Annotated in this window: 42 protein-coding genes (1 of these 42 only partly in view); 14 read left to right on the forward strand and 28 right to left on the reverse strand. The window is 62.1% G+C overall.

Going from position 1 to position 57,671, the window contains the following annotated elements:
- The 13 genes from ACOZJV_RS00975 to tssB form a co-directional block, all read right to left on the reverse strand.
- Positions 1 to 31, reverse strand: the start of a protein-coding gene (locus ACOZJV_RS00975; protein WP_421546546.1) for a DUF6708 domain-containing protein. 758 nt of this gene lie to the left of the window's left edge; 31 of the gene's 789 nt are visible here — the first part of the coding sequence; the start codon lies at positions 29 to 31; its stop codon lies beyond the left edge, outside the window.
- A gap of 184 nt (positions 32 to 215) precedes the next feature.
- Complete coding sequence (locus tag ACOZJV_RS00980; protein WP_421546547.1) at positions 216 to 3,071, reverse strand: toxin VasX; 2,856 nt, start codon at positions 3,069 to 3,071, stop codon at positions 216 to 218.
- A 2-nt stretch (positions 3,072 to 3,073) separates the two neighbouring features.
- Entirely contained in the window at positions 3,074 to 3,961 is an 888-nt protein-coding gene (locus ACOZJV_RS00985; protein WP_421546548.1) for a DUF4123 domain-containing protein, read from the reverse strand.
- A 2-nt stretch (positions 3,962 to 3,963) separates the two neighbouring features.
- Positions 3,964 to 6,090 (reverse strand): type VI secretion system Vgr family protein, encoded by a 2,127-nt coding sequence (locus tag ACOZJV_RS00990; protein ID WP_421546549.1) that lies wholly within the window; start codon positions 6,088 to 6,090, stop codon positions 3,964 to 3,966.
- A 40-nt stretch (positions 6,091 to 6,130) separates the two neighbouring features.
- Positions 6,131 to 7,006, reverse strand: coding sequence for a type IVB secretion system protein IcmH/DotU (icmH, locus tag ACOZJV_RS00995; protein WP_078468967.1), 876 nt, complete (start codon positions 7,004 to 7,006; stop codon positions 6,131 to 6,133).
- A gap of 1 nt (position 7,007) precedes the next feature.
- Positions 7,008 to 8,345 (reverse strand): type VI secretion system baseplate subunit TssK, encoded by a 1,338-nt coding sequence (gene tssK / locus ACOZJV_RS01000; protein ID WP_421546550.1) that lies wholly within the window; start codon positions 8,343 to 8,345, stop codon positions 7,008 to 7,010.
- Complete coding sequence (gene tssJ, locus ACOZJV_RS01005) at positions 8,342 to 9,337, reverse strand: type VI secretion system lipoprotein TssJ (RefSeq protein ID WP_421546551.1); 996 nt, start codon at positions 9,335 to 9,337, stop codon at positions 8,342 to 8,344. Before tssJ ends, tssK begins: the two co-directional genes overlap by 4 nt.
- Entirely contained in the window at positions 9,334 to 10,698 is a 1,365-nt protein-coding gene (tagH, locus tag ACOZJV_RS01010) for a type VI secretion system-associated FHA domain protein TagH (RefSeq protein ID WP_421546552.1), read from the reverse strand. Before tagH ends, tssJ begins: the two co-directional genes overlap by 4 nt.
- Positions 10,695 to 11,714: a type VI secretion system baseplate subunit TssG gene (gene tssG / locus ACOZJV_RS01015; RefSeq protein WP_421546553.1), complete on the reverse strand. Its 1,020-nt coding sequence runs from the start codon at positions 11,712 to 11,714 to the stop codon at positions 10,695 to 10,697. Before tssG ends, tagH begins: the two co-directional genes overlap by 4 nt.
- Positions 11,678 to 13,444, reverse strand: a complete 1,767-nt coding sequence (gene tssF, locus ACOZJV_RS01020; protein ID WP_421546554.1) for a type VI secretion system baseplate subunit TssF — start codon at positions 13,442 to 13,444, stop codon at positions 11,678 to 11,680. The genes tssG and tssF overlap by 37 nt, the downstream gene beginning before the upstream one ends.
- 24 nt (positions 13,445 to 13,468) lie before the next feature.
- The gene (gene tssE, locus ACOZJV_RS01025) at positions 13,469 to 13,897 is read right to left on the reverse strand and encodes a type VI secretion system baseplate subunit TssE (RefSeq protein ID WP_078468973.1); all 429 of its coding nucleotides are present in this window, start codon (positions 13,895 to 13,897) and stop codon (positions 13,469 to 13,471) included.
- Positions 13,898 to 13,912: 15 nt separating this feature from the next.
- Positions 13,913 to 15,397, reverse strand: coding sequence for a type VI secretion system contractile sheath large subunit (gene tssC / locus ACOZJV_RS01030; protein WP_421546555.1), 1,485 nt, complete (start codon positions 15,395 to 15,397; stop codon positions 13,913 to 13,915).
- Positions 15,398 to 15,450: 53 nt separating this feature from the next.
- A complete protein-coding gene (gene tssB, locus ACOZJV_RS01035) occupies positions 15,451 to 15,957 on the reverse strand; it encodes a type VI secretion system contractile sheath small subunit (RefSeq protein WP_421546556.1) in 507 nt (168 codons plus the stop codon).
- A gap of 508 nt (positions 15,958 to 16,465) precedes the next feature.
- Between tssB and tssH the strand changes: the two genes are divergently transcribed.
- The 5 genes from tssH to tssM all read left to right on the forward strand — a co-directional run bounded on the left by tssH (position 16,466) and on the right by tssM (position 26,468).
- Complete coding sequence (gene tssH, locus ACOZJV_RS01040; protein ID WP_421546557.1) at positions 16,466 to 19,036, forward strand: type VI secretion system ATPase TssH; 2,571 nt, start codon at positions 16,466 to 16,468, stop codon at positions 19,034 to 19,036.
- Positions 19,037 to 19,041: 5 nt separating this feature from the next.
- Positions 19,042 to 20,604 (forward strand): sigma 54-interacting transcriptional regulator, encoded by a 1,563-nt coding sequence (locus ACOZJV_RS01045; RefSeq protein ID WP_421546558.1) that lies wholly within the window; start codon positions 19,042 to 19,044, stop codon positions 20,602 to 20,604.
- Between the two features lie 65 nt (positions 20,605 to 20,669).
- Positions 20,670 to 21,287 (forward strand): type VI secretion system-associated protein VasI, encoded by a 618-nt coding sequence (vasI, locus tag ACOZJV_RS01050; protein ID WP_078469143.1) that lies wholly within the window; start codon positions 20,670 to 20,672, stop codon positions 21,285 to 21,287.
- Positions 21,284 to 22,714 (forward strand): type VI secretion system protein TssA, encoded by a 1,431-nt coding sequence (tssA, locus tag ACOZJV_RS01055; protein ID WP_421546559.1) that lies wholly within the window; start codon positions 21,284 to 21,286, stop codon positions 22,712 to 22,714. The genes vasI and tssA overlap by 4 nt, the downstream gene beginning before the upstream one ends.
- A 10-nt stretch (positions 22,715 to 22,724) precedes the next feature.
- Positions 22,725 to 26,468, forward strand: a complete 3,744-nt coding sequence (gene tssM, locus ACOZJV_RS01060; protein WP_421546560.1) for a type VI secretion system membrane subunit TssM — start codon at positions 22,725 to 22,727, stop codon at positions 26,466 to 26,468.
- A gap of 1,057 nt (positions 26,469 to 27,525) precedes the next feature.
- Here tssM and ACOZJV_RS01065 read toward each other — a convergent pair.
- The 4 genes from ACOZJV_RS01065 to ACOZJV_RS01080 form a co-directional block, all read right to left on the reverse strand.
- Positions 27,526 to 28,419, reverse strand: coding sequence for a lysozyme inhibitor LprI family protein (locus ACOZJV_RS01065; RefSeq protein ID WP_421546561.1), 894 nt, complete (start codon positions 28,417 to 28,419; stop codon positions 27,526 to 27,528).
- Positions 28,394 to 31,072, reverse strand: a complete 2,679-nt coding sequence (locus ACOZJV_RS01070; RefSeq protein WP_421546562.1) for a glycoside hydrolase family protein — start codon at positions 31,070 to 31,072, stop codon at positions 28,394 to 28,396. The genes ACOZJV_RS01065 and ACOZJV_RS01070 overlap by 26 nt, the downstream gene beginning before the upstream one ends.
- Before the next feature lie 15 nt (positions 31,073 to 31,087).
- Positions 31,088 to 33,175: a type VI secretion system Vgr family protein gene (locus ACOZJV_RS01075; protein ID WP_421546563.1), complete on the reverse strand. Its 2,088-nt coding sequence runs from the start codon at positions 33,173 to 33,175 to the stop codon at positions 31,088 to 31,090.
- Between the two features lie 99 nt (positions 33,176 to 33,274).
- Positions 33,275 to 33,793 (reverse strand): Hcp family type VI secretion system effector, encoded by a 519-nt coding sequence (locus tag ACOZJV_RS01080; RefSeq protein ID WP_078468984.1) that lies wholly within the window; start codon positions 33,791 to 33,793, stop codon positions 33,275 to 33,277.
- 532 nt (positions 33,794 to 34,325) lie between these two features.
- Here ACOZJV_RS01080 and ACOZJV_RS01085 point away from each other — a divergent pair.
- Together ACOZJV_RS01085 and ACOZJV_RS01090 are read left to right on the forward strand one after the other, a co-directional pair.
- Entirely contained in the window at positions 34,326 to 34,829 is a 504-nt protein-coding gene (locus ACOZJV_RS01085) for a GNAT family N-acetyltransferase (RefSeq protein WP_421546564.1), read from the forward strand.
- Positions 34,830 to 34,864: 35 nt separating this feature from the next.
- On the forward strand, positions 34,865 to 35,485 hold the full coding sequence (locus ACOZJV_RS01090; protein ID WP_421546565.1) for a hypothetical protein: 621 nt from the start codon (positions 34,865 to 34,867) through the stop codon (positions 35,483 to 35,485).
- 23 nt (positions 35,486 to 35,508) lie between these two features.
- On the opposite strand, the gene ACOZJV_RS01095 is transcribed toward ACOZJV_RS01090, so the two are convergent.
- Both ACOZJV_RS01095 and ACOZJV_RS01100 read right to left on the reverse strand, forming a co-directional pair.
- Positions 35,509 to 36,507, reverse strand: a complete 999-nt coding sequence (locus ACOZJV_RS01095) for an NAD(P)H-quinone oxidoreductase (protein ID WP_421547565.1) — start codon at positions 36,505 to 36,507, stop codon at positions 35,509 to 35,511.
- Positions 36,508 to 36,563: 56 nt separating this feature from the next.
- Complete coding sequence (locus tag ACOZJV_RS01100) at positions 36,564 to 37,784, reverse strand: YbfB/YjiJ family MFS transporter (protein WP_421546566.1); 1,221 nt, start codon at positions 37,782 to 37,784, stop codon at positions 36,564 to 36,566.
- Positions 37,785 to 37,910: 126 nt separating this feature from the next.
- Between ACOZJV_RS01100 and ACOZJV_RS01105 the strand changes: the two genes are divergently transcribed.
- The 6 genes from ACOZJV_RS01105 to ACOZJV_RS01130 all read left to right on the forward strand — a co-directional run bounded on the left by ACOZJV_RS01105 (position 37,911) and on the right by ACOZJV_RS01130 (position 44,634).
- Complete coding sequence (locus ACOZJV_RS01105) at positions 37,911 to 38,786, forward strand: LysR family transcriptional regulator (RefSeq protein WP_078468990.1); 876 nt, start codon at positions 37,911 to 37,913, stop codon at positions 38,784 to 38,786.
- Between the two features lie 115 nt (positions 38,787 to 38,901).
- The gene (locus ACOZJV_RS01110) at positions 38,902 to 39,885 is read left to right on the forward strand and encodes an MBL fold metallo-hydrolase (protein ID WP_078468991.1); all 984 of its coding nucleotides are present in this window, start codon (positions 38,902 to 38,904) and stop codon (positions 39,883 to 39,885) included.
- A 232-nt stretch (positions 39,886 to 40,117) separates the two neighbouring features.
- On the forward strand, positions 40,118 to 41,122 hold the full coding sequence (locus tag ACOZJV_RS01115; protein ID WP_078468992.1) for a sugar ABC transporter substrate-binding protein: 1,005 nt from the start codon (positions 40,118 to 40,120) through the stop codon (positions 41,120 to 41,122).
- Positions 41,119 to 42,672: a sugar ABC transporter ATP-binding protein gene (locus ACOZJV_RS01120; RefSeq protein ID WP_421546567.1), complete on the forward strand. Its 1,554-nt coding sequence runs from the start codon at positions 41,119 to 41,121 to the stop codon at positions 42,670 to 42,672. Before ACOZJV_RS01115 ends, ACOZJV_RS01120 begins: the two co-directional genes overlap by 4 nt.
- Positions 42,659 to 43,663: an ABC transporter permease gene (locus ACOZJV_RS01125; RefSeq protein ID WP_201131263.1), complete on the forward strand. Its 1,005-nt coding sequence runs from the start codon at positions 42,659 to 42,661 to the stop codon at positions 43,661 to 43,663. Before ACOZJV_RS01120 ends, ACOZJV_RS01125 begins: the two co-directional genes overlap by 14 nt.
- Entirely contained in the window at positions 43,660 to 44,634 is a 975-nt protein-coding gene (locus ACOZJV_RS01130; protein ID WP_421546568.1) for an ABC transporter permease, read from the forward strand. The genes ACOZJV_RS01125 and ACOZJV_RS01130 overlap by 4 nt, the downstream gene beginning before the upstream one ends.
- 102 nt (positions 44,635 to 44,736) lie before the next feature.
- Here the strand turns inward: ACOZJV_RS01130 and yghX are convergent, their stop codons facing one another.
- From yghX to ACOZJV_RS01155, 5 genes are all read right to left on the reverse strand, one after another.
- The gene (gene yghX, locus ACOZJV_RS01135) at positions 44,737 to 45,624 is read right to left on the reverse strand and encodes a YghX family hydrolase (RefSeq protein WP_201131261.1); all 888 of its coding nucleotides are present in this window, start codon (positions 45,622 to 45,624) and stop codon (positions 44,737 to 44,739) included.
- 312 nt (positions 45,625 to 45,936) lie between these two features.
- Positions 45,937 to 46,383 (reverse strand): response regulator, encoded by a 447-nt coding sequence (locus ACOZJV_RS01140; RefSeq protein WP_020298949.1) that lies wholly within the window; start codon positions 46,381 to 46,383, stop codon positions 45,937 to 45,939.
- The gene (locus tag ACOZJV_RS01145) at positions 46,380 to 48,698 is read right to left on the reverse strand and encodes an ATP-binding protein (RefSeq protein ID WP_421546569.1); all 2,319 of its coding nucleotides are present in this window, start codon (positions 48,696 to 48,698) and stop codon (positions 46,380 to 46,382) included. Before ACOZJV_RS01145 ends, ACOZJV_RS01140 begins: the two co-directional genes overlap by 4 nt.
- Complete coding sequence (locus ACOZJV_RS01150; protein ID WP_078468999.1) at positions 48,695 to 49,357, reverse strand: response regulator; 663 nt, start codon at positions 49,355 to 49,357, stop codon at positions 48,695 to 48,697. The genes ACOZJV_RS01145 and ACOZJV_RS01150 overlap by 4 nt, the downstream gene beginning before the upstream one ends.
- Entirely contained in the window at positions 49,354 to 50,538 is a 1,185-nt protein-coding gene (locus ACOZJV_RS01155) for a sensor histidine kinase (protein WP_421546570.1), read from the reverse strand. Before ACOZJV_RS01155 ends, ACOZJV_RS01150 begins: the two co-directional genes overlap by 4 nt.
- A gap of 173 nt (positions 50,539 to 50,711) precedes the next feature.
- Between ACOZJV_RS01155 and ACOZJV_RS01160 the strand changes: the two genes are divergently transcribed.
- Positions 50,712 to 51,230, forward strand: a complete 519-nt coding sequence (locus tag ACOZJV_RS01160; RefSeq protein ID WP_421546571.1) for an SgcJ/EcaC family oxidoreductase — start codon at positions 50,712 to 50,714, stop codon at positions 51,228 to 51,230.
- Between the two features lie 92 nt (positions 51,231 to 51,322).
- Here the strand turns inward: ACOZJV_RS01160 and ACOZJV_RS01165 are convergent, their stop codons facing one another.
- From ACOZJV_RS01165 to ACOZJV_RS01180, 4 genes are all read right to left on the reverse strand, one after another.
- Positions 51,323 to 55,765, reverse strand: a complete 4,443-nt coding sequence (locus ACOZJV_RS01165; RefSeq protein ID WP_421546572.1) for a putative Ig domain-containing protein — start codon at positions 55,763 to 55,765, stop codon at positions 51,323 to 51,325.
- Positions 55,766 to 55,902: 137 nt separating this feature from the next.
- Positions 55,903 to 56,484 (reverse strand): GNAT family N-acetyltransferase, encoded by a 582-nt coding sequence (locus ACOZJV_RS01170; protein WP_078469003.1) that lies wholly within the window; start codon positions 56,482 to 56,484, stop codon positions 55,903 to 55,905.
- Complete coding sequence (locus tag ACOZJV_RS01175) at positions 56,484 to 57,035, reverse strand: phage tail protein (RefSeq protein WP_078469004.1); 552 nt, start codon at positions 57,033 to 57,035, stop codon at positions 56,484 to 56,486. Before ACOZJV_RS01175 ends, ACOZJV_RS01170 begins: the two co-directional genes overlap by 1 nt.
- Before the next feature lie 35 nt (positions 57,036 to 57,070).
- Complete coding sequence (locus ACOZJV_RS01180) at positions 57,071 to 57,637, reverse strand: phage tail protein (RefSeq protein WP_078469005.1); 567 nt, start codon at positions 57,635 to 57,637, stop codon at positions 57,071 to 57,073.
- Positions 57,638 to 57,671 lie beyond the last annotated feature (34 nt).

The following is a 57,671-nucleotide window of genomic DNA, read 5'->3' on the forward strand; positions in this document are numbered from 1 at the left end:
AGTATAAGTTTATTGTTGCCCACCAACTCATGCTGCGCCTTCCTCCGTATATACTTGCATAAGCAGGCCTTAGAAATAGATTGCTTTTCGTAACTCTCATGACGTTAGTGTCCGCAGCAGGTTCTACTCCTAGTGTAGGGCTGTCAGCTTTTAACGCCTTTGGAGAGCTAAATGTGCTTCGCTTAGATCTTGGTGCTATTTTATTCATGGTGGGCTCAGTAGTACCAAGGGGTATCTGAATCACTGAAATTGAGTGTGGAGCCTAATTCCTCGTCGAGTAGTGTTGGGGTGTATTTGGGCTTCACGGCGAAGTGAAATTCGCTGCCTTTTATTAGTCCAGATATACGGTAGGTTAAAATGGTCCCACCGCTGGATAATTTTTCTTTTTCAGGTAAGTGGGTTAGTCGCGCCTGGCTACTTCCGGGGCCAAGTGCAATACTTGTAACTGGAGAGATCACGCCTTCAAGTGGATAGGCGATCTTCAGCGTTAAGGAGTTGCTTGTAATATGCCAGTCAGCTTCCAGTTGCTGCGGGCTGTAGATGGCTTGTATATATCCTTTATTTTCATCGTCAAAGGTTTGATATTTAATTATTGATTCTCTGTCGAGTATTTCATGCTTTCCAAAGCTACTGTCATTTAGCCAATAACTCAAGGCGCTGTACTGAGCTTGATCACCTTTGAACAAGAACCAAATTCCGACGCCAAGCAATAATGTTCCGGCAACAATCCAACCCCAAACGGGTATCATTGCTACAGTTGTCGCGGCAGTCATCAACGCAGACCCGCCGACGGTGAGTGCGGCACCACCTGCTCCCATTCCAAAACTGGCGACTGCATAATATGTGGCGGCTTGATAGTTTCCAGTTTTATATGATTTTCTTGAGCTCAGCCCTTGCGATAAAGCATCTGCAAGAGCACCAAAATGTCCAAATAATCGCAGTGTTCCAGCACTAGAAAGACGTCTTAGGACAACTCCTGATATGGACGCGCGTAGATAGGCTTGTGGCATTAATGGGCGGGTAGCGTAAAGCAGCCCATTTATTCCACTCATCGTTGCCATCAATGCAGCGAAGAGGTTTACAGAAAAGGAAAGTTTTTGATTTTTTTCATACGATAGCGCCACTTTTATCAAATTCATAAAACTAAGAAAGGCAACTCCACCAGCCAGGAAACGCTCAGCCCTCCGAAGAAACGGATTTGCCGCACGTAATCCTTCGTTGAGGTTGCTCCATACCAGGACTTCCATTGTATCGCCAGCACCCATGGCAATAGATCCCGCTGCCACCGCACCGCGGGGAAATCCAGCAGCATCCTCTAATGCTTCAATAACCTCCTGGCGAGTAAGTATTCGACGTGCAATGCGGTCTTGGTAGCGTTGCTCCAACATGGTGACCAAGCGATTAGCATCTTCTACGTTGCCTGTTCCTGCCAGCTGATGAATTCGATCTGCAACGCTGTTGCGAGCTGCGCCATGCCAGGCTCTACCTTGGGCAGTGTTGGGGAACCGGCTTAGTGCATAGACACCTACCTGGTTCATGATCAGGTGGATTGCGCCGTGCCTAAGGGCCTGCCATATGCCCTTACTTCCTATGACATCTAATGCGACGTCGGATTTATTCTGCTCCCAAAGTACATCTGCGAGCCCTTTGTCATGGTCGATGTTAGTAAGGATAGGATTAACGCGCCATGGCAGTTTCCACCACTTTCCAAATAGTTCGCGCTCTCGATCTTTTGTTCCGCTAGGGGTCTCTTCCGTTCCCCAGATCATTCCTTCTATGCAGCTGGCAAAGGTTGTCGCATGGCTTGTCGATGAGCATTCGTCTTTAGTGTCATAGCGGATAAATGTACTGCCAAGAGACAGTGCGCCCGTAGAGTCTTGATATGACTCTAGCCAGATACTACGGTCATTCTTTCTGTCCAAAACTGTGCGATGTTTTTTTTCAACTTCGATCGCAAAGTCTCTCAAAAATTTGACGCGCTCTGATTCTTTAATATGGCGCGCAAATAATTGTGCATCTCTAGCCGTAACTTCGGCGCGATTAGTGATGGGGTCGGATGGAGCACTTTCATTCGCTTTAATAGATTTTGCATGGGGTGCAGGATGCCGGGCTTGCATCCGCTCCAACTGCTTGGCATGTTCAAGAATGCGTTGGCGTGACTGTTCCTGTTGACGAATATCACGCTCGATAGCTTGCTCAATGACCTCTTCATCTTTTCCCGCTAAACCCTTCTCTTCGGCGTAGGAAGTCTCATAAATTCTTCCGATTAGGTCTGCGATCATTTTTTTTCTATGGCGCTGGCTTTCGTTTCCGGTGCTGCGTTCATCCGGCTCAGCGTTGTATCGCTCCATGTCTTCACGAGCCTGTTGGTAGAAACCACCAAGATCCTGCACCAATGCAATGTGGTCGCGCATTACGACTGCAATTTGCTTGGCGGGGGCAACCGCTTTCATTCCTTCAACCAACGCTTCGGCAGATAAGGCTACGGTCTTAATTGTCCAGGGCGAAAAGTCGAGGTTGGTTCCTTTGTAGTCTTCAACCGAAGATCTGATTTTTACCGCTGAAAAGGTATTCCAGGCAGGGCCTGTTTCTTTCCAGGTCTTCATATTTATCGTGGTAGCCAACTTATCTCGCACGCCACCGTCATTGCCTTGGATCTCACGAATTTTTCTTTCGGTGAGCAAGGTGTCGGTTAACAGCAGATGCACAAGTGAATATTCCCGTGCCCAGATATGACGAAGAGTATTTCCTGGAATGTATCCTTTGAGCGCAGCCTGTAGGGAACGGTGTTTTGATTGGAGCTCAATAAACCTCCCGTTCTCTTCATTAACGCGCCAGACAAATACATCACCTTCTGTTTCGTCGAACAGATAGATGAACCCACCGCCTATACAGCGCAAACCATACTGCGCGTACTTCAACTTTGGAAATCCCTTCTCCAGGGTAGGCAAGTCATACCCATAGTCATCCCCACCCTTCGGACGCGGATGCGCGGAATAACGCAAGGGAAACAACGGAATTCGGGCTTGGCAGCTTTCGTTGGTGCTGCTGTATTGGGTGCTTCCTGCCATGGTCAGTGTCCTTCTGTCATCAGGTGGTTCAGTGCCTGGGTAGCGCGGGCGCCGGGCGTCAGGCTGGGGTCTTGCAGCAGGGTGATCACCCCGTCTGCGCGCTTGGAGTAGGCCGGGTGTCGGAAGGCTTCCAGTGCGCTATCCAGGTGCTGGATCTCCTCGAAGCCCCAGCGTTTAAGCTGGTCCAGCCAGATCAGGGTTTGCCGGCGTGCGCTGTCGTAAAAGCTGTGTGGGGCTTGCTGGGTGAGCGCGATGTTTTTGCGCAGGTGATGCTCGCCAAGCCCGGTATCGATAGCCGTCATTTCTCCATGACTGAATTGGAAGCCCCCCTGGACCGGGAGCGGGCCGTGGGCGTGTTGATAGCGCCACCACTGGTGCTCCGGGCCGAAGTTTTCACGCCATATCAGTTCTTGCACAGGGCCGAGCAGGGCTGCGGCGCGGTGGGGCTCGAGCGTGCCGAGAATGCTCGCGAGCGCCGCAGTCTCCTGGAGTCGCCAGCGTGCCTTATTGCCATTGGGCATCAGTACGAACAGGACTTCCCGTAGCTGGGCAAGCACATCGTCGATTGGTCGGGCTGACGCCATGAACACTGCACCGCCGATGGCTGCCCATTGGTCGAGAAAGAGTGCGGGCAAATCAGAGCCTGGGTGGTACTGCACCAGCAGCGGCCCGTCGCTGCGGTATTGGTCATACTCGGTTTCGCTCCAGACCCAGTGTTGCGAGGTGGCGTAGTCGACCGTGCGCACGAAATCGGCAATGGATGGTTGTTCCGGCGCGTCCGGTTGTTGCATCAGCCACTCTTCCAGTACTTCGCTTTCGAGTAGCAGATAGGTAGTGAGCGATGACGATTGCACGTCGGGCAGATGGGGCTGTTTCAAGGCTTGTAGCATGCTCAGCTTCCTTGAAAGTTGCCGCAAGGGCAGTCTGGGCGTGGGCAACTGCCATCGCTGCGTTTCATGCACAACACATCGAACGGCACACCAGGGGCAGGCACTCCCAGGGGGGCGGGGATAGGACTCGCTCCGCCACCCTGCTTGTTCATCGGCCCCTTCAACACGATGTTGATGCCATTGAGCGTGATGCCGGAGCCGTCGATACGGATGCTCCCACCGGGCCCCTTGAGGGTCAGTTGGGTGGTTGCCTGGATCTCGTAGACCTTGGTTCGATAGCGAATCGCCTGGCCTGCCTGTAGCTCGGATCGGCCTTCCACGCTGTGTTCCTGGTGACCGCCGATGCTGACCCAGTGGTTGGCCGTGGTCTTGTCCCGGCGGTGGTTGCCGACTTCTTCGGTGCGGTCTTTGCCGGTGCGGATTGTGTGGTTGCGGCCGATGGTCAGGGAGTCGTCCTGGCCGATATCGTGGCGCCGGTCTTGGCCGATGTTCACTTGTTCGTCGTTGCCGACTGTTTCCTTGCGGTCGTGACCGACAGAAACGGTTTCGTCGTGCTCGACCTGTTCGCTGCGGTCGTGGCCGACGAAAGTCGTCTCGTCGTGGTTGATGTGGATGTTCTGGTCTTTCTGCGCATGGACGTAGATTTCCTCCTGATCCTTTTCGTCCTCGAAGCGCAGTTCGTTGAAGCCTTCGCCCTTGTGGGTTTTACTTTTGAGGGTCATCCGGGTTTTGTGCCGGGGCAGTTCGTAGGGCGGTAGTTGCAGGCGGTTATAAGTACGGCCGGTGATGATCGGTTGGTCCGGGTCGCCGTCGAAATGGTCGACGATCACCTCCTGGCCGATACGCGGGATGGCCATATGGCCCCAGGTGGCGCCCGAAATGTTCTGCGAAACGCGGATCCAGCAGGAGCTGTATTCGTCCTCTTTCCCTTCCCGGTCCCAGGAGAATTGCACCTTCACTCGGCCGTATTCGTCGGTAAATATCTCCTCATTTTTTGGGCCGACTACCGTGGCGTTCTGCGGGCCGTCGATACGAGGTTTGCGCAGCGGTTCGGCGCGCCATTCGGCATCATCCGGCACCAATTCGGCCTGGTAGCTGTAGTGCGTACCCAGCTGTGCTTCGGCACTTTCTTCAGCCTGACTGGTGTACTGCTTGCCGTGGTGGACGATGCTCACCGGACGCCAGCCACGGTTCAGGTCTTCCCGTGGGTGGCCCGCGAGAGTGAAGGAGATACCCGGTTGCAGGCGCGGATCATCGCCCTCGACCAGGGCCATGCGTGCATCGCGCCGATGACCACGTAGACGGTTCTCGGCGAAGGGTTTACCAGCCTCGTCGAACTTGGCGCGTGCCGGATAATCGTAGCGTTCGTACTGTCGGCCCTGGTGGTCGAGATCGACGCCATCACGGCTGTGATGGTGGCTGTAGCGCGGATGGTGGAAGGTGTAATCGCGCTGAGTCTGGCGCGCGGTACGCACGTTTTCGCTGTAGGCAAAGCGGCGTAACGCGGGCTGGGGCTGGTCGCCGCCCGGTGCGGGGTTGTATTGCACCGGTTCATCGCCCACCCGACCGTGGATAAACAGGCGATCGCTGTGGACCAGTTGGTGACCTTCGGCACTGTGGCGGAAGGAATAAAAGAACCCTTCCTCGCGCATGATGCGTTCGACGAAGTGGTAGTCCGTATCGCCCGCCTGCACGCAGTACTCGCGGGATAAATGTTCGTTGGTGACCCGTTGTTCGTAGTCCTGGGTAAGACCGTGTGCCTTGAGCACCGCCTCGGTAATCTGCGGAACAGTCAGCGTCTGAAAAATTCGCCAGTCGGAGCTGAGCTTGAGCCGTGCCAAGCGCGGTTCGATCATTGCCGAATAACGGGTGCGCCTGAAGCCGCTGTCGTGCTGGACGAAGGAGGAAACGGCGCCATGCACATAGCGCACGGGAGCCTCGCCATGCCAGAGCGTCAGCAACGCCGGACGATCCAGCACCTGCCCAAAGTCGATAGCCGGATTGGCGCTGCTCAGTTCGACGGAAAGATGAAAGGTCTCGGACAAGCCTTCGTGCAAGGTGAACTCAACAACGTCAAAAGACTCATTGCCAATGCTGAAGGTGAAGCGCAGGTCGGATTGGATGGCCATAGGGTTGTTCCTTACCTCCATTGAGCCGTGGCGGGGGCTGTCATAGCTTGAGGATGCTCTCGAGTGAATCCAGCACCATCTGGGTCGCGGACCCGAGCCTCATGGAGAAATACAGGTAGGCACCCGCGACGACGACGGCGGCGATGGCCCAGGGCGTCCACAGTGGCCATTGGCGCCCCAGGCGGTAACGCAGCGTGGCGACGTTGCTCAGCACATCCATCAGTCGTTCGGGTGAGTCGCCGCGCAGATGGCGCAGCTGCTGGTGCAGCTTGCCGATGGTGGCGTTGAGGGTGTCTTTGTTGTTGTGCTGTTGGCCGTATTTGCCCTGGTAGCCCAGGCACAGGCAGAGGTACTTGAACTCCAGCACGTCGTGGTACTTGGCAACGTCCATTTGCATGCGCGACAACACGGTGAAGAACTTCTCGCCGCCCCAGGTTTCGTTGTGGTGGTAGCTCAGCAGGGAACGTCCTTTCCAGCGTGAGCCCACGCCCCAGGGCGTGCCCATCACGGCTTCGTCGATAAAGGCGCACAGCGCATAGCGGAACGACAGCTGGGTCGCACCGTCGTAGCCAAGTTGCCTGACCTCTTCCGACAGCGCGGTGATGTGGTCGCGGACGCTCTCGTAGAGCCGATTGATGTCGGTCTCCGCCAGTTGATTCATGCGCCGCAGGCGCATCACCAGGCCGAACATCGGCTGGGCGATATCCACCAGCGGGTTGATGCTGTGCCCGCGCAGCTGGAATTGCAGGTCCTCGTCGGCGTTGATGCCGTGGACCCCTTGATACAGGACGCTTTCGCGGTCCTGGATGCCGGTTTCCCTGGGTGTTCGCATAAAATCGTCCGGCACATCGAGTGCGGCGGATTGCGGACGGTTGCTGTCGTTACGATCGTTACCGACCACCACGGTTGTGTTCATCTTATTGACTCCGAATGGCCCAGAACTGCAACTCCAGTTCCGGGAAGTCGCCGGTGATATGGAAACCAAAGCCGGTGGCCCCGCGCTGCATCAGCCGTTGCCAGTTGGGGTGCGAGCGGTCGAGTTGGAAGTAGGTAAAACCGGCATGGAATGGCAGGTGCCTGGGCGCTACCGGCAGCGTCATCAGGGGGATGCCCGGCAATTGCAGGCGTATCAGCTCATGCAGTGATTGTTGCGAGGCGACCTTGGCCTGACGGACGAACAGCTGGCGCATTTGCTCCAGCGGCATGCGCGCGCGAACGGCCAGAATGAAATCGGCACTTTGCAGCAGGCTCGGGTCGCCGACATGCGCGGTGAGTTCGCCGTGGCCCTGTTTTTCCAGCGGCAGGGAAACGGCCCGTGGTTGCAGCACGGTGCTGAGCACTCGGCGCAGGGTTTCTTCGAGCATGCGAAACGAAGCATGGGGGTTGTCGTGCTGGTAGGCGGGGTAGTCCTGGGGCGTGCGCCCTTCATCGGTGAAGGTTGTCAGTTCGCCACAGGCTTGCCCGCACGCCAGGTAGGCGTCCACTGGCCGAACATCGGCGTCGCGCGCCAGGTGTCGGAACAGGTGCTGCCAGCGGTTAAGGGCCTGCAGCAGGTTGAAGTCAGTCACGTCGGCCACGCCTGATTGGCCTGGAGAGCCGATACGTTGCGCGATGCTCTTGGCGCGCTCGTGGATCAGCGCGGCAATTTCTTCCATGAAGTGCGCCAGTGGCCGGATCGCCTGCAGGTACATGCCGGTGAGGTGGAAATCGCTGTCCAGCAGCAGGCTGCCATCGGGGCGCCGATCCAGAATGCGTCCGAGGGCGAGGCTGGTGAAGGCGCTGCGGTCGTCGCGCTCCATTGCCAACTGGAGGTTGGGCACGGCCAGGGCGATGGGTGTGTGGTTGCCCTGGTGGCTATGGGTATCACGGATATCTTCCGCTCGGTGAACGTAGCGGGTATTGCCAAAGGTATCCGGCCAGCGCACCTCGGATACTCCGTCCGAGCGCAGCGGCAGGGTCAGATAGATCGTCTGGTTGGCGGCGGCCGCGTTGGAAATCGCCAGTGGTTCCGGTGGCGGCTGGTCATGGGGAATATTGAAGGCGGTACCGTCCGGCATGACCCCCCGGGCGCGTACGATCGCGATCTTGCCGAACGACAGAAACTCCTGGTTGAGCTCAAGGTCGGCGAAGCCATAGGCGTACTTGCTGCCCAGGCGAACATTGACGTAGTGCTCAAGGTAGCGATCGGACTGCTGGAAGTGCTGCGGCTTTACGAATTGCCCCTCGCTCCAGACGATGGGGTTGCGGGTGGTCATGGGTACTTTCTCGCTTGTGTGGGGGCGTGCGGGGCAGCGTGCTCGGGACGGTAGCTTTCGTCGGTGATGGCGACACGGGTGTCCTGCAGGGTCACCAGCAAGGCGTATTTGCGCCCGCGAGGCTCCACACGGAACACGTCGTACCAGCGCTGGGCGTCAGGCGCGTGGAAGGCGGCCACCACGGCGATGTAGCGGGTCTTTTCGTCCAGGGCACTGAAATTGACGAACTTGAACTGGCCGGGCACCAGCAGGTAATCGTCCGCAGTGATGTAGGTGCTGCCCAGGGCCTTCTTGGGTTTGCTGTGAATCAGGTTGGGATCGGCGTTCTCCAGCAGCGAATCATCCTTGAGTTGGATCACGCGAAAGGCCACGGGCGTGGCGCTGGTGGACGCTTGCACCTGGGGAGCAGGCGCGGGCGCCAGAGTCAGTTGCCTGCGGTATTGGCCCAAGGCCACGTCCTCGGGCTCTGCGCCAAGGGCCAGCACGTTGTCGGCGTCCTCTGGGGCAGTGCCTTGACGCAATCCCCAATGCGCTGGGGAGGGCAGCGGGCTCATTGCGGAGCTGACGTCGACCCAGGGGTCGAAAACGAACGAAGGCTGCGTAGCGTCCACGTTAAGTTCGAAGGTGGGGGGCTGCTTGACGCCCGCTATGGTGGTCGGCGCGGCGCGCAACTCCTCCTGCAGGTGGGTGAGCAAGGCGCGCAGGCTCAGCACCAGTTCCTCTCGGGTGTTGCTGTGCAGGTTGACGGCGAAGGGACCCTCATCGAGTGGCTCGCTGATCTCGAATTCGATATCCGGCTCGGCAATCGGATTCGGGTTGACGCCACTGCTGGCATACAGGCTCAAGGCGATCTGCGTGGGCTGATCCTCTATCGCCCCCACCTGGATCTCGGGATCCATCAGGACCTGGCCGGTCTTGCTGAACACGTTGCCCACCGTGCTACAACCGGACAGCAACGCGCCGCCCAACAGCAGTGCGATGGCTTGTCTCATGGCGCCTCCGCGCGCAGTGCCTGGTCGTAGGCCTGGTCGAAAACTTCCCAGAACAGTTTGTCGAAGCCTTGCTGGCGGCTGGAGCTCAGTTCGTCGTAATAGTGCCGGTACATTTGCCAGGCTCGATCGCCAGGGAGTGCCTGGCCGTCCTGGCCAGATCGATAGCGGGCGAATCTGCGCTCCAGTTGTTCGGGGGCGAACGCCTTGAGCAGCGCACTCAAACCGGCGGCAACCGCCTTGAGCATCGCGCCCTGCTGCCGAAGAATCTGTTCCAGGGATTCCTCGACCGCTGCGGCAGGTGACAGGTGAACCAGGCTGCGCTCACTGGAAAAGAGTGCACGCACCGTCTCCGGGTAGCTTTGGCCAAGGCGCAGGGGGTTGTCTTCGATGGGCTGCAAGGTCCGGTTCGCCAGCCCCAGGCGTTGACCTGATGGCGCCTGACTCAAGCTGCCGAGACCACGGATGAGCGCTGCGAGGGTGTTGCCGGCTTCGAACAGCAGGTCATGCACCGCATGCGGGTCCAGTGCGCCCACGGGCGCGCCCAGACCCTCGACAAAAGGGGCCACGAGCCCGGCCGGGTCCCCACCCTGGGTGTAGTGGTCATCCAGCCAGGGGTTGGCCGAGGTAGAAGGGCTGTTTTGTCCCGACATGGGGAAATCTCCAGAGGCGTGCTTGGGGGCGCCGGAAACGGCTTCGAAGCGGGTGGTGGAAAGATCGACCTGGGCGGCCAGAACCGAGGACCCATAGTGCCGAGTGTCCAGGGCGGAGCCATCCTGTGTGGTACTGCGCTGACCCGCAGCGGCTTCCAGGGCCTGCAGCGGATCGAGCTGGCCATGGGGCGCTGCCGGCTCGGACAGTGACTCGAAGTCGGACCAGCCAGGCTCTTGTCGTGGCTGGAAGCCTGCCGCTGGCGAGTCGTCGCCGGCGGCGGGCAGGCTGTCCAGAGAGTCGATCGATGAACCCAGCAGTTCACCGACCTCATGTTCCGCAAGATGTCGGGAAGGGTCGGGTAGCGCGTGAGCCTCCTCATCCACATTGACAGTGAGGCGATACGGGCCGACATGGAGCTTGTCGGCGCTGCGCAGCTGGACGCTCATCAGTTCGCCGAGGGGATCTGCCTGGTCGTTGACGCGGGTTTGGCCGCTGCGGTCGATGACGAAGAAGTGCCCATCCTCGTGGCGGATTTCGCAATGGATGGACCGAACCCGGCCCGCTCGATCATGCAGGATCCAGTCGGCACCACGGGCACCGATGGTGCCCCCGGCTTTATCGAAGACGTGCCTTGGCTGACTGCCTTTGTGCAGAACCTGGGGGTTGTCGACCACCAGGGCCAGGTGTTGGGCGGAGAGTGTGCTGTTCATGTACGCAAGGAAACTCTGACAGGTGGCGGCCTGCTCAAGGCTGGCTGTTCCAGGAAGCTGGTCCACCCGAGTTGGGTGCCCTCGGCCTGCCGCAGGTTGAAGGGAGGCACTTCGTCTAGGCGCAAGCCCAGTTCGAGGTCGCAAGGCACCGGGTCACGCAACAGGAACACCATCAGTTGCTGCAACCGTTCGAAGTTCTCGCCGTGCGGCAGAAACTCGCGAAAGCGCTTCTGGCTCAAGTTCGAAATGACGAGGGTGAATTTGCAGTGCCGGGTGCGGACGCTGTCGCCGATCTGGAAACTCTCGCTCAGTTGGCCGTTGCTTTGGCCAAGGCGAATCCGGTCGTTTTCGGTGATCATCGTGTAGCGCAACTCGAAGTCGCGGATCTGCACGTCCTCCAGGTCGAAGCAATGGGCGATGAGGCCTGTCAGCATCCCGGGTGAGCGGCTACGCAACACGACAGCGCCGGCAAAACTCAGCAGGCGGCTCCAGGCGATCGGTGTGTCGCCACGGGTGGCGTCATGTTTCAAGCCAATGAGTGCGAAAATTCGCCGGGAAAACTGGTCGTCGGCCCCAGGACGAAACCGAATGTAGTAGCGGTATTTGCGCCAGGCCTGGTGCAGCAGCGTCAGCAGTCGGTGATTGAAAAAGTCGAAAAAAGCGGGGCGGACCCCGACACCCTGTCCGGCCTCGTAGGCCAGGCGGTCCAGGTAATAACCGGGCAAGGGCGAGTCGGTGCCGTGCATACCGAAGAAGGTCGCCTGCACGCGATACTGGTGCGGGATTGTGCCTTCGAGGTGCTCCGCAAACGTGACATCCGAGGCCGGGAAACCCAGGCCGGCATGGTTGCTCAGATGGATTCGCTGGTGCTCGGCTTCATAGCTGTCCGGCGACTCTAGGTCGTCCTCATGCAGCGCGTGCAGGCGCTCCAACAGGCGGAAGAAGTCATGCCCCTTGGCGTCGTGCAACAGTTTTTCGCTCAGATCAGGGGTTGCGTACCGCTGCGCATCGGCCATGCGTAGTGCTCCTGATTGGAGGTGTTGATCGCTTCCAGCACGTGGAACGATGAGATGCTGGCGTACAGCGCGAGGAAACGACTGAGCACGGTGCCAAACAGATAGAGGTCGCCCTCGCATGAGAACCCCTCCTGATCCAGCTTCATCACGGTCCGAGTGCCGCGAATCGGCAGCCCCTTGTACATCTGCTCCAGTGGGGTACTGACCACTTCCTGAAGGCTGTCCAGGCGCTTTTGCGTCGCCCGGGCGCGCTGGATGTCGTGGTGCGCCGAGAAGTCATAGTTTCCGATGATGGCTTTCAGAGGCTCGACCGACAGCAGGGACAGGTAGGTCGGTGACAGGTTGGAGATCAGGCTCCAATGCAGGTCGCCGTCGAGGATCGGGCGGTAGGAAGGGGTTGGCGCGGTGAGGTTCCGATATCGAACAAAGGCCGGCGTATTGCGGGTGCCTTCGCAGATATCGCCAATGCCCAGGGCCAGAGGGAGGTCGCGATTGGTACAGGTCAGCGAGAGTGAAACCGTTTCTTCCCGCCCGATGTAGTGGTGGTCATCACCCCTGACGAAGGCGATGCGGTGCTCAACTCCCGACTCGACCAGGGACGGGGATAGCCGCGCGCGATAGTACAGGGTGGTCCGGCCATGCTCGTGTTCAATCTGATGGCGCAGCGACTCGAATGGCTGGTAGGTGCGCAGCCATTCTCCGGGCTGGCCGCTGTCCTCATTCTTCCAGCCGTCGACCTTGTCGATGCTGAAGACCTCGTAGGCATCCGGACGCTGTCCGCCGGGTTGCAGGCGATGCTCCGCGGCCTTGCCGGTCAGGCGAACGGGTTCGGCATCATGCTCGAACAGATTGACCGCCGGCGTGCAATACAGGGCCAGGTCGTCCTTGCGCACTCGGACATCCACCGGCATCGGGCGGCTGAAGTGGAATTCGATGCGAATGCCTGTGGTCGACTGATCCGGCCAGAAGGCGCGCAGATTGTTCAGCCCGAAAAAGTAGAAACGCCGGGCAAAGAGGAAGTACTCCTGGAGGATGCGATAGCCGTCCATGGCGTTCTTCGGATAGGGCAGCAACGCGGCGTCGGCCTCAAAGCCGGGGAAATCGATCTGGTTGAGCGGAATGTGCCGAACCACACCGTCCACCTCCATGCGGATCTCACTCAGATACTTGGCCAGCCAGAGGTACAGCGTCTGTGCGTTGTAGTCGCTGCCGCTGAGGTAGAAGTCGAGTCTGTCGCAGTCGTAGGTGTTGGGCGGGCTCTGGCTCAAGGTGGACAAGTCGACGCGTACGATCGATTTTTCCAGGGAATGGCCATCGCTGATGTCAGCGATATTGAATGGGTACACGCACACGTCCTGGCAGGTCCGGAACTGGCAGTGGATGCCAGCCACGGGCCGCGATTGGATATAGGTGCCTTTGGGGACGGTTTGACGCCCGGTGATGGAGTGGTCCGCCGGCTCGAACTGGATGATGGTGGCGCTAGGCAAGGGGCGCAGATAGTTCGGCCAGAGCATTTGCAGTAACGAGTGGGTCAGCTCCGGAAAGTCATCTTCGATCTTCAGGCGCAGTTTGGCGGTCAGAAAGGCGAAGCCTTCCAGTAGCCGCTCGACATCAGGGTCCGTGGCTTCCTCACCCAGAAACGGGGCCAATTGCGGGTTGTTACGAGCAAACACGCGGCGCAAGCGACGCAGATAATCCAGTTCCTCGCGGAATTTTCCCTTCAATGGCATCCAGCTAGCCTCCCGGGCTATTTGCTACGTGACGTTGACCTGTCGGCCCTGGTGGTGAAGAAACAGGTCGATCTCCACTTTCTGGTCGCTGTGGTTCAGAGGAACCAGGCAGACCAGCCGAAAGCCCAGATCGAGCGGTGAGGCCGTGCTACCCAGGGGCTTGACCTCGATGATGCGAGCCCGAGGTTCGTATTGGGCAACGGCGTGACGAATATCCAGGCACACCTGCTGGCGCAGATCCACTGTGCCGATTGCCGCGTCATTCAAGTCCCTGAGCCCCAGTCCGGGGCTGCTCAGGGAGCTGCCGTGGCGAGAGTTGAGGATCCATTCCAACTGGCGCTTGATGGCGCGGATACGCTCGGTCGCCACGTCTTGACGCGTGCGGCTGCGTCGTAGCGGCAGGTCCGGGTCCAGACGTTCGAACAGGCTTCCCTGTCCCGGCGACCGAGGCATGGTTCAGGCTCCCTGTCAGTCCTTGTCCAAGCGGCCGACCAGCGACAGCTCGAAGTTGGCACCCATGTATTTGAAGTGCGGACGTACCGACAGCGCGACCTGGTACCAGCCGGGGTTGCCGGCGACATCCTGGACGACGACATGGGCGGCCCTCAGGGGGCGGCGGCTGCGGACATCGCTGGAAGGGCTTTCCTGGTCCGCGACGTACTGGCGAAGCCAGTTGTTGAGCTCGCGCTCCAGATCCTGGCGTTCCTTCCAACTGCCGATCTGCTCGCGCTGGAGCACTTTGATGTAGTGCGCGAGGCGGTTGATGATGAACATGTAGGGCAACTGCGTACCCAGCATGTAGTTGGTCTGTGCCGCCTGGCCCTCAGGTGTTTTCTGGAACAGCTTGGGCTTTTGCACCGAGTTGGCGGAGAAGAACGCCGCGTTGTCGCTGTCCTTGCGCATCGTCAGCGGAATGAAGCCCTCGCTGGAGAGTTCGAATTCCTTGCGGTCGGAGACCAGCACTTCCGTGGGGATCTTGGCCTGCAACTGGCCCAGGGATTCGTAAAGGTGCATCGGCAGGTCTTCTACCGCGCCACCGGACTGCGGGCCGATGATGTTTGGGCACCAGCGGAATTTGGCGAAGCTGTCGGTAACGCGACTGCCCATCAGGAAGGCGGTGTTGCCCCACAGGTAGTTGTGATGGTTGCCGTCGATGGTCTCCTCGTAGGTGAAACTGCGAACCGGATTCTCCAGTGGATCGTAAGGCTGGCGCAGGAGGTAGCGGGGCATGGTCAGCCCGAGGTAGCGCGCGTCTTCGGACTCACGCAGGCTGCGCCATTTTGCAAAGCGCGGGCCTTCGAAAATGTCCTTGACCTCCTTGAGGTTGGGCAGCTCCTCGAAGGTCTCCAGGTTGAGCATTTCCGGCCCGGCAGCACCGAGAAACGGCGCATGGGACATCGCACCGATGGAGGCGAGATAACCCAGTAGCTTGATGTCCGGGGCGGAGGGGCCAAAGGTGTAGTTACCGATCATGCAGCCAATCGGCTGGCCGCCAAACTGGCCGTAGCCTGCGGTGTAGACATGTTTATAGAGCCCGCTTCGGGTGATGTCGGCGGCGCTTTCCAGGTCCTCCAGCAACTCGTCTTTGGTGACGGGGATGAAGACAACCTGAATGTTTTCTCTGAAGTCGGTTCGCTGCACGAAATCGTATAGGGAGCGCCAGATCGATTCGAGTTCCTGAAACTCCGGCTGGTGGAGGACGGCGTCCATCTGTTTGCTGAGCTTGCGATCGATTTCAGTGAGCATCTGGTCGACCAGTTGCTTATTGATCGGCTGCTCGCGCGCATCGGACTTGAGCATTTCTGAAATGAACGCGGCGACTCCGCGTTCGGCGATCGCATAGCCTTCCTGGCTGGGTTCAAGACGGGTCTGGGCCATGATTTGGGCCAACAGGCCGCCCTCTGGCTGGCCGTCAGCGTGTTTCTGGGCTTCGGCGTTTTGAGCTTGCGTCATCTTTGCGTCCCTATTGAAACCTGGAGAAATGAGGATGGGCAGGAAGCGAGGCTTCAGGCCTCGGAGGCAGCCAGCAACTGATCAAGTTCCTGGGCTAATTTGCCGCGTGTGCTGTCATCACCCAGCAGCGCCTGGATCTGCTTGCGGAACGCCGGGATGTTGCCCATCGGTCCCTTGAGTGCCACCAAGGCTTCGCGCAGTTCCAGCAACCTGCTTAATTCAGGGACCTGCCGGGCGATGGAGTCGGGAGAGAAGTCCTTGATGTTCTTGAACTTCAGACTGACGTTGAGGGTGTCACTGTCGTTGCCGTCTTCCAGGACTGCCGGCACCTCAACTTTCAAATTAAGTCCGGCTTCAGCCATGACGTCGTTGAAAGTGTCTTTGTTGATCTGGACGGCTGGGCGATCTTCCAGCGGAGTTTCATCGCTATGCCCTTTGAAGTCGCCGAGTACCAACATCTTCAGAGGGATTTCTATTTCTTCTTGCTCATTGCCTGTCGCCGGGACGTAGCGAATATTGATGCGTTCCTTGGGGGCGACTGAGCCAGTCTTTGAAGCCATGGGCTACTCCTTGTAATTAACTTGCTAGTTGATGCCTGCTAATGCCGATCAGGGCCGAGAGTCCGCAACAGATCCCATGCAGAGAGTGGAAAAGTGCACTGCTGCAAGGGGTGGAGCTTGAGCTTTCCACTTTTGGAGAGCGACGAAACTCGACAGGCTGGACGTTGGAGGGTGAGGCTACGGTCAATACTTTAGGTCCGTATATAGGAAGTTTCTTAAAGGTGGCGGCGAATAATCTAATTCGTGGTTAAGGGTAATTCTGCAAATAAAGAAAATGCCTTGGCGATATAAGAAATATCTTATGGATGTAGGCTGGTTGCCTGTGTTCTTTTCAACGGCTTGTGTTGTTTGGCAGTAAATCGCCCTGTGTTTATACGAGTGCTCGGTTGTCTTTGATCTTCGTATTGTTACCTCTAAAGCAACTCCCCGCTAATTACGTAATACGCTTCGGTTTGTCTTTGCCAATCAAACAATATGTAAGTTTCATCGATGATGAGAGAGTCCAAGTATGATCACGATTGATCTGGCGGCGCTTCTAGAGCGTTTACACCCCGTTTGCCGACACGCATTGGAGGAGGCGGGTAGCCTCTGCATCAGCCAGCGTGGTGCGGAGGTGACGGTGGGGCACCTGCTCTACAAACTGCTTGAGCAACCGCTGTGTGATGTTCGCCTGGTGCTGGCTGATGCCGGCCTGGATCTCGACGAGATACGCCATTCATTCGCCACCGCGTTCGCCGAGCGCGATGGTGGGTATGGCCATGCGTATCCATCATTTTCCCCGTTGTTGGTGGAGTCGTTGCAGGATGCGTGGCTGCTGAGCAGTGTAGAGCTGGCTCAGGCCGAGATTCGAAGTGGCGCCCTGTTGCTGGCGACCTTGCTGAACCCGGCGCGCTACCTCCCTCTGGCGGTGATTAAACGTCTCGAATGCGTCAATCGCGAAACCTTGCGCAAGCGATTCTCCGAACTGCTCGCCCGATCATCCGAGGCGCCCGTCTTGACGTCGGCTGAGACAGTCGGTGCTGCACCCAATACCGGCGACAGTACGCTGCATAAATACGGACATGACTTTACGGCACAGGCACGCGCCGGCGGCGTTGACCCTGTCCTGTGCCGGGATGCTGAAATCGATCTGATGATCGACATTCTCTCGCGTCGCCGTAAGAACAATCCCATCGTGGTCGGCGACGCCGGTGTCGGCAAAAGCGCTGTGGTGGAAGGGCTTGCACAGCGCATCGTCGACAAGCGGGTGCCCGAGCCGTTGCAGGCGGTGCACCTTTGGGGCCTGGACCTCGGGGCGCTGCAGGCTGGGGCGTCAGTCAAGGGCGAGTTTGAAAAGCGCCTGAAGGCGGTCATCGACGAGGTCAAGCACGCCCCACACCCCATCATTCTCTTTATTGACGAGGCGCATACGCTGATCGGGGCCGGCAATGCCGCTGGGGGCAGTGATGCGGCCAACCTGCTGAAACCGGCGCTGGCTCGAGGAGAATTGCGGACGATTGCGGCCACCACCTGGTCCGAGTACAAAAAATACTTCGAGAAGGACCCAGCCCTGACACGCCGCTTCCAACTGGTGCAGTTGGATGAGCCGAGCGTCGAGCAGGCGGTTCATATCCTGCGGGGTCTGCGGGCGGTCTATGAACAGGCGCATCAGGTCTACATTGGCGACGATGCCCTGAAAACCGCTGCGGCGCTTTCGGCGCGCTATCTCTCGGGACGCCAGCTGCCGGACAAGGCCATCGATGTGCTGGACACCGCGTGTGCGCGAGTCGCCACGGCCTTGGCTGAGCCTCCGCGACGCCTTTGCGCACTGGAAAATGAACGGCGGCAGGTCGATGCCGAGTCAGAGCAGCTGTGGCGCGATGCCCGCGCCGGACGCAAGCCCGAACTGGCCAGGCTGGAAGCACTGGATGTCACCCGCCAGCAAGTCCAACGAGACATTGAGCAACTGCAGCTTGCCTGGGAACAACAGAAGGTATTGATCGACGAAATCGTTGCCCTGCGCGCCAGTGAACATCAGGACGACACGGCACGACTCCTGGAAGACAAGGTCGCGCTGTTGGCCGAGCTGCAACGCAATGGCGCCTTGCTCCATGCGGATGTGGGGGCCGAGCAGATTGCCCAGGTCATTGCCGATTGGACCGGGATTCCCGCAGCGACCATCAATAGCGACCAGTTTCAACGTCTGGATCAATTGCCCGTTACCTTGCGCGAGCGGGTCAAGGGGCAGGACGCCGCAATCGAGGCCGTTCACCGGCGTCTGTTGACGGCCATGGCCGATCTGCGCCGCCCGGGTACGCCCATGGGGGCCTTTTTGCTGGTGGGGCCGAGCGGAGTGGGCAAGACCGAAACCGCGCTGGCGGTGGCGGATGCACTGTTCGGTGGCGAGCAATTCCTGACCGTCATCAACATGTCGGAATACCAGGAAAAACACACGGTTTCGCGCCTGCTTGGTGCGCCACCGGGTTACGTCGGCTACGGCGAGGGAGGCGTACTCACCGAAGCCATCCGCAAAAAGCCTTATTCAGTGGTACTGCTAGATGAAGTCGAGAAGGCCCACCCGGAAGTCCTGAATATCTTCTACCAGGCTTTCGACAAGGGCGAGCTCGCCGATGGCGAGGGGCGGCGGATCGACTGCCAGAATATTCTGTTTTTCCTCACCTCAAACCTGGGCTTCGATCAGGATGAAGGGCCGTTGTCAGACCTCGGCAGCGAGGCGTTGCGGGGTCGTCTTACACAGTTCTTCAAGCCGGCCCTGCTGGCACGGATGCAGATCGTGCCGTTCCGCTACCTGGACGAGGCGACGCTGGAGCAGATTGTCGACAGCCGATTGCAGCGCCTCCAGCAGCAGTTCAAGCAACGTTATGCCGCGCAACTGACCTTCGAACCTTGCGCCAGGACCGAGCTGCGCACGCGCTGCACACGGCATCAGAACGGCGCACGCCTGCTGGATGCCAGCATTGAAGGGGATATGTTGCCGCCGTTGTCGCTGGCGGTATTGAAGCACCTCGCCGGCGCCCAGCCTTTCCAGCGTTCGCGGGTCAGCTGGAGCGGCACCGCTTTCGCCGCTCACCTGGAGTGATCGCAATGCCCTTGAGCTCCAGGGACGCTGCGGCGCTCGCGCGCATGCTGGTTCAGGCCGAGGGCATTGCGCCCCTCGCGGCGCGCTTCCTGAAAGCAGCCTGCACCATGTCCGGAATACGCTATGGCGTCTGCTATTGGCGAGAAGCGGCTGATGACGGCATGCGGCCCATCGCGAGCCAGGCTACAGCTCTGGAACAGCTTCCGCTGCTATCGCTGCAAGAGTTGGACAACCCGCTGGTCTACTGCCTGAGGAGCGGTAAGGCTCGTCATATCAGCCAACTCGACACGCTGATCGGTGTAGGGCGAGGGTATGAGGAACTCGGCGAGCGGCTGGCGGGCAGCGACGCCTGGCAGGTGTTGCCGCTGTTCGACGCGCAGCGCAAACCTGCTGCGGTGGTGCTGCTGGCGGGGACAGGGGAGGCTCTTCAGGCGTGGCTGGATGACCCGGCTTGGCAGGAGTTGTGGAAACTCTACGACGTTGTGCTGAGCGGGCTCCTGAACAAGAGTGGCGCGGACGAGTTGGCGTTGACCCAGCAGGCCGTTCTGCAGCAGCAGGATGAAGAGCGCGGGCGCCGGCGGCTGCTGTCCGCCGGCTTCATCGGCGCAGGGGCGGCAGCGCGGCGAGTGCGCGAAGAAATGCTGCGCCAGGCAGGCTCTTCGCTGTCGCTGCTGGTCACTGGCGAAACCGGAGCCGGCAAGGACCATGCGGCCTGGCTTATTCATCAGGCGTCCTCGCGCAAGGGCAAGTTTGTGCCGGTGAACTGTGCGGCGATCCCCAGGGAACTCATCGAGGCTGAGCTGTTCGGTGCCACCCGCGGAGCCTACACCGGTGCGACCCAGGCCCGCACGGGCCTGGTCGCGGAAGCCGATAAGGGCACGCTGTTCCTCGACGAAATTGGCGACATGCCGCTGCCTCTACAGGGCACGCTGCTGCGTCTGCTCAATGAAAAGAAATTTCGCCCCGTGGGCGCCACCCGTGAACAGTCCTCGGACTTCCGCCTGATCTGCGCCACCCACCGGCCCTTGCCGGAACGGGTACGCGATGGCTTGTTTCGTGAAGACCTGTATTTCCGCATCCGCCAGTTGGTGTTGCACATCCCGCCGTTGCGCGAGCGCATTGAAGACGTGCCGGTGCTGGTGTCGCACATCCTGCTGGAGCACAACCGGGAGCAGCCCGGCCGGGTAGCGGGCATCTCCGACAATGCCCTCGCGAGCCTGCAGCGCTACGGCTTCCCAGGGAACGTCCGGGAGTTGCGCAGCCTGGTGCTCGCGGCTGCAGAGCGCACTCCCCGAGGCAAGCGCATCCAGACCAATCAATTGGTCGAGCTCGAGAGCAACGGACAACGGCCCGCAGCGGAGCGCGATGCACAGGCGGTGCTGCAGCATTTATGGCAGACCGACAATCTGCCCGCCGCCCTGGCAACGTTCGAACGTCTGCTGCTGGACGACCGTCTGCGCCAGGCTGCCGGATCGCGCCGGCTGGCGGCGATCAGCCTGGGCATTCCCAAACGCACCCTGGCGCGCAAATGCCTGGATCTGAATCTGAATGGAGAAGAGTCACGATGAGAACTTGTGGGGCATTGCTCCTGGTAGTCACGGCCTTGGTGGGATGCGGTGCGGGAAAGGAGGTAGTGGCTGCGGCCCGCGATTGCACCACCATCGTTTCGGCGCTCGAGCGTCTCGGGTGTTTCGATGCCGCAGCGGGAACACCGCCGACTTCTGTAGCGGCTGCAGCGACCCCGATCCCGGCCGTCGAGCAACCTGCATCGGTGGTTGTGCCGGACGTCGTTTCTCTGGTGCAACGCAACGAGTCTCGGCGCAAGGCCGAGCAAACCGGGTTGTTGCTGCTGCGCGTCGAAGATGCGCTGCCGGGGCAAACCAAGGTCGTGATTTCAGCCCCCGCGCTGGGTGGCACCGAGCCTCGGCTGAAGCTGGCGATAAGCTGCCTGCAGAACATCTCCCGCTTGCAGTTGCTCAGCGCGCAACCGCTTGACGTCAACCGGGTCAGCATCCGAATGCTGCTGGACGGGCGGCCGATTTCTGCGAGCCGCCCGTGGCAGGTGGTGGAGGATGGCACGGTCACGGATGCCGGTCGCGGTCTGGTGGCCATCGAACAGCTCCGCCATTTGACCCGTCCCGCCCAGGAGCTACGCCTGGAAAGTGACCATGGGCCCTTCGATGGGTTGGCGTTCGACGTCTCTGCGCTGCACGAGATGATCGGGAAACAACGTGAGGCCTGCCGTTGGTGAACATTCAGCCTGCGCTGGACCTCGACACCGTTCTGGCCCCGATAACCGCCCTGCGGCCGGCCGGCGACTTCGATGAGGAAGACAACGCCTACCAGGGCATCGATACCGAAATGATGAAGCTCGGCGGCTTGCAGGAAGCGAGCATCAGCTGGCGCTATGTGGATGACGCTTCACGTCAGTATCTCCAGGCCCATTGCAAGCATTTGCGCATCGCCGCGCACCTGGCGACAGCACGCATGCGCATCGGTGGCTGGCGCGGCTGGGCTGAGGCTGCGGCACTGCTGGCCGGCATGCTCAGCCAGTACTGGGACAGCAGCTACCCCAAGCCCGGTGCCTCGGGCCTGACCGCCAAGCGACGCTTGATGGCGCAACAGCTTGAGCGCCTGGGCGAAGCCTTGGCAAAACTCGATGAAAAGGGCTTTGCCGAGGAGTACTACAAGGCGGGTCAGCAGGCGTTGGACACACTGCAAGCCAGCGTTGGTCAAACCCGGCTCGATTCGTCTGTCCTGACCCGGCTGGAAGGCCTGCTCCGGCAGAGGGCGGAGACCACGCGGGCGCCCGAGTTGGCGCAGGCGCAACTGGAATTGTCCCCACGCACGACGGCGGTCACCGAGGCCTTCTTCACGCCCTTTGCCCCGGACCCGGGCAACGAACGTGAAACGCGGCGTTCGCTGCTCAGCCTGGCCGATCTCATCAACCAACAGGATGCCTACGATCCGACGGGCTATCTGCTGCGCCGTTTTGCCCTGTGGGCGCACTTGAGCGCGGCGCCAACGACTCGCAAGGACACCCTGCGTACGGAGCTGATGGCCGTGCCTGCTGAGACTGCCGAAGGCTACTGGGAGGCGCTCAAGGCCAATATGGTTGACCCCGTGATGCTGCTGCGCCTCGAAAAAAGCGTCACCTCTTCTCCCTACTGGTTGCGCGGCAGCTACCTGGCGGCCGGTATGGCCCGTCGCCTTGAGATGCAGAACGTGGCCGAAGCCATCAGGCAGGCCACCGAGCGTTTTTTGGCGAAGTTACCGGCCCTGACCCAGTTGCAGTTTGCCGACGGCCGTCCGTTCGTGGATGGCGAGACACAGGCCTGGGTCAGTGGGGCCGACGCCTCAGCTGCGAAGCCTGGCGCCGGGCAGCAATACCCCGCGCTGCGCGATGAACTGCGCCATGCGCTGGAGACCTCTGGGGTGGAATCCATGCTTCAGCGGCTTGAGGCGATCCAGCACACGTCGACAGACCCTCGCCATGGCTGCCATGTCATGACCATTACCGCCGAACTGCTGGGCGAGCGCGGGCTGGCCTGGCTCGCGGACGGCCTGTATGCGCGTGCGCATCAGCTGATGCAGGGCGTGTCGGCATCGGAGTGGGAACCGGATCTTTTTCAGCAGCTTCAACAGCATCTGCACTTAGCAACGGAACGCAAGAATTAGGAGCAATCTCATGTTTAATATCTGGTCGAACCTGAAGCGCTATGGCCGGCCTCTCCTGGGCATGGCCAAGCAGGGCATGCCGCTGGCATTGCTGCTGATTCTGGTACTGGCCCTGGCGGGCATCTGGTGGCTGGGGCCGCAATGGACCTGGGGCGAGCATCAGCCCCTGGCCGGTCTCGCCGCGCGCGTCCTCGCGACCCTGGTGCTGCTGGTTCTTCCCTTGTTGGTCTGGGTGAGCCGCCTGCGTCAACGCAATCGGACGCTGGAGGCCGACAGCCACCAGGAACAGGCGCTGCAACTGGACCCCTGTCTACGCTATGTGCAGGCTCAGGAGCGCGACCTGGACAACAGCTTGAGCATCCTCCAGGCCAATCTAAAGGGGCGCAACGCCCTCTACCAACTGCCCTGGTATCTGGTGCTGGGCCAGGAAAACGCCGGCAAGACCAGTTTCGTCAACCGCTCCAGCCAGAGCTTTTCATTGACGGGAGAGGTCAAGGCGAGCAGCCGGCGGATGCAGGAAGACCCCGACAGGATCTACCGCATTGATTGGTGGATCGGCGACCAGGGCGTACTTATCGATCCGCCCGGCGAACTGATCAGCCAGCCGCGTATGGCGGCGCCAGCGGATTCGGATCAACCCGGCGAGGAGGGCGATCACCAAGCCGCTGCGCAACCAGCTGCTGCGTCGGTGCTGCCGGAAGATATCCATCCGCGGCTGTGGGACGGCTTCGTCGCCTGGCTGGGGCGCAACCGCAGCCGGCGCCCGCTTAATGGTGTGGTCCTGATCGTCAGTCTGGTGACCTTGCTCAACCAGCAGCCCAGCGACCGCAAGGCGCTGGCCTCGTTGCTGCGTGCACGGCTGGTGGAGCTCAGTCGACAACTGGGGACTCGTCCGCCGTTGTATGTGGTGCTGAGCAAGTTCGACTTGCTCGAAGGTTTCGAGCCGCTCTTCGCGCGGCTGCCGAAATCCGTTCGCGAAGACATCTTCGGCTTCACGTTCACCCTCGATTCGCTGCAGAACTATGACGCCTGGCTCGATGAGCTCGGCGCGCGCTACGACGAGTTCCTCAAGCGCCTGAACGAGCAGGTCTTTGATGCCCTGGCCGACGTCAGCGAACTCGCGCAACGGGAGGCGCTCTATTCCCTGGTCCGGCAACTGACGGGCATGCGCCCATTGTTGCTGGAGTTCTTGAGCGACATCCTGGGCAGCGATCGCTACATGACCCCGGCGTTGCCGCGCGGGGTCTTCCTGTCCTCGGTCTATCAGCAGGGTGTGTTGACCAACGCCTTTGTCGCGTCTGCCTCGCAGAACTACGACATCCGCGAGCCGGTGCCGAACATGCACCCCAGCGGGCGAGCCATGGTCTACTTCGCCCAGCAGTTGTTCCAGCGTGTCATCTACCCCGAATCAGGTCTTGCGGGAGACAATCCGCGGGTCCTCGCCGACAAAAAACGCGCCCTGGCCGTGCGCTTCGGTGTTGCCTCCCTGGGCTGCAGTGTCCTGATTGGCGCTTGGTACCACTACTATTCGGTGAACCGCGACAAGGCGATGAATGTGCTTGAGCGCAGTCGTGCCTACAGCACCCATACCATCGACGGCAAACTGGATCCCACTGGACGCAACCTGTTGCAACCGTTGGATCAGATCAGCAATGCGGTGGCCGTCTATGGCGACTACCGCGATGCCTGGCCGGTGCTCGCAGACCTGGGCCTGTACCAGGGCCGGAAAATCGGTCCCAAGGTGGACCAGGCCTACCTCACGTTGCTGTCGCAACGGTTCCTGCCCGCATTGGCCAGTGGTGTCATGGAGCAACTCGACGGCCCGGCCGTGGACGGTGATGGGCAACTGGCTGCCCTGCGGGTTTACCGGATGATCGAGGATCGAGCCAATCGGCGCTCGCCCGTAGTCGAGCGCTGGATGGGCGAGCATTGGGTGCGGGCATTTCCAGGAGAGGACCAAGTGCAGCGCGCGCTGATGCGTCACTTGGACTATGCGATGAAATACGCCGATACCCAGCTGCCCCAGTATCAGGAACGGGTCTCCGTGGTGCAGCGCGAGCTGCGGCAGATCCCGCTGCCGCAGCGGGTGTACATGACCATGCGCCGCCAGGCCGGGGAAACCCTGCGCGCGCCGCTGGATTTGCGCAACGAAATCGGCCCGGCATTCGATGTGGTCTACAAACCCGATACAGTCGGCAGGGGCAAGGAAGGACAAGCCACCGCTGATGGCCGTATCGACGCGTTGCTCACGGCCAAGGGCTACCGCAGCTACTTCGCCCCCCACAGCGAGGACCTCACCGAGCTGGCAATGATCGATCAATGGGCCCTGGGCGAGCGTCGCGATATCGATTATTCCGACGCCGACAAGCGAGCGCTGGCCGATCGAATCCGGGCCATCTACAGCCGCGACTACATCGACACCTGGCAACAGAATCTGAATCAACTGGAGGTGCGCGATTTCCAGGATATTGCCGAGGCGGTCAACGTGCTGGCCAGCGTCACCAGCCCGGCCGCGCCCCTGCGCCGCCTAGTGGAAACCGTGCGTGACAACAGCAAACTGGGTAACCGCGTCTTGAGCGCAGTGGCGTCCGACGAAGAGGCTGCCTCCGGCCAAGCCAAGGCGGTGGCGAACAAGCTCGCGGGCGACACAACGCAGGCGCAAGCCACGCCCATCATCGGCATTGCCCGGGCATTCGCGCCCATGAGCCAATTATTGGATGCCAAGGGCGAACGTCCGTCCTACCTCGACGAGACCATGCAAGCCATCGGCAGCGTGCAAGACAAGGTGCGAACCGTCCACGACGGCCCAGACCGCGGCAAGGCGGCGCTGGCGGTGGTGCTGGAGCGCTTCGGCCTGAAAGGCCCCGACCCCATCAGCAACCTGCAGCGCATCGCTGCCGGCCTGCCCGAACCGCTGAACCGCCAGGTAGGCAAACTGGCTGATGAATCATCGCGGGTCATCCTGGTGGAGGCGCTGCGGGAACTGGAGCGCCGTTGGGAGACGGACGTCTATCGCTTCTACCGTGAACGCCTGGCCAGCCGTTACCCCTTTAGCCCGGCCAGCCGCGAGGAAGTGGCGCTGGATGACTTCACTGCGTTCTTCGGTCCGCAGGGGCGCCTGCAGCAATTTCGCGAGAAGTACCTCAACCTGTTTATCGAGGACAATCTGGAAGCCCTGTATTCCGAGCGCCTGGGTGGCTACCTGGTGCGCACCGACGTACTGACCCAACTGGAAGCAGCCGAAAAAATCCGCGATGCCTTCTTCAACAGCCGTGGCACCTTGGGTGTGCAGTTCTACGTCGAACCACTGGGCATGGCGCCGAACAAACGCAGCAGTTCCTTCAGCGTGGAAGGGCAGTTGGTCTCCTACAACCACGGCCCCACCACCAGCACGGCGCTGATCTGGCCAAACACCCTGGCCCCCAGCAACGAGAGCCGCATGACGCTGGTCAACGCCGGCGGCAGCAGCAGCGGCCTGGTTTACCGTGGTCCCTGGTCGCTCTATCGCCTGCTGAGCCAGGCCCGCCTGCACGGCGCCACCAGCACCAGCGTCGACATCAGCTTCGCCGCACCGGACGGCGGCATGCGCTACCGCATCAGCACGGAGAAGGCGAACAACCCGTTTACCCAGCCACTATTCAAAGGCTTCTCCTTGCCGCAAACGCTGCTGCAGGATGGGCTGCGCAAGAGTGCGGAGAGCGGGTTACCGCCAGAGCCGCTCTCAGGTAAAGGCGGCGAAGCAGGCGCCGCATAAAAAGCGACAGAGCAGCAGGGTAGAAATAACCAGGTGCGTACGACCCAACAGGCGCCCCTGGGACGAGAGATTCGAGTCAGATAACACGAGTATGGCGTCCGGTTACTACACCAGTCGCCATCACCTTTAACCGAGCTATTGCCATGACGAGTTTTGGTACTTTTCACCTGCTGTCGGATGCGCGTCGCAACGCCTAATGCATGGATGTGGGAAGTGGCTCTTTCTATCGGAAATCTCACTTTTATTTCATCCGGCTGAGCCAACTATTTCGGGCGCTAACTTTTATTTTCAGGCAGTCATGTATTGCGGAGGAGTTTCAATAGCGTCTGTAGTTCGATATTTTTTTCGTGCTTCCTGTTTTAATTGTTTGAGCATTTTAATGGCTTCGTGATTGGCTTGATGAACTTCCCGTCGTCAGATAGTACGAAGTAGCGAGCCAAACAATGAGGCAACTGTCGGTCTGTGGTGTCGCTGTAGGAACGTGCTAGAACTAGAAAGCTCTCTGGGTGAGTGATTAGATCTACTATTGTGACATGTCCGATTTTATAGCTTTTCGAGCTGGCATGTTGACTTGAAAATAACCTAAGCGCTTGGGATGGTCGTCCGTTGGACAGGTCGGTAAGCGTGTAGTATCTGCATGAAGTTCCGCAGCTGTGTGCTGCTATGTAGAACTTTCCTGCTGTATTTATAGAGGGCGGAGGGACCATTTTCCCCATATTATCTCGCCACATATCACCATCCTGCTTTATAGATGAAGGAAGCAACCACTCTCCCGAGTAAATTTCCGCAGGATAGTCGGTGAACTTTGGTGTCGGGGGATTGGCAGCGCATGCATGTTCGGGCAGAAGGACTGCTAGATAATATAGTGCAGCTCTCATTCTTGAGTTCACTCGATTTGTTGACTTGGTCAGTGAGTGCATTTGTCTCTCCTGATGGAATCCCTAGGCTGGCCTTTTTTTGTTATTTGGCGAGTGTTTCGTGGTCCGCTCTGAAATATTCATTAGGTCAAGGTTTGGAGCGGGTTAATGAAGGGGTAATGCTTTTCTGAACAGGGTTGTTAGTCGAGCGGCATGTCCATTTCGTTAACTCGTTGCTCCATTGATTTTGACAAGCATGACGTATCGGCGCCGCATGAGTTTCTCACTTTCAGCCATTCATTTTGTTCGTGTCGTACACGGCTCACCTCATTGGGAGTTTCGTTCTTCGTGAAGCTCAGAAGCGTGTTGTAGGCTGCTGCCACGCCCTTATCTAGGCCTGCAAGCTCGTGAGACTTGCATATTGCTATTTCGGCATTCAACCTTGCTTTCTCACAAGGAAATGAAGGCGTTGGTTTAGTATTTGGATGTATTTTTTTGAGAATCAATAGTGTTTGATCGTACCAGCGCAGAGCAATTTCATCCTCTTTAAGAAAGAATAGCCAAGCCCCATTCGAAAAGTGTTCGTTAGTGTTTTTTGCGGAAAAAATCGCTCCGTTCCACGCACCGTCTGAACAGTTGATTTTAATAAACTTTGCATTGAGGTGTTCAGGGATTTCTAGCTTGTAATGTTCAGCTGCTGATTGGTCGGCATGTTCGTCATAACCCAAAAGGGTATTCAGCATTTTGCTAACATTTTTGAACTCGACATCCGCTCTGGGGGCATTGCAAGGTATCGATTTTTCTGGTGTGTTGTTTGAAATGTGTGATTTTTCAAAGCTGAATATTCTCCACCGAAGTGACGGGGAGTTCCAGCCATAATGAAAGGTGCGCCCTGAAGTTGTGTTGAGGTGAACTTCGCGGACTTCCCATTGGCCTAGCAGTTCTTCAGGGATTGCTGAAGGTGCCGCAGATGCGGCGCCTGTAATTAGCAGTAGAGCATGGGAAGTTATTTTTAATAATTGAGATATTTTTTTCGTGAGTTTAAGGTTTGTAGTGATCACAATATACTTAAGGGAGGTCAATAGATTTTCCATGAGATTCATAACGTCCTTTTATAAGTAGATTGACTTCATCGTCACGCCTTTTAATCAGGCCATCAAATATTTTGCCGCCAGAGGTTATTCCCTCTTTTATCTTGTCGGCTGCCGCAATCAGATTTCCATTGTTAATAAAATTGGTTACAGAGGACCATCTGCCGGCCGAGTTATAAGCAAAGCAAGTTAGTGCGTCGAATTCGTGTTGCCAAAGATCAACATCGATCGCGCCTCTTACCATTTGCTCATAGCGAGGGATTATGAGGCGAAGCAGTGCGAATTCTTGTTCTTGATTTAGTGATATCAAGCTTTTATTTGATTTGCAGAAGTCACTAGCGGCAATATCAGTTAGGCCTGATGCTGCCGAGATGCTATTCGCTGTAGACTCCGATAGCCCTATAGCAATCATGTCGGTGCGAATGCTTGCTGCACTTCTTAGTTTCATATCGTAACCAGGCCCGAGGGTGACTCCACTTGCGCCTTTGGGCCAGTGCAAGATATTTGAAATGCCTTTTTGAGCTTCTTGTTTGTAAATAAACCAATGCCCTTTCTCAGAAAGCTGGCTGGCGGAATAGCGAAGAAAGGTGCTGGTAAGCGATACAGGATGAATATGAAAAATAGAATCTTCTTTTGCAAACCCGTCTATCTTCCCCGCCACCTCATCCCACCAAACCAACTCCCCCATGCGCTGCTTTTCACTTTCCCAGGCCGCCCTATTTGACGGAGGAATTTCGGCATCATAGTGCGCCCAAGCCTGAGGGTCGGCTTTCCACTCGGTGGGGTAGCGCAGGATGATTCGGGACAATCGTTGCAGCGTGCTGCGGCTGCGTTGTGCGGCTTGTAGTTCGCCCAAGGTCAGGGCGCCGTCGGGGTGGCTGTCGAGGGTGTCAAAAACTTCCTGCAAGGGGGTATCCAGCTGGTTTTTCTGCAGCGCTTTTTCACCACGTTGGAAGGCTGCCATCTCTGCCAGGGTCAAAAAGTAGCTGCCGTAGGCCGGCGTCTGGGACTCGGCTTCGATGACGCTGAAGTCCACCCATTCGTGAGGCGAATGCACGCTGATGCCTGGGTGGTTTTCTTCTCCGAGCCAGCCGATGGCTGAGGTTGTGCCGTCCTTCAGTTGCACTTGCCACCAGCGTTTTCCCGCTTCATCCAGAGCAAAGCCGATGGGCTCGCTGGCAGGGTCTGGCGTGGCGGGGCGTGCCTGTTCCAGGGTTGAAATGGCGAAGTGCTGGGGGAAGGCCCCGTTTTTGTGGCCGTTTGCGGCAAAGGTCAGGGGATAGCTGTCCCAGCCCTGTGCCACGTCCAACAGCAGCAGTTTCTGTTTGCCCAGGGGGTGCAGGCCGCGATAGGTGTTCTTGGCGATCCAGATCGGTGTCTGGTCGCTGGCATCGACAAAGATGCCGCGATAGCCTGTGGCGCCGGCTTGGCCAGCGGTTCCACGCCTTGCCTCGGCAATGATGTCGGCAGCGGTATAGGCGCCGGTGTTGCTGTGGCGGTACAGCCTGGCTTCCCGTGCCCCGGCGGGCAGCTTCGCCGTGCGATCGATCCATTGCAGGGTGGCTGCGGGTTTGACGTTGACATAGACCGCATCGTCCGGTGGGGCGCTCTCCAGCTCGATGACCGTGCCTGCACTGAGGAGGCCGGATTGGGCGGGTGCCAGTACGGCGTTGTATAGCTGGGCGCTGGGTGCCATCCGCAGTAGGGTCTTGTGTTCCGGTTTGGCCGATTTCGCGGCGGCTCTGCTCTTGTGCAGATAGGCCGGCAGGTCGGGGCCGACGATGATTTCGTGGTGCAGCATGGGTCGGGAAGAGCCGGGGTCAGCTATTCGTTGATATTCACCGAGGTGCCCAAGCAGTGCTCCCGCTTTGACTTTAAGTGGGGGAGTGGGGAAGACGACTTCGTCAAAGGCATCCGGCACCTGAGACTGTTCTGTCAGGCTTTTGAGAAACACCCAACCGTCAATGGCTGCGCTGGTTTCCGGTGCGGCATCGCCTGTGTTCAATGGAGCCATGTCGCCGTCGATCAGCGCCTGGATGCGCACCCACTTTCTGTCATGGATCTCTCTGCCAATGATTCTGGCCCCGTGCGGGAGAATGCCGAGGATAGGTGTAGTACCGGCTGACGGTTCGGCGCGCACCCGCAGTCCGGTCATTCTGGTTGCTGCAGAACCCGCAGTTGCATCTTGCTTGTCATCGGCCTGTTCCGAGACGCGGTATATCTTGGCCGTCCAGTAAGGCGGGCGCTTGGCCCGGGCGCCCAGGCGCTCATATTCCTCAAAGGACCGCAGGTGCATGGCCAGGCAGAAGTAGGTCAGCTTGTTGCCAGCGGGGTACTCGAGTGAGTGTCGTGTCAGTACGAAGCCCGAACTGTAGAGCACCTTGTCCGACATGGGCGGTGTCGCCCTGCCACGCACGTCGAGGTAACGGCGGTTGACTCTGTAAGCCACCACTTCGCCTTTGGCAATGGCTCCTATTCCGTCGACGAGGGCCAGCGTGTTGGCCATGGCGGACTCGTAGTGAATACCGCAATGCACGCCCGACGGGCCCAGCGGGTAGTAGCCGCTCGAGGCCATGGTGAGGGCGTCGTAGTAGAGGTCGGCGTTGCGTACCTCTTTGCCTGCTTGATTCTTGAACGGAAACTTGAATGTGGCCATGGCTGCTGCGTTTCCTTAGGCATCGCCGGAGAAGGAGGGGAGGAAAGAAGCGTCCGCTTCTTCACCTGTTGCCACGTCGCTCAACAACGACATCGAGTTGCCCTTGCCACCCCCCTGTTGAGTCATCGGGCCTTTGATGTTGATGGCGACGCCGTCCAGGGTGATGCCGCCATCGTGCAAGGTGATGGTGCCGCCGGGGCCGCGCAGGCGGACGATTTCCCCGGCCTGCAGGTCGATCACCTGCGAGCGATGACGAATCGCCTGGCCCGCTTGCAGTTCGGATCGACCTTCCACGCTGTGTTCCTGATGCCCGCCGATGCTGACCCAGTGGTTGGCCGTGGTTTTGTCGCGGCGATGGTTGCCGACCTCTTCGGTGCGGTCTTTGCCGGTGCGGATGCTGTGATTGCGGCCGATGGTCAGGGAGTCGTCCTGGCCGATATCGTGCCGGCGGTCTTGGCCGATATTGACCTGCTCGTTATTGCCTGCGGTTTCCTTGCGGTCGTGACCGATAGAAACAGTTTCGTCGTGCTCGACTTGTTCGCTGCGATCATTGCCAACGAAGGTGGTTTCGTCGTGGTTGATATGGATGTTCTGGTCTTTCTGCGCGTGGACGTAGATTTCCTCCTGGTCCTTTTCGTCCTCGAAACGCAGTTCGTTGAAGCCTTCGCCCTTGTGGGTCTTGCTCTTGATGGTCATCCGGGTCTTGTGCCGGGGCAGTTCGTAGGGCGGCAGTTGCAGGCGGTTATAAGTGCGGCCGGTGATGATCGGTTGGTCCGGGTCGCCGTCGAAGTGGTCGACGATAACCTCCTGGCCGATTCGCGGGATCGCCATATGGCCCCAGGTGGCGCCGGAGATGTTCTGTGAAACGCGGATCCAGCAGGAGCTGTATTCGTCCTGCTTGCCCTCGCGGTCCCAGGGGAACTGCACCTTCACTCGGCCGTATTCGTCGGTATAGATTTCTTCCCCCGGTGGCCCAACCACCAGCGCATTTTGCGGCCCGTCGATCAGTGGCTTAGGCAGCGGTTCGGCGCGCCATTCGGCATCATCGGGGACCAGTTCGGCCTGGTAGCTGTAGTGCGTACCCAGCTGCGCCTCGGCACTTTCTTCAGCCTGGCTGGTGTGCTGCTTACCGTGGTGAACGATGCTGATCGGGCGCCAGCCTCGGTTCATATCTTCAAGTGGGTGGCCGGCCAGAGTGAAGGAAATGCCCGGTTGCAGGCGCGGATCATCGCCCTCCACCAGGGCCATGCGCGCGTCGCGCCGATGACCACGCAGGCGGTTCTCGGCGAAGGGTTTGCCGGCCTCGTCGAACTTGGCCCGGGCCGGATAATCGTAACGTTCGTATTGGCGACCTTGATGGTCGAGATCGACGCCATCACGGCTGTGCTGATGGCCATAGCGCGGATGGTGGAAGGTGTAATCGCGCTGGGTCTGGCGTGCCGTACGCACGTTTTCGCTATAGGCAAAACGCCGCAACGCGGGCTGGGGTTGGTCGCCACCCGGTATGGGGTTGTAATGCACCGGCTGATCACCCACCCGACCGTGGATAAACAGACGGTCGCTGTGAACCAGCTGGTGGCCTTCGGCACTGTGCCTAAAGGAGTAGAAAAATCCTTCTTCGCGCATGATGCGTTCGACAAAGTGGTAGTCCGTATCGCCCGCCTGCACGCAGTACTCACGGGACAGATGCTCGTTGGTGACTCGTTGTTCATAGTCTTGAGTCAGCCCGTGAGCCTTGAGCACCGCCTCGGTAATCTGCGGCACGGTTAGGGTCTGGAAAATTCGCCAGTCCGAGCTGAGCTTCAACCGTGCCAAGCGTGGCTCGACCACCGCCGAATAGCGTGTACGCCTAAAGCCGCTGTCGTGCTGCACGAAGGAGGACACGGCGCCATGCACATAGCGCACTGGCGTCTCGCCATGCCAGAGGGTCAGCAGCGCCGATCGATCCAGCACCTGCCCAAAGTCGATGGCCGGATTGGCGCTGCTCAGTTCGACGCAAAGATGAAAGGTCTCGGACAGCGCTTCATGGAGCGTGAACTCAACAACCTCAAAAGACTCGTTGCCAATGCTGAAGGTAAAGCGCAGGTCGGATTGGGTAGGCATGACAGGCTCCGTTGCAACCGGGGTCAATGCCCGGATCATCGATCAGCGCAGAGTCGGCACGGCCGGCGCACTGGGCGTCGGTCGTGCCTTTGGCTGGGGTCAGGATTCCTGCGGTTTGCGCCAGTCGTCCGAGGCTTCGGTGCCGGCGATGGCGTGGGTCCAGGTGATCTTGCGGTAGGCCATGGCGACCTTGATCAACTGGGTGTAGCCGGCCTTGCTCGGGTCCTGGGCGTGGGGCAGGGCGGCGTTGATGTTGACGATGGTGGCGTCTTCCAGCTTGGTGGTGAAGAAGTGCTCCTGCTTGCCTTCGGTGGAGGTGCGGTACCACTTCACTTCCACTTCCGGGAGCATCTCGCCGGAGGCCAGAGCCTGGTACAGCAGCGGGGTGGCCTTGTTCAGCGGCGCGGTGAAGATAAACGGCTTGTGTACACGCTGGCCGGAGGGCTGGCCGCTTTGGGGGTCGGTCGGAGTGGCGATCAGGTGTTCGATTTCCTGGACCAGGATCTGGTCTTCGTGGCCTTCCTGGTAAACGTTGCCGACGGAGTCGGCGGTGAAGGCGCCCTGGGTGATGTTGCCCTGGGTCTTGCCCTGGATACTGATATAGGCGGGAGTAGACATTGGCTGCTTCCTTGTAGGTTTGACGAATAAGGCTTGATGGGCCGTGATGCCATCGGTGATGACCCGGGCCTTATCGCAAACCCTGTGCCAGTCTTTCTTTGTTCTTGTATTTATCATTTAAAAACAACGGCTTATGAGTTTTATTCGGCGGCTGTCGACGGTCTTTAAACTCGTCCAATTGCGCCAGGTGTTTTTATCGCCGGCTTTTCGGGCCTGTTCTGGCTCGAATATCGATAACCTGTTGAAAATGAAGGAATAAAAATCAGGCCAAGAGTGGCCTTGCGGGCCAGATGTGGCCCGCAGCCAGGTTTATGCTCAGTGGACCAGGGCCATGGCCGCTGGCTCATGGAGAAATACCGGCGCCAGCTTTCCCATTGTTTGCGATGGCATTGGCGGCGGGTTTTGTAAACAATGGCGGCCCATTCAAGGGGCAGCCCGCCAGCGCCTCTGTCATTTGTCCAGTTACCGAGATATGCATGCCGTCGATTGCCGATACCTGTTTGCCTCGTCCATGCACACGCGAGGCCACGCAATGAGCGATACCACTGTCGAGTTTATCCAGACCGGCCCTGAGAACGCCGAGCTGATTCGCAACCTCTATCAGTTCTATGCCTACGAGTCTTCGGACTGGGAACAGGAAGACGTTGAGTCGGACGGGCGTTTTTACATCCACGAGGAGCACTTGGCCCGCTACTGGCAAGAGCCGCAGTGGAGCGCCAACCTGTTGCTGGTCGACGGCTATATCGCCGGCTTCCTGCTGATCGAGGGCAGTGAGCTGCCGGGATTGAACGCCCTGGAGCTGGCAGACCTGTTCATTCTCAAACGCTACCGGCGCAAGGGCATCGGCCGCGCCTTGGCGACTCAGGTGCTGACCAGCGGCGAGAGTAATTGGCTGGTGCGTTTCTATGACCAGGACGAAGCCTCCCAGGCGTTCTGGCGCGCGGTGCTCGACGACCTGCCGCGTCCGGTGCAAGCCATCGAGCTGGATGACGACCCGCAGTTGCTGAGTTTTCTGGTGACGCGGGCGGTGCATTGAGTGGCCACCACAGCACCCCAGGCGCACGCCTGCCCATGAGCTCGTTGCTGGATGACTGGCTCGCCTACCGTCAGGGCCGGGCTGACTTCGACAAGTCGCATTTTCTCGGGCTGTTCAAGGCGCACCCGGGGGATTCGCAACTGAGCCGGATCCTGTCCGGCTTTCCCCAGGCCCTGGCCATCCAGGAGCGGACGCGCCAGGTGCTGGCGTCCGGATCCCTGGAGCACAGCCTGTATCTGCTGCCGACCTCGGGCACCGATCAGGCGCGGCTCAAGAGTGCGGCGCTGGAGTGGTGGCACGAGCAGGCGCGTTTCTGCGAGGCCACTGGCGGCCCCTGGCCAGACCAGCCCGGCTGGCAGCCACAGGTGCAGTGCGTCAGTCGTGATGAGCTGTACCCGTTATTGCAGCGCGATGTGCCCAATGCCTGGGTGTTCGAGCATATCGCCGATGCGCTGATCGACGACCTGAAGGACGCGGACGCCCAGGTGCATGCCTTGCTCGAAGCGCTGTATGGCATCGCGGCCGACTATTACCTGGCCTGGTACATCGCCACGCCGCTGATTGCCCTGGACATCGATTTTTCCCGCTACTTCGAGTTGTGGCGCCAGGGCGGCATCAGCGTGGTCCTCGAGGACCGGCTGCTGGTGGCCGGCTGACCGGCACCCGCACCGGCGACCCCTCAAGCCACCTGCAACACAATCTTGCCGATATGCTCGCTGCCCTCCATGCGTTCGTGGGCCTGGGCAGCCTCGGTGTAGGGGTAGACCTTGTCGATCATCGGCAGGCAGCGGCCGGCCGCCAGCGCCGGCCATACGTGCTGCTGCAGGTGCGCGGCGATGGCGGCTTTTTCGGCGCCGGTGCGCGAGCGCAGCAGCGAGCCGGTGACCACCGCGCGCTTGCCCATGATCGCCATCAGGTCGATGTCCTTGGCCCGGGCGCCGCCGAGAAAGCCCAGCATCACCAGGCGCCCTTCAAGGGCCAGGGCCGAGACGTTACTGTTGAGGTAGGAGCCGCCCATGATGTCGAGAATCACATTCACCCCCTGGCCGGCGGTTTTTTCCGCGATGACCTGGGCAAAATCCTGCTCGCGGTAGTTGATCGGCTCGGCGCCCAACTGGCGGATCACCGTGCATTTGTCGGCGCTGCCGGCGGTAGCGAAGGCCTCGATGCCCAGCTCCCGGCACAGCATCAGGGCGGTGGTGCCGATGCCGCTGGTACCGCCGTGGATCAGCACCCGCTGGCCCTTGTGGGCGCCGCCGATACTGAACAGATTGGCCCACACGGTAAAGAAGGTCTCCGGGATCGCGGCCGCCTGGATCCACGACAGGTCACCCGGGATCGGCAAGGTCTGTCCGGCCGGCACCGCGCAATACTGGGCGTAGCCGCCGCCGTTGGTCAGGGCGCAGACCCGGTCGCCGAGGGCGAACTGGCTGACGCCGGTGCCCAGGGCCACCACTTCACCCGCTACCTCGAGTCCGGGGTTCGGATTCATTCCGGGCTTCATCGGGTAATGGCCGCTGCGCTGGAGCACATCCGGGCGGTTGACCCCGGCGGCGTGCACGCGAATCAGCACTTCACCCGGGCCCGGCGCCGGCAGCGGGACCTCGCGCGGTTGCAGCACGTCGGGGCCGCCGGGTTCGGTGATTTCAATCAGGGTCATGGTCTGGGGCAGGTGCATGTCGATGTCCTGTGGCAAAGGGTTCATGGGTGGGACCGCAGCCGGGGGCCGGTGATTCAGTTCAATACCGGCTCAAGCCGCTCGCGGCGTTGCACCAGGCGCAGCGCCGGTTCCAGCAACAGAGCGATGACCAGGGCGCCGGCGGCGATGAGAAACAGCAGGGCGTGCTGGCCGCCGCTGGCGTTGAAGAGGCTCGAGTAGGCGAAACCGGCGATGGCCTGGAAGGTGGCGAACGACACCGTGGCGCGGCTCCAGGCGATCTGTTGCAGGTGATGCCGGGGGATCAGCTCATGCACCCGGGCCAGGGCTAACGGCACGATGCCCGGCGGGAACGAGCCGAGAATCACCGCCAGCACCGCCAGCAGGGTGAAGGCGCTGGACACCGCCAGCAGGCCCATGGCAATCGCCTGCACCACCAGCACCAGGCGCATGCTCAGCCGGGCGCCCAGATGGTCGGCCAGAAAGCCATAACTCACCGGGCCGATGATCGCGCCCAGGCCGTACAGGACCCAGATCAGCGCGCCAATGTGCGGCCCGGCACCCAGGCCGCGCGCCACGTAATCCACCAGGAACACCATGGCCGGCACCAGCCCGGCAGCCATAAAGGCGTATTGAGCGAACAGCAGGTAGACGCTCGGGTCGTGGGTGGCCGCGGGCGCCGGGGTTGCGACAGGCGCTGCATGCAGCGGGTCGGTTGTCGGCCAGGCGAACCAGGTGGCCGCGCTCAATAGCAGCGACACCAGGCCCAGGCCCCACCAGGTTTGTTGCAGGCCCAGGCTCAGCAGCGGTGGCACCAGGGTCCCGGAGCCGGCAATGCCGAGGCCGATGCCGAGGAAAATCGCACCGCTGGCCAGGCCCCGACGCGCCGCCGGCACATGGGGCAGTACGGTCGAGGCCACCAGCACCATGATCGCGCCACCGGCAATCCCCGACAGCAGGCGCCAGCCGAAGAACCAGGCCACCGACAGCGGAAAACCACAGGCAAAAAACGCCAGGGTCACCGCCAGCATCATCAGGCGCAGGGCGTGGGTGTTGGAGGTGCGCCGGGCCAGGGGCCGCCCGAGCAAGGCGCCGAGCAGGTAGCCCACCAGGTTGGCGGCACCCAGGTACACCACATCGCCTGCGCTAAACCATTGAGCCTGGATCAATGCCGGAATCAGCGGGGTGTAGGCGAACCGCGCCAGGCCGATGCCGACCAGGCTGGCGCAGAGGCCGGCGAAGATCGGCAGCCAGATGGCCTGGCGCCGGGCGTCCGGGGCAACAGAGGGGCTGAGCATGACAAAGGTCCTGTGGGTTGATTCAGGCGCCCAGCATAACGACCCTGATCGATGCAATAATGCTGCGATTTCGCGCCTTCGTGATGCGTATGTGCATCACGATTGAGTGCGCATAGGAGCAAATCAATGAATTGGGATGACGCTCGGGTGTTTCTGGCGGTGTGCCGCGAGTCGACGCTGCGCGGTGCTGCAAGGGTGCTGGGAGTGGATCAGGCCACGGTCGGACGGCGGGTCACGGCCCTGGAAAAGTCCCTGAGCGCGACCCTGTTTCTGCGCACCTCCGACGGCTACGCACTGACCGCGGTGGGGGAAGCAGCGTTACAGGCGGTGGAGAAAATGGAGCATTCGGCCCTGGAGCTGGAGCGGCAGATCCAGGGGCTGGACGATCGCCTGACCGGCAGTGTGCGGGTCAGCACCACCGACTCCTTGGCCATCGATTTCCTGATCCCGGCAATTGCCCGCCTGCATCAGCGGCACCCCGATGTGCGGGTGCAACTGGACGCCTCGACGCAGATCCTCAGTCTGGCCAAACGCGAAGCCGACATCGCGGTGCGCAACACCCGGCCGGATAACCCGGACCTGATCGCTCGGCGCATCGCGCGCTGGCCGGTGGGGCTGTTTGCCTCCCAGGCTTATGTCGAGGCCCACGGCGTGCCGGAGCCGGGTTCGGCGTTCGCCGGGCATGACCTGGTGGTGTATCAACCCTATCTGCAGGGCAACAAGGACCTGACCCTGGTCGCGGAACCCATGACCGGTGGGCGCATTGTCGCCAGCCTCAGCTCCAGCCTGCTGGTGCGGCGCTCGATTGGTGCCGGGATCGGCCTGGGGGAGATCCCGGTGCCCATGGGCCAGCGCGACGGCCTGGTGCGGCTGTGGCCCGAGCGCAACCGCGCCACGCCCTATGACGTATGGCTGGTGACCCACGCCGACTTGCGCCACACCGCACGGGTGCGGGCAGTGATCGAGGAGATCGTCGCGGTGTTTGGCGACGCCGGCGGGTAGGGCGGCAACAAGTCAGCACATAGCTGCAATTAACCCATTGCCCCAGGGCGCAAGATCGAGGCATGGGGCGGTCCGATGGCGGGCTGCCTGTTTCCACTCGATCAAGGGTAACGGCATGAAAAAATCTCTGGTGGGCACGCTCGGCCTGACGCTGGCATTGGCGTCCGGTATCTCCCTGGCCGAGGCCCCGGCCCAGGTCGGCACCCAGGTGCCGGGTTACTTTCGCCTGGCGGTGGGGGATTACGAGGTGACTGCGCTGTTCGACGGCTATAACGACCTGTCGCCGACCTTGCTCAAGGGCCTGAGCCAGAGCAAGATCCGCGCGCTGCTGGCCCGGCGCTCGATAGAAACCCCGGGGGTGCAGACCGCGTTCAATGCGTTCCTGATCAACACCGGCAAGCAGTTGATCCTGGTGGACACCGGCGCCGGCCAGTGCATCGGCGCCACCGCCGGCATGCTCTCGGCCAATATCAAGGCCGCCGGCTACGACCCATCCCAGGTCGACACCATCCTGCTGACCCACCTGCACCTGGACCACGTGTGCGGCCTGGTCGACGCCGGGCAGCAGCCGGTATTCGCCCATGCAACGGTGTTCGCGGCCCAGGCCGAGGCCGCCTACTGGCTCGATCCGAAGGCCCTGGCCAAGGCCCCCGAAGGCGCCAAGGCCTACTTCAAGATCGCCCAGGACTCCACCGCGCCCTATGTGGCCGCCGGCCGCTTCAAGACCTTCGCCCCCGGCCAGTCGCCGGTGCCCGGTGTAGAAGCCGTGCTGGAACCCGGGCACACCCCGGGCAGCACCACTTACCGCTTCACTTCCCAGGGCCAGAGCATCCTGTTCATGGGCGACCTGGTGCATAACCTGGCGGTGCAGTTCGAGCATCCCGAGGTCTCCATCGGCTTCGACGTCGACGGCCAGCAGGCAATCAAGAGCCGGGCCAAGGTGTTCAGCGCCGCCGCCGCCAGCAAGACCTGGGTCACCGCGGCGCACCTGCCGTTCCCCGGCATCGGCCACATCACTACCCAGGGCAAGCAGTTCCAGTGGGTGCCGGTGGAGTACGGTCCTTACCGGCGTGCAGCCAAGGTGCCTTTGATCGAGTAGGGCGCGCAGTTCCCCAGGGCAACTGTTGGCCTGGCAACAGCGATTCGGCAATTTGCCCATCCACGCCCCGTGCCCGCCGCCACGGGGTGTTGATCATCGGTAGCGGGAGCCCGGCGCAGAGCGGCGGCTGCCGTGGCTTGGGGGCGCAGCGACAACGACTGCCAGGGTTTGGGCATGGCCTGTGCAATGGCTTGCCGAGGACCATTCCCACGCAATCATTGGAGCTACCTGAATGCCTGATGCCGTTTCTGTTTTTTCGCGGTCGCGCCTGACTGCCTCATGGCGCCTGCTGGCGTGTGCCCTGGTGGCCGCCAGCCTGGCCACGACCGCCCATGCCGACGACAGCGATGTCCCTTCGCTGGCGGGCAAGCGCATCGCGATCAGCATGACCGGCACCAGTCACTACTTCGACATCAAGGCCTTCCAGGCCCAGGTTGACGAGGTCAAGCGCCTGGGCGGAACGCCGATCACCCTGGACGCCGGGCGCAACGATAAAAACCTGGTCAATCAGTTGCAGACCGTGGTCACGCAAAAGCCCGATGCGGTGATCCAGACCCTCGGCACCCTGAGCGTGATCGACCCCTGGCTCAAGCGCATCAGCAAGGCCGGTATCCCGCTGTTCACCATTGACGCACCCTCGCAATACAGCCTGAACAACACCACGTCCGACAACGTCGCCACGGGCAAGGCCCTGGCCGAGCAGTTGATCAAGGACGCCTCGGGCCAGGGCAATATTCTGGTGTTCAACGGCTTCTACGGGGTGCCGGTGTGCGCCATCCGCTACGACCAGTTGAAGCTGGCACTCAAGGATCAGCCGAACCTGAAAATCATCGAGCCCGAGCTGCGGGACGTGATCCCCAACACCGTGCAGGACGCCTACTCGCAAGTCTCGGCGCTGCTCAACAAGTACCCCAAGGGCAGCGTGACCGCGATCTGGTCGGCCTGGGATATTCCGCAGCTGGGCGCGAGCAAGGCCCTGGTGGATGCCGGCCGCACCGAGATCAAGACCTACGGTGTGGACGGCACGCCGGAGGTGCTCGACCTGCTCAAGCGCGAGCATTCGCCGATCGGCGCGGTGGTCGCGCAACAGCCGGCGCTGATCGGCAAGACGGCGGTGCAAAACGTGGCCCGCTACCTGGCCGGGCAGCGCGACCTGCCGAAGGAAACCCAGGTTGCGACCTTGCTCACCACTGCCGCCAACCTGCCTGAGGTGCTGCAACTGAGGGGCGATCAGTGACCCCAGCCCTGCACCTGAAGGACCTATACAAGCGCTTCGGGGCCACTCAGGCCCTGGACGGCGCGAGCCTGCGCGTGGTGCGCGGCACGGTGCATGGGCTGGTAGGGGAAAACGGGGCCGGCAAGTCGACCCTGATCAAGGTCCTGGCCGGCATCCACCGCGCGGACGCCGGCAGCCTGAGCATCGACGGCCACCGGTTGCAGGCACCGACGCCGCGCCAGGTCGAGGCCCTGGGCGTGCACTTTATTCATCAGGAGCGGCTGCTGCCCGCCAGCTTCAGCGTCGGCGAAGCGCTGTTTTTCGGGCATGAAATCCGCCGTGGACCCTTTGTCGATCGCCGCGCCCAGGAGCGCGAGGCGGCGCGTTTGCTGCGCGATTATTTTGATCTGCAGTTCCCGGTCGGGGCCCTGGTCCGCGACCTCGACAGCGCCCAGCGCCAGGTGCTGCAAATCACCCGGGCCTTGCTCGCCAAGCCGAAAATACTGGTGTTCGACGAGCCCAGCGTGTCCCTGGTCAAGCGTGAGGTGGACCAGTTGCTGGGCATCATTCGTCGCCTGCGCAGCCAGGGCCTGTCGATCCTCTACATCTCCCATTACTTGCAGGAAATCGAGGCGCTGTGCGATCAGGTCACGGTGCTGCGCAACGGCCGCGATGTGGCCGTGGTGGACCCGGCCAGCACCAGCACCGCACAAATCGCGCGGCTGATGGTCAACCGCGACGTCGCAGACATGTACCCGCGCACCGGGGCCGTGCCGGGCGCGCCGGTGTTGCAGCTCAACCAGCTCGGGGCAGGGCACGCCTATGACGCCATCGACCTCAGCGTGCACCGGGGCGAAGTGCTGGGCTTGACCGGCCTGGTGGGCTCCGGGGCCAAGGAACTGTTGAAAAGCCTGTTCGGCCTGGGCGTTCCCGAGCGCGGCGAAATGCACCTGCACGGCCAGCCCCTGCGCTTGAAGTCGCCGGCGGATGCGGTGCGCCACGGTATCGCCCTGGTGCCCGAAGAGCGCCGCAGCCATGGGGTGGCGCCGCTGTTGTCGGTGCTGGAAAACATCACCCTGGCCAGCCTCGGCACCTTCAGCCGCTGGGGTCTGCTGGACCGAGGGGCGCAGGCCCGGGAAAGCCGGCGCCTGATCGATGAGTTGGCAATCAAGACCACCGGCCCCGATGCGCCGGTGCAGCAACTCAGCGGTGGCAATCAGCAGAAGGTCGCGCTGGCCAAGTGGCTTAGCCGGCACTCGTCGTTGTACCTGCTGGACGAGCCGAGCGTGGGCATCGATATCGGGGCCAAGGTGGAAATCTACCGCCTGATCGCGCGCCTGGCCGAGAGCGGTGCGGCGGTGCTGGTGCTGTCTTCGGACTTGCCGGAGTTGATTGGCATCAGTCACCGGATCCTGGTAATGCACCGTGGCCGCATCGCCGGCGAATTCGACGCGCGCGCCACCGACAGCGAGCAATTGCTCAGATGTGCCACCGGTTCCGGCGAGCTGCCGACCTCGGCCCCGGCGCACCTGCCTCTGGCGAAAAAGGAAACTGCCGATGTCCAGTCTTGAAGCCTTAGCCCGACCTGCTGCGGAACCTGCGAACCACCTGTTGCCACGGCTGGCGCAGCGCGGTTCGTTGCTGGTGTTCGCCCTGATCCTGCTGGTGTTTGCCTTGACCGCGCCGAACTTTATCAGCGCCGGCAACATCGCCAATGTCTTTGCCCAGTCGGCGATCCTCGGAATTCTCGCCTTTGGCCTGACCTGCGTAGTGATTGGCGGCGGCAACCATGTGGTCTCCGGTGGCCTCGACCTGTCGCTGGCAGCCAATCTGGGGCTGTGTGCGGCGGTCTACAGCAGCCTGAACAATCAAGGCTGCGAGGCCTGGCAGGCGCTGTCCCTGACCCTGGCCTGCGGGGTAGTGGTGGGGGCCTTCAATGGCCTGGCGGTATTGCTGCTCGGCCTGCCGCCGCTGCTCGCGACCCTGGCCAGCATGAACCTGGTGGCCGGCCTGGAGCTGGTGCTGACCCAGAACAGCGTGCTGCCCACCGAGTCCGCGTTGCTGGAGTGGCTGGCCTTTGGTGACTGGCTGGGGGTGCCAGCCCTGGCCTGGGTGCTGTTGGCGGTGGCGGCGCTGCTGACCCTGTTGATTCAGCACAGCACCTACGGCCTGCGCCTGTACGCGGTCGGCGAATACCCCGAGGCGGCGCGGGCAGCGGGCCTGGGGCTCAAGCGCTATGTGTTTTCCAGCTACCTGATCGCCGGCGCCTGTGCGGCGGTCGCGGCCCTGTGCTCGGCGGCGTTTTTCAGCGGCAGCACCACCGGCTCGGGAGAGATGCTGCTGTCGGTGGTGGCCATCACCTTTCTGGGCGTGGTGTTCTCCCGGCGCCTGACGGCGAATATTCCCGGGACCCTGCTCGCAACTTTGCTCCTGGGCTTTTTAATCAACGGCTTTCAGCTGCTGAACATCTCCAGCTTCTGGGTCAATGGTGTGCAGGGGGTGCTTATTTTGCTGGTGGTGGCGTTTTCCGCCGCCGTGGCCAAGCAGGAGGGCCACCCATGAGCGGCCTGACCCTGACCCCCCGCGCGCGCGCCGTGGCCCTGCTCGAGCGCCTGCTGCCGGCGATCCTGCCGTTGCTGGTGCTGGGCATTGTGCTGTTTTTCTCGTTGAGCGCCCCGGGCTTTCTCAGCGTGGGCAATCTGTCGAGCCTGGTGCTCAACAACTTTGTGCTGCTGGCGGTGGTCGCCATCGGCATGACCTGGGCCGTGGCCGCCGGTGGCATCGACCTGTCGGTGGGCACCGCCCTGGACTTCGCCAGCCTGGGTTTTGTCGTCAGCCTGAATGCCGGACTTGGCCTGGGACTGGCGATTCTGGTGGCCCTGGCGGCAGGAGCCGGCGCCGGGCTGTTCAATGCGCTGCTGATTGCCGGGCTGCGGATCACGCCGTTCCTGGCGACCCTGGGCACGCTGTTTATCGGCACCAGCGTCCAGCAGTTGCTGTCGGACGGTGGCCAGCCGATCTACATCGCCAAGGACGTGTTGCCCGGCATCAGCAGCCTGTTGCTGCTGGGCATCCCGTTGCCGCTGTACCTGGTGGCGGTGCTGGCCGGTGGTTATGGGCTGGTGCTGGCACGGGGCAGGCTGGGTCGCGAGATCCAGGCGGTGGGCGCGCAGCCGCAGCTGGCGTATTACTCGGGCCTGTCGCCACGGCGGATCCTGGCCCGGGTGTTTGTCGGCAGCGCGCTGGCCTGTGCGGTGGCGGGGATTCTGCTCAGTTCCACGGTCAATGCTTACGTGCCGATGTCGGGCAATGCCTTTTTGATCAACGCCATCGGTGCGGTATTCATGGGCACCACCCTCAGTCGCCAGGGCCGGCCAAATGTACTGGGCACCTTGTTGGGCGTGCTGTTTATCAATGTGATTGCCAATGGCTTGCTGCTGATCGGCTGGAACTTCTACTGGCAGCAGGTCGCCACCGGCAGCCTGATATTCCTGGTATTGGCCGCCAGCTTCTACCGCCGCCGCAGCCCGTGATGACCCGCGCAGGCTGCGACAACCCCGCGTATCTACCTGACCCAACACGGCGTCGATGACGGCCAGTGCAACCTCGTGCCTCGGCAGCGACTACAGGCGGGATCAGGCGAGATAGCGCTTGAACCAGGCCAGGGTGCGTTCCCATGCCAGGTTGGCGGCGGCTTCGTCGTAGCGCGGCGTGGAGTCGTTGTGAAAGCCATGGTTGACCCCCGGGTAGACGAAGGCCTCGTAGGTCTTGCCACCGGCTTTCAGGGCTTTTTCGTAGGCGGGCCAGCCTTCGTTGATTCCGCTGTCGAGTTCGGCGTAGTGGAGCAACAGCGGTGCCTTGATCCGTGCCACGTCTTCTGTCTTGGGCTGGCGTCCGTAAAACGGCACGGCGGCCGCCAACTCTGGGTAGGCCACCGCTGCGGCATTGGCCACGCCACCGCCATAGCAGAAGCCGGTGATCCCGACCTTGCCGGTGCCGGCCGGGTCCTTCATCAGCCACTCGACGGCGGCGAAAAAATCATTCATCAGCTTTTGCGGGTCGATCTTGGCTTGCAGCTCGCGGCCCTGATCGTCATTGCCCGGGTAACCGCCTACCGAACTCAGGCCGTCCGGGGCCAGGGCGATGTAACCGGCCTTGGCCAGCCGTCGTGCCACATCCTCGATATAAGGGTTGAGGCCACGGTTTTCGTGCACCACCACCACCGTCGGCACCTTGCCGCTGGCCTTGGCCGGGTGCACCCGGTAGGCCCGCACCTGGCCATGGCCCTTGGGCGAGGGGTAGGTGATGTAGTGGGCAACGATGTCCGGGTCGGTAAAGGCCACTTGCTCGGCCAGCGCATAGTTGGGGCTCAAGGCGGCCAGGGTCGCGCTGGCAGTCATGCCCATCAGGGTAAAGGCCGCGGCCCGGTCGAGAAACTGGCGGCGATTGATCCGGCCGTGGGCGTAGTAGTCGTAGAGTTCCAGCAGTTCGGGGCTGAAGTCTTGCGCAGTCAGGCGTTCCATCGGGGCTTCCTCATGAATCGCCCGCCGGCCCCTGGCAGCACTCACGCATCAGGGACGACGGGCACAGCGTCGGGTTGACTGAGTAAAGCAGCCTTTGCGCAGACGGCAACGCGACCGCACCCGCCGCGGCTGGCGCGGTGCTGCCGGCATCACCCATGGCGTTTGGTCCGAGGCCCTACCAGTTGTAACTGATGGCCCTCACCAGGTTGCGCTCGTCGCCGTAACGGCAGGCGTTGGCGCAATACAGGTAGCGCTCGTTGCTGAGGTTTTGCGGGCCCCGTGGTGCAAGGTCGCAGGCCGGTTCCCGGGGGCTTAGCGGCGGCGCAGCAAGTCGATGCGGTCCGCCGGCACCAGGGTGCGCAGGGTGTTGTAGAGGGCGCGGGTTTCCAGCAGGTTCCAGACCCGAAGCATGGTTTCCAGGGCATCCAGGGGCTTGCTGATGAAATCATTGGCACCTAGCGCCAGGGCGCGCAGGCGGGTGTCGCGGGTAGCATCGGCGGTCAGCACCAGGATTGGCAGGTACTCGCCCTGGGGGATGCGCCGGCTGAGCTGTTCGAGCACGGCAAAACCGTCGAACTCCGGCATGTGCAGGTCGAGGATCACCAGGTCCGGCTCGAAGCTGTTGAACAGGTCCAGGGTGCGCAGCGGCTCGGTGCTGCTGAGCACATTGCTCAGGCCTTCGCGGGCCAGCAGTTGCTCCATCAGCTCCAGGTTGGGCCGCTGGTCGTCGATGATCAGGATGCGCAGGTCAGTGGTCACAGGGGCTCCGGCAGGTGTCGGTCGAGGTGGGACAGGAACGCCGGAATATGCAGTGGCTTGGTCAGCACTGCCGTGGCCCCGGCATCGAGCAGCGCCTGCTGGGTGCGCTCGCTGGCATCGGCGGTAATCATCAGCACCGGCGTGGCGCAGGTGATGGGCGAGCGACGCAGGCGTTGCAGCAGGGTCAGGCCGTCCATGTCCGGCAGGGCCACGTCCAGCAGGATCAACTGCGGCGCGTGCTGGTCGGCCAGGTCCAGGCCCATCTGGCCCTGCATGCTCGACAGCAGTTTGAGGCCGGGGCGGCGTTGCAGCAGGGTTTCGATCAGGGCCAGGCTCGACAGGTTGTCCTCGATGCACAGCACCTTGGCGCGGTAGCCGACCACGCTGGCCGGGACTGGAGTCGGCGCGATCGCCCGGGGCGGCGGCGGGTGGTGGGGCAGGCGAGCGAAGGGCAGCTCCAGGGTGAAGCTCGAGCCCACGCCGGGTTGGCTGAGCACGCTGAGGTTGCCGTCCATCATCTCCAGCAGGCTTTTGCTCAGGGCCAGGCCCAGGCCAGTGCCTTCGACGTTGGGGTCGGTTTCCAGGCGCTCGAAGGGCTTGAACAACTGCGGCATGCGTTCGGCGGCGATGCCCTTGCCGCTGTCGACCACGGCCACGGCGATGCGCGGTGGCTCGACCCTGACCTCAATCTGCACCCGGCCGCCGGCGCGGTTGTATTTGATGGCATTGGACAGCAGGTTCAGCAGCACCTGCACCAGGCGTTGACGGTCGGCGACGATGCCGCTGTCGTCGGCCAGCGCTGGCAACTCCTGGACCTGGATCCCGGCCGCTGCGGCCATCGGCGAAACCAGCGCCAGGGCCTCTTGCAGCACCTGGGTCAGGGGCACGGCTTCGATATTCAGGGGCAGGCGCCCGGCCTCGATCTTGGCGATGTCCAGCACTTCGTTGATCAGGGTCAGCAGGTGTTGGCCGGCCCGCAGTATGTGCCCGACCTGGGCTTTCTGCGCGTGGGAGGCGTCCATGTCGAGCAGTTGGGCGAAGCCCAGGATCGAGTTCAGCGGGGTGCGCAGTTCATGGCTCATGCGCGACAGGAATTCGCTTTTGGCGCGGCTCGCGCGCTCGGCTTCTTCACGGGCGGTGCGCAGGGCAATTTCCGCCAGCCGCCGGTCGCTGATGTCGCGGGTGATCTTGGAAAACCCGCGCAAGGCGCCGCTGGCGTCGTACTGCGCGGTAATCACCACACTGGCCCAGAACCGGCTGCCGTCCTTGCGGCAGCGCCAGGCCTCTTCCATGAAATCACCGTCGCGAGTGGCTTCGCGCAGTGCCAGTTCGGGATGCTGCGGGCACTCCTCGGGCAGGTAGAACAGGGAGAAATGCCGGCCGATGATTTCCTGTTCGGTGTAGCCCTTGATCCGTTCGGCCCCGGCGTTCCAACTGGTGACGTAGCCATCGGTATCGAGGGCGAAAATACCGTAATCCTTGACCCCGTCGATGATCAGCCGCAGGCGTTCCTCGTTGTCGCGCAGGGCGCGTTCACGCTCGGCCAGCAGGTGCCCGGCTTCCACCAGGCGGGTGCCCAACTGGCCTATTTCATCCTGCTCCGGCGGTTGCGGCCACAAGGGTTGGCCCAGGGCCAGGCGCTGGGCATTGCGTTGCACCTGCTGCACCCGGGCGACAATGCCCTTGGACAGAAACAGCACCGCGACAATCGCCCCGAACAGCCCACACACCGCCGCCAGCCAGGTCGACAACAGCAGGCGTTCGCGGGTGGCGGCGGCCGCGATGGTGCGCTCGGCCAGCAGCCGATCTTCCAGGGTGCGCATGGTGGCGATGCGTTCGCGCAGCTCGTCGAGGATGTGCTTGTTGCTGATCAGGATGCTGGTGATCAGCTCCGGGGTGGCCCTGCGGTCTTCAAGCATCTCCGCCAGGCCATCGACTTTGCTGTCGATCAGCGGCGCGATGGCGTCCAGCTGTTCACGCACCCGGGGGTCGCGCACGTTGCTGTCCAGGCGTTGCAGCGCGGCGTCGATCAGTGGCCTGGCCTGGCGATAGGCCGGCAGGAAGTCTTCGCGTCGGGTCAGCAGGTAGCCACGCACGCTGGCCGCCGCTTCGGCGAGCAGGGTGTGCACGGCCTGGATATCGCCCTGCACCAGCAGCACCCGGCGCACGTCCTCTTCAGCGCGGGCGGTCTGGCGCTCGGTGGTGTAGATCAGCACCAGGGACAGCAACAGAATCACCAGCGGCAGGGAAATCACCACCAGCGCCTTGCCCCGCAGCGGCAGGTCGGCCCAGTAGCGGGCGCGCCACAGCCTCACGGTTGCGCCACCAGGCCCAGGGCGATGCCGCGCACGGCGGCCTGGGTCCGGTCGGCGGCGCCGAGTTTGCCGATCACCCGTTCGACATGGGCCTTGGCGGTGCCGGTGGTGATGCCGAGCTGCTCGCCGATCTGGCGATTGCTCCTGCCATCGGCCACCAGCCCCAGGACTTGCCGTTCGCGCGGGGTCAGTTGCTCGCTGGCAGCACCGTTGCCGCCGCGCTCGGTCAGGCGCCGCAGCAGGCGCGCACTGACGGCGCTGTTCAGCGCGGCTTCGCCAGCGGCAACCCGTTGCAGGGCGTCGATCACTTCGTCGCGGCTGGCGTCCTTGAGCAGGTAGCCCACGGCCCCGGCGTTCATGGCCGCCTCCAGGTGGTCCGGGCTGTCGTCCATGGTGAAGATCACCACTTTCAACTCCGGCAAGCGTTGTTGCAGGAGCCGCGCCGCGCCCAGGCCGTTGAGCAGCGGCATGCGGATATCGAGGATCACGATGTCCGGCAGCAGGCGCTCGCACAGCGCCACGGCCTCCTGGCCATCGCGGGCCTGGCCGACCACCTCGAACTGGGGATGACCGGCCAGCAGAGCGACAAAGCCGGTGCGGGTCACTTCGTGGTCGTCGGCCAGGACCAGGCGCAGCACGGGGTTGCTGGCAGTACTCATGCCAGGGCTCCTTGCGCGGTACAGGGCACGCAGGCCAGCAGTCGGGTGCCGGCAGTGGGGCGGCTGGTGCAGGTCAGGCGCCCGCCCAGCAGGCTGGCCCGCTCCTGCATCGCCGCCAGCCCCAGGTGCTGGGTGTCGGCATGGTCCAGGGCCTGCTCCCGGGCAAAGCCCAGGCCGTTGTCCTCGACCCGCAGCCAGGCCTGGCCGGCGTGCAGCTCCAGGGCCAGTTGCACCCGGCTGGCCTGGGCGTGCTTGAGGATGTTGTTGATGGCTTCCTGGGCGATGCGAAACAGGCCGATCTCGGTCTGGCTCGGCAGGCGCGCCGCGCAACGCTCGTGCCACAGCACCTGGATCCCGGCGTCGCGCAGGCGATCGGCCTCTTTGTCGACCGCCTTGAGCAGGCCGAAATCATCCAGCACCGTCGGCCGCAGCCCGCCGATCAATTGGCGGCCTTCGCCCACGCAATGCTGGGCCAGGGCCAGGATGTCCCGCAGGTCGCCGTCCAGTGCCCCGGGCAGGGGTGGGCAGCGACCGGCAAAACCTTGCAGGCGCTGATGCAGGCCGGCGAGGGTTTGTGCCAGGCCGTCATGCAGGTCGTAGGCCACGCGTTTGCGTTCGTCTTCCTGGGCGCGGAACAGGCGGTCCACCAGCTCGGACAAGGTGCGATCGCGGGCCACCAGGGTATCGAGCAACTGCTGGTTCTCCAGGTGTGCGGCGAGCAGGGTGGCCAGCAGTTGCAGGGATTCGAGGTCTTCGTTGTCCGGCGCGCTGATGCTGACGCTGTTGGCCAGGACCAGGGCGCCAAAGCTGGTGCCATCGCCGCCACGCAAGGGCACCCGCAGCTCGCTGGGCAACGGCGCCCCGGGGTTTTCCTGCCAGTGCGGCGCACGCAAAGTGCGGTCGGCGCTGCGGGCCAGGCTCTGCAGGCGTTCGCTGTTGCCCAGGCTGGCGCGGCTGTGGACCTCACCGGCGGCGTCCCATTCCAGCAGCACGGCGTGGTCCATCGCCAGGAACCCACAGGCCCGGGTCAGCACCCGCAGACGCTTGGCGTGGGGGCTGAGCTGAGTCAGTTCCTGGCCGGTGTCCACCAGCAGGCGCAGGCGTGCGGCGCGGCTTTGCGCCTGGCGATACTGGGTGCGAATCGCCAGGGCACTGGCGGGATCATGGGGCGGGGTGGGCAAGGGGCGGCTCCGGCGCTCAGGCACGCTCGTTCGGGCAGGGGCGCTATTAAACCGTGTTAACGGGGGCGGCGACCATCTGCCAAATGGCATAGGCAAATGCCTCCGGTTGGCCGATGGCGGCGCGTGCGCCGGACCACAGACTGTGGCCATTGCCCCCCCACTGGAGAATCGCCATGAAATTGAAAACCTCGGCCCTGATCATGTTGCTGGCCCTGGGCGCGCCCCTGGCCCATGCCCTGGAGAGCGTGCCCTACGTCTACAGCAGCGTGGCGCAACAGCCGAGCAGCCAGCAGGATCGTGAAATCGCCGGCCTGTTCGACCGCTGGAACGGCGCCTTGCAGACCGGCGACGCCCAGGCGGTGGTCGACCTCTATGCCTCGGATGCGGTGTTGCAGCCCACAGTGTCGAACCAGGTGCGCACCACCCCGGCGCAGATCAAGGACTACTTCGAGCACTTCCTGGCACTCAAGCCTGTGGGCCAGATCAACTACCGGGAAATCCGCCAGCTGGGCAGCAATGTGGCCATGGACAGCGGCGTCTACACCTTCACCCTGACCGGCACCGACGGTCGCAGTCGCCAGGTCCAGGCGCGCTACACCTTTGTCTACGAGCAGGAAGGCGGGCAGTGGAAAATCCTCAACCACCATTCCTCGGCCATGCCGGAACCGCAGGTGCTGCACGCCGGCAAGTAAATGCAGGACGTTGACGACCCTGCGCCACGGGATGGGCGCAGGGTGCGGGAGAGGCGGATGGCGCCGGGGCCGGCGTCATCCGTTGCTGCGGGCTAGAACTTGCCGTTGACGCCGATGCGGAATGTGTCGCTACGCTCGTCGCTGCCCAGGGCGGTCTTGTAGGAGAAGCCCATCTGCCAGGCCCGACCCAGGTTGAAGTCCAGACCCAGGTCGAGGTTGGCAAAATCGCTGTCCAGCGGGTCGGGCTTGAAGCGGTAGAGAATGCCGTCGTCACCCTGGTCGGTGTAGCGCATCTTGTAATCGCTGCTGCCGCTGAAGTTGTGACCCCAGGCCAGCCCGACCTTGGGCGTCATCACCCCGATTCGGGTCGGCACGTCATACCCTGTGCGCAGGCCGATAAACGAGGTGAAGTTCTGTTGCCGCTGCTCGTCATAGGACAGCCCGTAGATGCCGCCGCCGCTCTCACGGAAGGCGTCCATGCGTGTGGTGCTGGCGTTCAAGCGCCCGTAAGGGGTGAGCGACAGCGGGCCCTGGCGGTACTCGTAACTGGTGGTCAGCGAGGCGAACAACTGGTCGGCATCACGGGAACCCTTGGCGTAGTCATCGTTGCTGCCGGTGATGTAGCGCCTCGAATCGAAGCTGATGCGGTTGTAGCCCAGCAGGCCGTCGACGAATACCTGGGGCGCCACGTTCAGGCTCAGGTAAGTGGCGATACCGATGGCGTCGGCGTCACTGCGGGTCTTGTTGTCCCCGATGTCACTGCGGTCGTTGCCGTAGCCGATACCGACACCGGCAATCGCGGTCGGTGACAGGCGATAGTCGATGCCGGCACTCAGGCCCAGGGTGGTGAAGCTGTTGTCCCGCGCCCCACGAGTGTGGGTCGAACCGTTGTTGATGAAGCCGTCGCTCCAGTAGGCGATGACGTCTTGCTTGCAGCCGTCTTCGACTTCGGCTGCGGTCTTTCTCTTCTCTTCGTCGGTGGTGTTGGCCGAGCCGCCCAGCTGTTTCTGCACGGCGCTGGATATTTCCTGCATGGGCACCTCGTGCCCGTCTTTTCTCACGCTGGCATTGAACGAGTTGCGGTTGCAGGACACTTGATGCAACTGCTCCAGACGGCGGTTGAAGTTGTCCATCTGGGTGCTGGCAAAGCGTTCTGCGGCCCGGGTCTGGGCGTTGAGCAGGCCGATCACCTCGGCATCCCTGCTCGGGTCCGGGCGCGCCTCGATGATAAAGCTCACGGAACTGGCAGCACTGGAGCCGCTGCCGTTCTGCAGGCTGAAGGTCACGACCGCGGTGCCGACAAAGGCCGCCGACGGCACGAAGCGCATCGAGAACGGGCCCATCATCATCGCCCGACCGGCGGAGGCGGGGGTCACGGTGCCCAGCGTCGCCAGAGTAAAGGGGCCGCCGGTGGCGCCCTGGGTCAGGTCGACGGTGGCGGTCTGCCCCGAGGCCAGGATCTGGCTCGACGCCGGCACGGTGATGGGCACGGCGGCGATGGTCAAGGTGTAGGCCTTGGAGGTGTTGGCAGCGTTGGCGTCGGTAGCGGTGATGGTCAGGTTGTAGCTGCCGCTGGCCGTCGGTGTGCCGCTGAGCACGCCGCTGCTGGTGTTCAGGGTCATGCCGGCCGGCAGGCTGCCGGTGACGCTGTACGTATAAGGCGCGGTGCCGCCGGAGGTGCTGAAGGTGGCGCTATAGGGACTGCCTGTGGTGCCGGCGCCCAGGGAGGCCGGGGTCAGCACCAGGGTGGGCGCGCTGATGGCCACGGAGTAGGCACGTGCTCCGGTCGCGCCGTTGGCATCGGTGGCGGTCACGGTGAAGTTGTAGCTTCCGGCGGCGGTGGGAGTGCCGCTGATGATGCCGGTCGTGGTGTTCAGGGACAGGCCAGTGGGCAGGCTGCCAGCGGTGAGGGCGTAGGTGTAGGGGGCAGTACCCCCAGTGGCACTCAGGCTGCTGCTGAAGGCAGTGTTTATCGTCATCGCGCCCAGGGTGCTCGGGGACACATTGATGGTCGGCGCTGTGACGGTGATCAAGACGTTAGCTGCGCTGGAGGTACCGCTGCCATTGGTGGCGGTGTAGGTGAAGCTGTCCGCGCCGGAGTAACCGGCCGTGGGGGTGTAGGTGATCGAGGTGCCGCTGGCGGTGGCGGAACCATGGCTGGGGGCGCTGGCCACGGCCACGCTGCTGGCGGCGCCGCCGCTGATACTCAGGGTGATCGGGTTGGCGCTGCTGTTGGCGGCGACTGTGGCACTGACGGTACTGGTAACCGGCGGTCCGCTGCCGACCGTCCCGGAATAGGAGCGAGAGCCCGTCGCACTGTTGGCGTCGGTGGCGGTCACGGTGAAGTTGTAAGCCCCGTTGGCAGTGGGAGTGCCGCTAATGACGCCGGTCGAAGTGTTCAGGGTCAGCCCGGTGGGCAGGCTGCCGCCGGTGATGGCGAAGGTGTAGGGGGCGGTGCCGCTGCTGGCGCTGAGGGTGATGCTGTAGGCGCTGTTCGCCGTCATCGCGTTCAGGATGGACGGGCCGACGGCGAGGGTTGGAGCACTGACAGTGACAGTCACGGTAGCCGGGCTTGAGGTGCCACCGCTGTTGGTGGCGGTATAGGTGAAGCTGTCCGCACCGGAGTAACCGGCGGTCGGGGTGTAAGTGATGCTGGTGCCGCTGGCAGTGGCGGTACCATGGCTGGCCGCGCTGGCCACGGCGACGCTGGTGGCGGCGCCGCCACTGAGGTTGAGGGTGATCGGGTTGTTGCTGCTGCTGGCGGCGACGATGGCGCTGACGGCGCCTGCCACGGGCGGCGCAAGGCCGTTGATCAGCAAGCTGTAGGCGCGGGAACCGGTGACGCTGTTGGCGTCGGTGGCGGTGAGGGTCAGGTTGAAGGTGCCACTGGCGCTCGGTGTGCCACTGAGCACGCCGGTGCCGGTGTTCAGGCTGAGACCGGCCGGCAGGCTGCCGGCACTGATGGCATAGGTGTAGGGCGCGGTACCGCCGGAGGCGCTGACGGTCTGGCTATAGGCCGTGCCCTGAGTGCCGTTGGGCAGAGTGGTCGGCGTTATCGTCAGGGTGGGCGGGCTCACGGTGATGGTCACCGTGGCCGCTGTAGAGGTGCCGCCGGCGTTGGTGGCGGTGTAGGTGAAGCTGTCCGTGCCGGAGTAGCCGGCGGTCGGGGTGTAAGTGATGCTGGTGCCGCTGGTAGTGGCGGTGCCATGGCTGGCCGCGCTGGCCACGGCGACGCTGGTGGCGGTGCCGCCGCTGAGGTTCAGGGTGATCGGGTTGGCGCTGCTGTTGGCGGCGACGATGGCGCTGACGGCGCCTGCCACGGGCGGCGCCAGACCGTTGATCAGCAAGCTGTAGGCGCGGGAACCGGTGGCGCTGTTGGCGTCCGTGGCGGTAACGGTCAGGTTGAAGGTGCCACTGGCGCTCGGTGTGCCACTGAGCACGCCGGTGCCGGTGTTCAGGCTGAGACCGGCCGGCAGGCTGCCGGCGCTGATGGCATAGGTGTAGGGCGCAGTACCGCCGGAGGCGCTGACGGTCTGGCTATAGGCCGAGCCCTGAGTGCCGTTGGGCAGAGTGGTCGGCGTTATCGTCAGGGTGGGCGGGCTCACGGTGATGGTCACCGTGGCCGCTGTAGAGGTGCCGCTGGCGTTGGTGGCGGTGTAGGTAAAGCTGTCGGAACCAGAGAATCCGGCGGTCGGGGTGTAGGTGATGCTGGTGCCGCTGGCGGTGGCGCTGCCATGGCTGGCCGCGCTGGCCACGGCGACGCTGGTGGCGGCGCCGCCGCTGAGGGCCAGGGTGATCGGGTTGGCGCTGCTGTTGGCGGCGACCGTGGCACTGACCGGGCCGACGGTGGGGGCCGGCACGTAGGTATAGCCATTGGTCAGGGTCGCGCTGCCGCTTGCGGTGGTGACCGTCACACTCACTGCGCCTGCGGCGTGGGCCGGGGTGGTGGCGGTGATGGTGGTGGCGTTGTTGACGGTGAAACCAGTGGCCGCTGCTCCGCCAAAGGTCACCGCCGTGGCGCCGGTAAAGTTGGTGCCGGTAAGGGTGACGGAGGTGGCGCCGGCGGTGCTGCCGCTGCTTGGGGCGACCGAGGTCAGGGTCGGGGTCGCGGAACTGGTGACCACCAGGGTATAGGTGGCGACCCCGGCCTGGTTCAGGCCGTCATTGAGGGAAATAGCGAAGGTGTAGGTGCCGGCTGCGGTCGGTGAGCCGGACAGAGTCGTGGTGGCGCTGTGGGGCGAAGGGCTGAGGGTCAACCCCGGCGGCAGGCAGGTCTGCGTACCGTCATAGCTTGGGTCGTCGATGTCGCATTCGTACCAACCGTCCAGAGGCAGCGCGCCCCCTGTGGCGGTGATGGTGACACTCATGAACTGGTTCACCGCCACCGGGGTCAGGGTGGTGCCCGAGGCTGGAGAGGTGATGACCGGGCGTGCTGCCATCGCCTGGCCGGCCAGGGTCATCGCACAAAACAGCAGGAACAGCGAGACCAGTCTTTTTGCCAGCCAGCTACCGGAGGGGGTGAACGGTGTGCTCATGGGGGGCTTCCTGCCATACGGCAACTATTGTGGGCGTGCCTTGCTCCGTTGCAGGGCTGCGCACCATGGAACCAAAGGGGCGACGCCAGTAGCGCCTGCGTTTGAATGTCATGTCGCGGGTGATGGGCGAAGCAGCGTCAGGGGTCCGCTGGCAGGTCATCCGGGCGCTCGCAGCCCATGGCGTCCTTGAGCAGCGGGTAGTGCGTGCTGGCAGGTCGCTGCATCGGGGTATACAGACCTGCTTCGCCGCAGGCCTGGAAGCCCAGGCGCTCATACAGGCCACGAGCGCGGCTGCCCTGCTCGACGCTCAGGTTGCAGGCCAGGCCCTGGCTGTCGGCCAGTTGCATGACCGCGTGCAGCAAGCGGCTGCCGATTCCCCGGTCTTGCCACTGCGCCAGCAGGGCGATGTCGACGATGCGCAAGGCGCTAGCGCCCTGATCCACGCACAGGCGACCTATTGCGGTCCCTGCGTAGTCGACGATAAGAAAGTCGGCCTCGGGGTAATGCGTGTGGTAATGGCTGCGCTGCAACTGTTCCTGGGACAGCAGGAACGCCCGGCGCTGTGCATCGCTCCAGCCCGGTATGGCACTGACTTCGGCCCAGCGTCGCGACAAGTACACGTCGCCGAGCAGGGCCAGGTCATTCCCGGTCTGCACTCGCAGGCCGGGGGCGCCACCCGCAGGCAGCATGGATAAAAGACCGCTTGAGGCGTGCGTCATCAGGGCTTTATCGGGTACTCGCCATCGAGGCAGATGCAGTAGGCCAAGGTCTGGAACGGTTGCAAGGTGTTGCGTGGCGTGCCGCCCGCTGCGGCGGATGTGCCCACCGGGGGCAGGGTGTAGGGGTCCAGCGACGGGCTGCTGGCAGTCGGTGCAATGGCGTTGTACAGGCGCACGTTACGCGGCTGCGCCAGGTAGGCCGAACCGCTGGGCTCATCCTGCGCCGTGGCGTTGTCCGAGCCGTCTCTGGCCTGCACGGCATGGGAGTGTCCGGCGAAGTTGGCCGGCAGTATCGTCACCTGGTCGGCGCCGGTCGCATTGCCCACTGTCCTGTTCGTCAGGCCGACGCCGTTCCCGGCGCCCATGGCCACACGGCCATTGAGGTTGGGCAGGTTGAAGTCCCTCGCCGGGTTGCCGCCATAGAGGTTGCCGATGATGGAAAAGAGTGCGGGGTACTGTTGCGTCAGGAGCAACGAGCCGTCGCAGTAGGCCCAGTTCTGCGGTGCGAAGTTGTAGGGGAACAGCCTGATCTCGCCGGTGAATGCATCCATGATCGCTCAGTCCATAGTGAAGGGATTGGGAAAGACTAAGGCCGTGTCGGGAAGATGCCCGACAGGCAAATGATGTAGTTGATGGCCAGCGATCCCATCATGTTGCTATGGGGCTTTACGGTTCCTTGGGCAGGTACCAGGGCCTGGGAGAGAAACATCGGGCTCAGATTGACCGAGTTGGTGGCCTGAGTGCTGTACAGCCCCTTGATCACGCCGACGCCGAGGAACTCACCAAAGGTCTGGCTCTTGGGCGCGCCGGGCGGGTTGGGGCTGGCCGAGGTCGCTGGGTGCTGGCTGACCATGAATGCATGGTTATGCGCAGGGGTGTTGGCGGTCGTCATGGTCACGGTTTCGCTGCCCATGGTCAGCCCCAGCGTCCTGGCCGTGAGTCCGGTGCCGCGCCCTTGCCCCACAGGGACCCGCCCGCGATAGTCCGGCAGGCCGAAGGTGGTGACACCGTTGCCACCGTAGGTAGTGCCCAGCACGACGAACAAGGCCTCGAAATTTTGCACTGGCAGCACGCTTCCATCACAGATGGCCCAATCTCGCGGCGCAAAATTACCGGCGAACATGCGGATCTCGCCCAGGAATGCTTCAGACATATCAGTTTCCTTGCTTGAGGGTCTGTAGGGGATG

This window comes from Pseudomonas sp. QD4 (assembly GCF_049199125.1).
Classification (GTDB): Bacteria; Pseudomonadota; Gammaproteobacteria; order Pseudomonadales; family Pseudomonadaceae; genus Aquipseudomonas.

What these genes read in the sequence shown, in the direction of transcription:
- ACOZJV_RS00980 (WP_421546547.1), bottom strand. Translation starts at nt 3,071, where the DNA reads ATGGCAGGAAGCACCCAATACAGCAGCACCAACGAAAGCTGCCAAGCC.
- ACOZJV_RS00985 (WP_421546548.1), bottom strand. Translation starts at nt 3,961, where the DNA reads ATGCTACAAGCCTTGAAACAGCCCCATCTGCCCGACGTGCAATCGTCA.
- ACOZJV_RS00990 (WP_421546549.1), bottom strand. Translation starts at nt 6,090, where the DNA reads ATGGCCATCCAATCCGACCTGCGCTTCACCTTCAGCATTGGCAATGAG.
- icmH (WP_078468967.1), bottom strand. Translation starts at nt 7,006, where the DNA reads ATGAACACAACCGTGGTGGTCGGTAACGATCGTAACGACAGCAACCGT.
- tssK (WP_421546550.1), bottom strand. Translation starts at nt 8,345, where the DNA reads ATGACCACCCGCAACCCCATCGTCTGGAGCGAGGGGCAATTCGTAAAG.
- tssJ (WP_421546551.1), bottom strand. Translation starts at nt 9,337, where the DNA reads ATGAGACAAGCCATCGCACTGCTGTTGGGCGGCGCGTTGCTGTCCGGT.
- tagH (WP_421546552.1), bottom strand. Translation starts at nt 10,698, where the DNA reads ATGAACAGCACACTCTCCGCCCAACACCTGGCCCTGGTGGTCGACAAC.
- tssG (WP_421546553.1), bottom strand. Translation starts at nt 11,714, where the DNA reads ATGGCCGATGCGCAGCGGTACGCAACCCCTGATCTGAGCGAAAAACTG.
- tssF (WP_421546554.1), bottom strand. Translation starts at nt 13,444, where the DNA reads ATGCCATTGAAGGGAAAATTCCGCGAGGAACTGGATTATCTGCGTCGC.
- tssE (WP_078468973.1), bottom strand. Translation starts at nt 13,897, where the DNA reads ATGCCTCGGTCGCCGGGACAGGGAAGCCTGTTCGAACGTCTGGACCCG.
- tssC (WP_421546555.1), bottom strand. Translation starts at nt 15,397, where the DNA reads ATGACGCAAGCTCAAAACGCCGAAGCCCAGAAACACGCTGACGGCCAG.
- tssB (WP_421546556.1), bottom strand. Translation starts at nt 15,957, where the DNA reads ATGGCTTCAAAGACTGGCTCAGTCGCCCCCAAGGAACGCATCAATATT.
- tssH (WP_421546557.1), top strand. Translation starts at nt 16,466, where the DNA reads ATGATCACGATTGATCTGGCGGCGCTTCTAGAGCGTTTACACCCCGTT.
- ACOZJV_RS01045 (WP_421546558.1), top strand. Translation starts at nt 19,042, where the DNA reads ATGCCCTTGAGCTCCAGGGACGCTGCGGCGCTCGCGCGCATGCTGGTT.
- tssM (WP_421546560.1), top strand. Translation starts at nt 22,725, where the DNA reads ATGTTTAATATCTGGTCGAACCTGAAGCGCTATGGCCGGCCTCTCCTG.
- ACOZJV_RS01065 (WP_421546561.1), bottom strand. Translation starts at nt 28,419, where the DNA reads ATGGAAAATCTATTGACCTCCCTTAAGTATATTGTGATCACTACAAAC.
- ACOZJV_RS01070 (WP_421546562.1), bottom strand. Translation starts at nt 31,072, where the DNA reads ATGGCCACATTCAAGTTTCCGTTCAAGAATCAAGCAGGCAAAGAGGTA.
- ACOZJV_RS01075 (WP_421546563.1), bottom strand. Translation starts at nt 33,175, where the DNA reads ATGCCTACCCAATCCGACCTGCGCTTTACCTTCAGCATTGGCAACGAG.
- ACOZJV_RS01080 (WP_078468984.1), bottom strand. Translation starts at nt 33,793, where the DNA reads ATGTCTACTCCCGCCTATATCAGTATCCAGGGCAAGACCCAGGGCAAC.
- ACOZJV_RS01085 (WP_421546564.1), top strand. Translation starts at nt 34,326, where the DNA reads ATGAGCGATACCACTGTCGAGTTTATCCAGACCGGCCCTGAGAACGCC.
- ACOZJV_RS01090 (WP_421546565.1), top strand. Translation starts at nt 34,865, where the DNA reads ATGAGCTCGTTGCTGGATGACTGGCTCGCCTACCGTCAGGGCCGGGCT.
- ACOZJV_RS01095 (WP_421547565.1), bottom strand. Translation starts at nt 36,507, where the DNA reads ATGCACCTGCCCCAGACCATGACCCTGATTGAAATCACCGAACCCGGC.
- ACOZJV_RS01100 (WP_421546566.1), bottom strand. Translation starts at nt 37,784, where the DNA reads ATGCTCAGCCCCTCTGTTGCCCCGGACGCCCGGCGCCAGGCCATCTGG.
- ACOZJV_RS01105 (WP_078468990.1), top strand. Translation starts at nt 37,911, where the DNA reads ATGAATTGGGATGACGCTCGGGTGTTTCTGGCGGTGTGCCGCGAGTCG.
- ACOZJV_RS01110 (WP_078468991.1), top strand. Translation starts at nt 38,902, where the DNA reads ATGAAAAAATCTCTGGTGGGCACGCTCGGCCTGACGCTGGCATTGGCG.
- ACOZJV_RS01115 (WP_078468992.1), top strand. Translation starts at nt 40,118, where the DNA reads ATGCCTGATGCCGTTTCTGTTTTTTCGCGGTCGCGCCTGACTGCCTCA.
- ACOZJV_RS01125 (WP_201131263.1), top strand. Translation starts at nt 42,659, where the DNA reads ATGTCCAGTCTTGAAGCCTTAGCCCGACCTGCTGCGGAACCTGCGAAC.
- ACOZJV_RS01130 (WP_421546568.1), top strand. Translation starts at nt 43,660, where the DNA reads ATGAGCGGCCTGACCCTGACCCCCCGCGCGCGCGCCGTGGCCCTGCTC.
- yghX (WP_201131261.1), bottom strand. Translation starts at nt 45,624, where the DNA reads ATGGAACGCCTGACTGCGCAAGACTTCAGCCCCGAACTGCTGGAACTC.
- ACOZJV_RS01150 (WP_078468999.1), bottom strand. Translation starts at nt 49,357, where the DNA reads ATGAGTACTGCCAGCAACCCCGTGCTGCGCCTGGTCCTGGCCGACGAC.
- ACOZJV_RS01160 (WP_421546571.1), top strand. Translation starts at nt 50,712, where the DNA reads ATGAAATTGAAAACCTCGGCCCTGATCATGTTGCTGGCCCTGGGCGCG.
- ACOZJV_RS01165 (WP_421546572.1), bottom strand. Translation starts at nt 55,765, where the DNA reads ATGAGCACACCGTTCACCCCCTCCGGTAGCTGGCTGGCAAAAAGACTG.
- ACOZJV_RS01170 (WP_078469003.1), bottom strand. Translation starts at nt 56,484, where the DNA reads ATGACGCACGCCTCAAGCGGTCTTTTATCCATGCTGCCTGCGGGTGGC.
- ACOZJV_RS01175 (WP_078469004.1), bottom strand. Translation starts at nt 57,035, where the DNA reads ATGGATGCATTCACCGGCGAGATCAGGCTGTTCCCCTACAACTTCGCA.
- ACOZJV_RS01180 (WP_078469005.1), bottom strand. Translation starts at nt 57,637, where the DNA reads ATGTCTGAAGCATTCCTGGGCGAGATCCGCATGTTCGCCGGTAATTTT.